The following is a 57,251-nucleotide window of genomic DNA, read 5'->3' on the forward strand; positions in this document are numbered from 1 at the left end:
ATAAGGACCCTGTCGGGGTCTTATCGAGTGAGGAATGGCGACTGGAGCGTGAAAATGGTGGAGTTGTGGGGACATAAGACCCTGCGGGGGTCTTATTGGGGTTGAGACTAGCTAGTTTGGTTAGGATAAGACCCTGTCGGGGTCTTATCGAGTGAGGAATGGCGACTGAAGTGTGAAAATGGTGGAGTTGCGGGGACATAAGACCCTGCGGGGGTCTTATTGGGGGGAAGACTAGCTAGTTTGGTTGGGATAAGACCCTGGCAGGGTCTTATCGAATGGGAAGATGAATTTGAGCCAGTTAGAGTCTAGGAGTGGCAGCCTGCAACTTGTAAGTACGGACTCGATGGACAGTCGCTTTTGCAGGCTGTAAATAAGTTAAACTAACCATTTCTATTAACAGTTTGCGTGCATACTTTGAACTTATCGATAGTAATAGGCTGATATCTTTTGGCGTCACTGGTTTGCGGACAAGCTGCATATAGCGCAGAATTTCTTTTTGCTGCAAGGATAGATTGTTGTTGTTGGAGGTAAGACTGAAGAGCTTGCCGAACAGCTGCTGTAGGAGTTGCTGGCAGTGGCGCGGCCTGCTCTTGACGTCGTCATAGGAGAAGCGGATCACCATCCAGCCGTCCAGGATGAGATGGTTCTGGCGCATGAGGTTGTCAGCGAATTGTCTGCGGTCAGCATCCCGCAAGTGTGGGCCGTAGCCGTCAATCTCGATGCAAATCTTGTAGGGCTCGCGCAGATAGGCATAGTCCAGAAAACGTTGACCATCCTTATAATCATCGACCTCGTATTCCGCGTGCAAATGTTCAAGCTTGCCAATAGCCGGCAGCCAAACCTGCTTAAGAAATAAGTCCTCTGCATGTCGTTCCTCGGATAATCTGCGTTTACGTTCACTGCCGCCTGCTTGAAGCTGAGACTCTAACCATTGTTCATAAAGGGTATCGAGTACCTTAACCAGAATAATCACTCCTCCTTAGCAAAATAAAAAGCACACGGCTCCCCCGTTGGAAACGAGAAAAAGAGCGGTGTGCTTCACACGCATGATTTCATTTGCATTTATTTTACAATAGTCGCATCAGAGTGTCGATTACCCATTTTAACCCCCTTGTCCTCATGTGCGTAACCACTGGGCGCATAGCGGCATATATTGTCACAAAGAGGAGGTGGCCGACCTGATTGCGATTTTTCTTCTTGTGATAGGCTGCTATGCTTTGGCCGCCGCATCGGTGCATGTGGCTTACAGGCTCAGGCGGGGTAAAATCCGCGAAAGCAAGCATTATGTTCTTGTTGCTCATGATCAGCATATGAAGATGGAAATGTTTCTACGCCAGTTTTCTTCCTATTCGCGCCGAATGGGGACGGATGTTCAGCTTACGGTAGTCGATAACGATTCTGCGGACCAGACCGCTCAGATTGTAGACCGTCTCCGGCGGGAGAACGGGAATATTACGGTTTTTGCGGATGAAGGTTCGAAGGATAGAAAGCGCTCACAATCTGGTGAAGATTCTGCAGGTCTTATCTGGATGCTAAGAAACGAAGGGATTGTAAGCAAGCCTGATCAGGCTATCCTTGTGGATTTGCAGAATCCATCCGATTTGTCGAAAATGCCGTTTTGAGCTATAATGGAAGTTAATTGGAAGCACGGAGTGAAGCACACCCCGATGATGCAATGGCATCGTTGAGGTGTGCTTTTTTGCGTGCGCAAGGAGGGAAACGGTTGAAGGCCTTTGTGTATGTCGTTCGTGTTTGCGGAGAATGGTCAGCCCGGATGTCGATTGCGCCGGAAGTGGACCGGTTGTTCTGGATGGAGGAGGGGCTAGCGGAAGCTAGTAGGATAGTAGATGGTCGTTATGGAGGGATGAGAAAGAAAGATAACGGACGGAGTGTTGCGGTCCAAACGAGACTTAAAGGGGAGAGAGCGGAAGAAGGATGGCTATGGGAGGAGGCATTGCCATTGGGGGATGCCATTCGCTGCGTGGAGCTTTGGGAGCGAGATGCCGGGAGCCGTGCCTCGCGGGATAGCAGTGGTGTCGGTAGTGCTCAGAGTCGGGGAATTGCAGAGAGTGTAGGGAGTACAGCAGGCAGTGGCGGCGGGCCGCTGGCTTCGCTCGCGGCCTGCGTGGAGCAGGCGCGCCGCGAAGCGGGCGCGCCAATGCAAGGGCCGAGCCCGCAGGCTGCTGGCGATGCCAGCCTGCGGGCTCGGCGGTGGGCGCGAGCCGCCGCTGACGCGGGCGGCTCCAGCCCCGGCACCGCGCGCGCTGCTGCTCGCGCGCGGGAGGCCCTGGCGGCCGCTGCGCAGCAGGCCGCCGCGGCCATGCAGGGCCGTGCGCTGCTTCGCAGCGAAGCGCACGCCCTGCTCGAGGGCGCCGCCGCCGATATGGGCGGCGCACTGCAGTTGGCGCAGCTGCTAGGCTGGCTGCGCCTCAAGGGCGCTGTCGCCGCCGAGCACGGCCGGCGGCGGCGCGAGTGCCGCTGCAGGCGATGCGGCAGCGGCGAAGCGCACATGCACCGCACGCCTTGCGCAGCGTGCGGGCACATGTGCGCTTACTGCTCGGCATGCCTCACCATGGGGCGCAGCCGCGAATGCGAGCTGCTGGTGCTTGGCATGCCGGCACCTCCACTAGAGGCCGGCTCAACACCGGCCGACCTCAACAAGTGGCGGCTCAGCCCCGCGCAAGCTGCCGCCACGGAGTCGGCGCTTCAGTTCATCGAAGCGCCACACCCTCCACAGAAGAACAAAGAGTTCCTCCTCTGGGCCGTCACCGGGGCCGGCAAGACGGAGATGATATTCCCGCTGGTCGAGTCGGTCATCTCCCGCGGAGGGCGGGCGCTGATCGCCACTCCGCGCCGGGATGTCGTCATTGAGCTCGATCCCCGCATCCGCAGGGCGTTCCCGCAGGCACGGGTCGTTACTTTATACGGCGGCAGCGAGCAGCGTTGGGAAGCGGGAGACATTACGCTGGCCACTACGCATCAGCTGATGCGGTTCCATCAAGCTTTTGATCTCGTCATTATCGACGAGCTTGATGCGTTTCCCTACCACGGCGATCCGATTTTGCATTACGCGGCGGACAAAAGCCGTGCGCCGCATGCCCCAAAGCTGCTGCTTTCGGCCACGCCGCCAACCGAGCTGCAGCGGCGTGTTAAATCCGGACAGCTGCCCCATGCCAGGGTACCCGTCCGCTATCATCGCCATCCGCTGCCCGTACCGGTTCTAATTCGCACACCGTCCGTCGCAAAGCTCCTTCAGACGGGAAAAATACCGAGAGCGCTGCTCGCGGCGCTTAACCATTCTCTAAACCGCGGAGCTCAGCTCTTCATCTTCGTTCAGCGGATCTCGCAGGTTGAGCCGATGGCCAAGCTGCTGGGCAGGCTGCTTAAGCAATCTGCCGTCGAAGGGACCTCGTCTCAGGATCCGGACCGGGCCGATAAGGTAAACCGATTCCGCAAAAGCGAAATTCGCGTATTAGTCACCACGACCATCCTGGAGCGGGGAGTAACCATTCCGCGCAGCGATGTATATATTTTAGACGCGGACGGGCGGTTGTTTGACGAGGCTTCGCTGGTTCAGATGGCGGGAAGGGCGGGGCGTTCGGGAGAAGATCCGAATGGTTTTGTCTATTTTTGCGGCAGAGAGCGAACCGGTGCTCAAGCTGCAGCCATCAGTCAAATCCGCGGAATGAACCGGATTGCCCGCAAACGGGGATACCTGCTTCCGGAGGAACGGGCCGGTTCATGGTGGAGCCGAATCTTCAAGCGTTCCAATTAACCTTTATATCTATCGCCCATACATCCGCCCGCTAGATCCAGCTCTTTCATCAAATACTGAATCCTATTAATAACAACACCATCAAAGGAGGTCACTCATGCATGCGGCACATCCTCAAACAACTATTCCGGCGCTCCACCTCCGAGCTGCGCCACTCCTTGCATTATCTGAAACCCAGCTCGGGAGAATGCCCCTTTTGCGGAAAAGGAATAAAGCAGGCTTCACCAGGCCTATCAACGCCTCAAGCCGATAGCCGGAAAACGTATCTATCCTATCTCCCGCCCGCTTTTACCCGTTCAATCTGCTCCTCTTGCCTCGCGGCCATCCCATGGCTTATCCCAATCAAATGCCGCGTTTGCGGCAGGGGAATCACTTGTCCGGACTGCATCCGCCGGATGGACCCCATGTTTATCGCGAACCGAAGCGCCGTTCAGTACAGCAGCGAGATGAGAGAATGGCTGGCACAATACAAGTACCGGGGGAATGAGAGGCTGGAGCCGCTGCTCGCCCAGATGATGCTCCCGGCCTTTGAAGCCATCACGAAGGAAGCGGAAAAACAAAGCTTTTCTGCGCAGCCACCCTCAATTCCCATCTGGGATGCCGTTACCTTCGTGCCGGTCAGCATGGAGCGGGCAGAGGAGAGAGGCTTTAATCAGGCCGAGCGGTTCGCTTCTATTTTGGCCAAGCATCATCGGCTTCCTCTGTATAACCTGCTCGTCCGGGAGCGGCATACCGGGAAGCAAAGCTTCAAAACCCGCCTGGAGCGAATGAAGGATACGCAGCGATTGTTTCACGCCAACCCGCATACGATGGCGCTTTTGCGGAACAATGTCCTAAGGTCCCCTATGAATGCCCAAGTCCGATCTATACGAATTCTACTAGTCGACGACATCTACACAACAGGCAGCACGATCGGAGCTTGCGCGGCAGCGCTGCATCAGCATTCGGAGGCTCCGCTCGACATTTATTCTCTTACTTGGGCCAGATCCTAGCGGCAGAAAGTCCTTTTGCAAGATTACTAGTGAAAAAACTCCCAATATCCGTTAAAATAACCGTAACAACCTTATGATTGCTGGAATGGGGAATCGACGATGAATGTAGAAAACTGCCCTCGGTGCGGGAAGATTTTTGCCAAAAACTTCCGTGATGTCTGCCCTGCGTGCATCCGGGAAATTGATAAAGAATACGAACTGTGCTCCACTTACTTGCGCGAGAACAAGGGCGCTGTTATTACCGAGCTGCACGATGCCACCGGCGTTTCGATTAAACAAATTACGAAGTTTATTAAAGAGGGGCGTATTTCGCTGCTGAATGCCCCCAATCTTATGTATCCTTGCGAAGTATGTGGTACACTGATCCGTGAGAACAATATATGCGGCAACTGCCGCGCCCGCCTGCTGAAGGACACTCAACACATGCACGAGGATGAGGCAAGGAACGCGGCCCTCCGCGCGGAAGAAAGAGTTTCGTACAAAGGCATCGATAAATATAACAAAAGGCAAAATTAATATGTAGCCCCATAACTTGGCCTATTCATTTTCCTGCTAGCTGAACCGATAATACTTTTAAAGGTTATCGGTTTTTTCTATTGTGGAACCAAAGAGGTGATTATTCATGAAGATAAATGAAACGAATCGGATCGGCGCGTACAACCCCTACCAGAAGCAAATGGAGCAGCGGATAGATGGTGCAAATAAGAAGAAACAGAAGGATATCGTAGAGATCTCCGCGGAGGCAAAGGAAATGCTCTCTACCAGTCAAACGAACAGTCCGGAAAGGCAGAAGCGCCTGGAAGAATTGAAGCAATCCATCTCAGCGGGAACCTACAAGGTTGACGCCGGCAAAATCGCAGACAAGCTGCTTCCTTACCTGAAGGGATGATCCGTAAATGAACGAGCATATCAGGCAGATTTTAATCACCCTGCAGGAGCTGTTGGATGCGCACCGTGAGCTTATCCGGCATGCCAACGAGAAGACGGAAGCCATCCGCTTGGAAAATGTAGAGGCGGTATCGCTTATTACAAGCCGCGAGAAAAAAAGCGTGCAGCGTATTGTTGACCTGGAACAGACCCGTCTGCTTCAGGTTGGACGGTTTACGGTTGAACAAGGCCTTCGCAACATGCGCTCCCTGAAGATGGAGAAGCTGATTCAGATGGTCTACCATGCGGAGCAGAAGCTGGAGCTTCAGCAGATGTGGAGGGAGCTGTCCGCCGCGATCAAGGAGCTTCAGGACGTCAATACGTTTAACCAGCAGCTGATCCGGATGAATCTGGATTATCTGCAATTTACGCAGGACCTGCTGCTTGGCGCCCCGGAGGACGAGGTTACCTATCACCGCGCCGTACAAGGAATGAATGTGCAGCGTGCTAGTCGCTATAATCTCAAGACTTAAGGGAGAGGACAAGATACGATGACATCGACATTTCATGGTCTGGAGACCGCGAAGCGAAGTATATTCACGACGCAAACGGCGCTGAACACGACCGGTCACAATATTTCTAACGCCAATACGTCGGGTTACTCCCGCCAGCGGGTTAACTTTACGGCTGCCCGTCCCATCGAAGCCTATGGCTATTCCCATTCCACGGCTGCGGGGCAGCTTGGTACGGGCGTGGAAGCAACCTCGATCACGCGGGTAAGAGACAAGTTCTTGGACAGTCAGTTCTACAGCGAGTATAAGTGGCTCGGGAATTATACGGTCCAGTCGGATACGCTCGAGAAGCTGGAGACCATTGTGAATGAGCCAAGCGATACCGGCCTTCAGACCGTGATCTCGAACTTCTGGAACAGCTGGTCGGACCTCAGCAAGACGCCTGAGAGCGCGGATGGACGCGCCGTACTGGTTGAACAGACGAAAGCGATGATGGACGCTTTTAACTATACATACAAACAGCTTACCGATTTGAAGTCCGACTTGACGGAAAACGCTCAGATCAACCTCGATAACCTCAAATCGATCTCCAGCACCATTGCCAACCTGAACGGACAAATTCAGCGAATTGAAGGCATTGGCGACGACGCGAATGACCTGCGCGACCAACGCGATGCTCTGGTCGACGAACTGTCCGGCCTGGCGAATGTCAAGGTGTCTGATTTATCTGACGGTTACACCATTACGATGGGCAACGTAACTTTGGTTGCGGGTAAATCCGCCGAAGGGTCGCAAGGATTAACGCTGGACGATATGACGGCTGCCATCGAGAACGGCGATCTGAATAACGGGGCTATTTACGGAACGATGCAGTCGCGCGATAAATATGTCCAGGGCTATATGGATCAGCTCAACCAAATGGCTAACACCATTGCAAATGGGGATATTCAAGTCACGATTCCTAAAGGCTCGGTTCTTCCCGAAGGTACCGTGCTTAACGGCGTTACGTACGCAGGCGCTAACCGTACGCTGACGGAGGATTTGACCGTAACGGTGCAGGGTCTGAACGGCTTGCATCAGCTCGGTTACACGATGAACGGGGAGCAAGGCGAGCCGCTGTTCACCGATGCGGACGGCAATACGGATAATTTAACCGCAGCCAATATTCAGTTGAATCCTAAGATTGCAGCAGACCCTACTCTGCTTGCCACTTCTATGAAAGTGACCTTCAATGACGATGGTACGGAGACCGTTGTAGCAGGTAACAACTCAATGGCCGTTCTGATGTCGCAGGCGCGTGACACGAAGTTTGCGTTTGATGCGACGGACAACAATACGATTAACGGATTCTTCCGCGCGGTAGTTGGCCAATTAGGCGTGCAGTCCAAGGAAATGCAGCGGCTGCAGTCGAATCAGCAAACGATCGTTGACCAGGTGGATTCCCGCCGTATGTCGGTCAGCGGCGTTTCCCTTGACGAGGAAATGTCCGATCTCGTGAAGTTCCAGCATGCCTATAACGCATCCGCGCGCGTGATGACCGTTATCGACGAGACATTGGACCGTATTATTAACAGCATGGGCCGCGTCGGCCTGTAATCGACTAGATAAAGCCGGAGGTGCAGCCACGTGGCATTACGCGTAACGCAAAGAATGATGTCTTCCCAAATGCTTGGCAACATAACGAACAACCTTAACAGCATGAATAAGCTGCAAAACCAACTCGCTACAGGTAAAGCGATTAATAAGCCTTCCGATGATCCAATCGGTATTACCTTCGCTTTGCGCTATCGCGGCGAGATTGCATCCAATGATCAATATACGGACAATGCCGATACCGCGTTATCCTCTCTCGAGTATATGGATACAACAATTGGTCAGGCTACGGACATCGTGCAGCGGTTCCGTGAACTGATTGTAAAAGGCGCAAACGGAACCCTGGAACAAACGAGCATGACCGCTATTCAAACGGAAGTTTCCCAGTTGTACAACCAAATGGTGGAGATCGGCAACAGCCAGTTCAACGGGAAACAAATGTTTAACGGCGAGCAGACAGGCGTAAAGCCTTATTCCACCCTTGGGCTGGATCAGCAGTCCGATCCTTCGGCAGATCCTCCAATTCTAAAAGCCTTCAGTAACCAGACGGATACCGGAAGCATTCAATACGAGCTGTCTCCGGGGATGACGATGGACGTAAACATGACGGGCAACGATGTGTTTGGTGCTCCGGTTACGAATGAATCCGACACGACAAGTGATAATTTGTTTCAGCTTATGCACCGCGCCTACGATATGCTGGGTTCGGGCGACCAGGAAGGTCTGACGAGTCTGCTTGGCCAGATCGATACGCGAATGAACACGATGCTGACGGCGAGAGCTCAGATCGGAGCGCGGGTTAACCGCGTGGAAATCGTGCAAGGAAGACTTTCTGACGTGGATATCAACCTCCAGCAAATGCAACAAAAAGTAGAAGACGTCGATATGGCGGAAGCCATCACGAATATTACGACCTTAGAGAACGTGTACCAGGCTTCCTTGTCGGCAGGAGCGAAGATCATTCAGCCAAGTCTTGTTGACTTCCTGAGATAGGGTGGTTAAATGGCTATTGGACAAATTCAAATTCACCAGCAGCCTGCTCTTATCGGGATTCAGGTAAGGCCGGCAGAGCAACATATCGAGCAGCCGCAGGCCACGATCGATATGCGCCAGATCCCTGCAAAGCTGTCGATTGAGCAGCCTATGGGGGTGCTGGAGGTCGACCAGGACCGAGCTTGGGATGCGCTAGGGCTAGGGAATAACTTAGAAGTGTCGAGCAGAATTTATTCGCAAGCCAAAGAGATCGCGCTGCAAGGCGTTGCCCGCCGAATGGAAGAAGGGCGGCAGCTGGCGGATCTTGCACATGTGAAGAATAATCCTGTAGCCAGCTTGTCAAAAGACTGGCGGATCGAAGGGCCACCGATGCCCGTTACGGGACCAGCGTCTATTGATAACGTGGATGTATTCTTTACGCCGGGCAAAGTGCAAATATCCGTTGAGCAGGGCGGTGTCGAGCTAAACGTCACGCCTAACCGCCCTATTCATGAATATACGCCGGGCAAAGCGGAGATTTACATGAGGCAGTACGCCTCCGTGCAGATAACTCCGCCAAGCATCGACACGGTTTTATAGGATTTTACATTGTTCATAGAATTAGGTTTAATAACTATAGGCCTTATGCGTATCTTTATACGGGGCCTGTAGTTTTCTTTTTATATACTGAAGACGAAGAGGGGATTCGATTGACTACCTACCAGTTCGATAACGGAATACCGGGCTTTGAACATCTGCAGCAGTTTGTGTTGTCCGAGGTTGAAGGGGAAATGCCGGTCAGGCTGATGCAATCCGTGGAGGATGAGAATATCGCTTTTCTTATTGCCAGCCCCTTTTATTTTTATAAGGATTATGAATGGGACTTGCCGGATTCGGTCATGCAAGAGCTGAAGCTGGATGACGAGAAGGATGTTGAGGTCTGGTCCGTTATTACTCTCAATAAAGAACCGAATAAATCCACGATAAATTTGCTGGCGCCAATTGTATTAAACAAGACGACGAAACGCGGCAAGCAGCATATCATCCACGACCATGCTTATAGCTCAAGAGCGCCTTTATATCAAGCCTAAGGAGGAGCGTTATGCTCGTATTATCTCGTAAGACGGATGAATCGATTATGATTGGCGGCAATATTGAGATTGTCGTGCTTGGTGTCGAGGGCGAGACCGTAAAGCTGGGTATCCGCGCCCCTAAGGACATTGAAATATTCCGCAAGGAACTGTATATGAACATTCAAGCTTCCAACCGGGAAGCGGCAAGCAGTCTGCTTGCTATTAACGATGTTGTTCAGCTGCTCAAACAAAATCGTTCAGACAAATAAAAAAGAATAGATAAAAAATAGAAATTTTTGTTTTTCCTCTATAAAATGTCCCGAATGCTGTCGATATAAATAATAAGCGCGGGGGAGGGGCGGCCGACCCTTTCACCGTAAGCTTCCGCAAGGATGCGGAACTAACAGACATTCAGGGAGGAAATAACAATGCGTATTAATCACAACATTGCAGCTCTTAACACTCTGAGCTCGCTGAACAACGCTTCTAGCGCTCAAAGCAAATCGATGGAAAAACTGTCTTCCGGTCTTCGTATCAACCGTGCTGGCGACGACGCTGCTGGTCTGGCAATTTCCGAAAAAATGCGTGGCCAAATCCGCGGTCTGGACATGGCTGCTAAAAACGGTCAAGACGGCATCTCCTTGATCCAAACAGCTGAGGGCGCTTTGAACGAAACTCATAGCATCCTGCAGCGTATGCGCGAGCTGGCTACACAATCCGCGAACGGTACGAACACGGATACTGACCGCGCAGCTCTGCAAGACGAAATGAACCAATTGACTTCTGAAATCAACCGTATCGGCAACACAACTGAGTTCAACACTCAAAAATTGCTGAACGGCGGTATCGCTTCCCAAGACGGAGCTAAAATCACTAAAGCAACTAGTGCTTCTATCACACTTGGTGGCGTAACTACTGCAGCTGCATCTAACTCTACAATTACAATTGATAATCAAACATTTGACCTCAGTAAAGCTGGTGTGCTTACTGGCGGTGGTGCTGCTTCTGATATTACTGCACTTGGCAACGTAACTTCAGGTGGAGTTAAATTGTCTGACCTCGTAGATATCACTCAAACTGCAGCTGGTAAATTGACATTTACCGCTAAATCCGAAGGTGCTAACAGCTCGATTACCCTTGCTGGTGGCGCGGATGCTGGTCTCGGTGCAATCGCGGCCGACGACAAAACGGTTTATGGTACTTCTACTACTGTAGAACGTGCAGGTGTAGAGGCTACTAATGCGGTAAGTGCTGCTGATGTTAGCTTTGCAGCTGGCGATTCCCTCAAAATTACAATTGGTAACGGCAGTGCTGTAACTGTAAATCTTAACACTGGTACTGCTGCTAAGACTTATGCAACTAACACTGGCGTTGATAAAAATGCTAAGGACTCTGCGGCGGCTGATCTGGTTAAAGATTTGAACGCGGCTCTTCAAGAAGCAGGATTGGATGGCCAAGTAACGGCGTCCCTGTCTGATTCTGGCAAGATTCAATTTATTTCCGAGACAGGCAAAGACATTACTGTTGCAAATGGTACAGGTACGCCAATTACTGCATTGGGAACTGGCCTCGCTACAGTTCAAAACGTACAACAAGTAGTTGGACCTGGTGCACAAGGCTCCGGCTTCTCGACTAAGTTCCAAATCGGTGCTAACTCCGGTCAATCGATGTCGCTGACAATCGGCGACATGCGTTCCGCTGCTCTGGGTATCACTGGTAACGCTGGTCAAGCTGGCTTCACTACTGCTAATTCCGTAACTAACGGAACTAACGACGTGAAAGCTGAAGCTGCTCTTGATATCTCCACTAAAGAAGGCGCTTCTTCCGCAATCAAAGTTCTGGACTCGGCTATTAACTCCGTATCCAGCGAACGTTCCAAGCTCGGTGCTGTTCAAAACCGTCTGGAGCACACAATCAACAACCTGGGTACAGCTTCCGAGAACCTGACTGCTGCTGAATCCCGTATCCGTGACGTTGATATGGCGAAAGAAATGATGGAGCAAACGAAGAACTCGATCCTTGCACAAGCTGCTCAAGCTATGCTTGCTCAAGCGAACCAACAGCCGCAAGGCGTACTTCAACTCCTCCGTTAATCTTTAACCATAACGGAATAAAGAGAGACCTTAGGCGACTAAGGTCTCTTTTTTATAGGATTTGCTTAAGGTCCCTATAATAATCGCTTTTTCATATGCCGATATAATAGGTAACATCAATCTGGCAGGAGGAAAATTCGGATGAGCTCAAACTTATCAATTTCAGGCTCGAATTTTCCATCGGAACGAATTCCGGCATCGGATGCACCAAAGACTCCAAGCAAAGAAGTGTATGCGGAAACTTCGGTACAGATGGAAGCAGCTGTTCAAGGATCACGGTCCTATACCAGCTTTGAAGATGTGAAGCTTGCTGAGCTGCAGGGCGAGAAGATCAGCGTTGGAGAGCAGCAGTTATTCAAAAATATAGAGCAGGCCGTTAAGGCTATGCGCGGAAGACCAACGGAACTGCAATTTGACGTACACAAACAAACCCATCTTGTCGCAGTAAAGGTGAAGGATAAAGAAACAGGAGAAGTATTAAGAGAGATCCCGCCGGAGAAATCTCTGGACTTTATCGCAAAACTATGGGAAATGGCAGGCTTAATTGTTGACGAGAAACGGTAATGATCAGGAGGGATAAGAGTGAGTACTTTACGCGTAACCGGGTTAGCATCGGGTATGGATTATGAGAGCATGATTAAACAGATCATGGATGCCCAGCGCGTCCCACTAGACAAGCTCAACCAGAAGAAGCAGATTAACCAGTGGAAGCAGGACGATTATCGGGCGATCAACAACAAGGTTCTGGATTTTAAAAATGCTGCATTCGATATGAAGCTGCAATCCGCTTACTTGACGAAAACTGCTTCTTCCTCGAATACAAACGTAGCGACGGTAACAGGGACTGGAACGGCCATTGAAGGCTCGTATACCTTGCAGGTCGAACAGCTGGCTAAAACGGCAACGCTGAAGAGCGGGACTCTAACAGGGCCAACGGTAGGCAAGGATACAACGATTACCGTCAATGGCGTTAATGTTGAGGTGAAGAGCGCGGATACCTATCAGGATCTGGCCAATAAGATTAATGCGGAGTCCGTGAAAACCGGGGTAAAGGTAGCCTATGATTCTACCCTGAAGACGATGTTCTTCTCTTCGACCAAAACAGGTGCTGCTGCAGATATTGATCTAAGAGGCGCGGACATAACTTCCATTTTAGGCGTATCTACCAATGGCACTGCAACAACGGTAACGGGAAATGTAAAGCTGGCTGCAGACACTTCATTAGCCTCTTTAGCAGGCAAATCCATTTCTCTAACCATAGATGGACAAGCTGCACCATTCAAGTTTGACATTACTTCAACCACAACGGTTGGGGATCTGCTGTCTAAGATGAATGACTCGCTAAAGAATACGGGCGTCTCCGTATCTTTGAACTCGGATGGCAACCTGGTTGTTGATAACCCGGTTAAAAGCAAAGCAATTGATTTCACCACAGGTTCGGATACCGCGGTTTTAGATGCTCTAGGCTTAACGGGAGCAACAAGCAAGGATACGGCATCCGTTTATAGCACTGGACAAAACGCTAAGGTAAACTTTAACGGCGTAGAAGGCGAATATGACTCAAACACTTTCACCATTGCCGGCCTTAGCATTACGGCGAAGTCGGAAGGAGCCGATGTAACGAGCATTGGCGTTACGCAGGACGTTGATTCTGTATTCAACAAGATCAAATCCTTCGTAGATAAGTACAATGATCTGATCGGCTCGATCAACTCGGAGTTGTCTGAGGAGAAGTATCGCGATTTTGCTCCGCTGACCGACGCTCAGAAGAAAGAGATGACGGATGATCAGATTAAACAATGGGAAGATAAAGCAAAAAGTGGTATGCTGGCTAATGATTCCGTTCTTACATCAAGCCTCTATTCGATGAGACAAGCCTTATCTTCCTCGATTAGCGGCCTGGCGTCGGGGCAATTAAAGAACCTGTCCGATATCGGGATTTCGAGTTCGTTAATTAGCGGTACGTCGGTTAGCGGCAGCTACATGGATAAAGGCAAGCTGTACATTGACGAAACAAAGCTAAAACAAATGATCTCCGAGAAGCCGGATGAAGTGATGGCCTTGTTCACCGCTGACGATAAGGATAGCAAAACCACTGCCGGAGACGGTGTTGCCACACGGCTGTATAATCAAGCGAGTGCTATTTTCAGTCAGATTGTAGATAAAGCGGGTACAAGCACATCCGTCAAAAACACTTATGTACTCGGTAAAGAATCATTAGAATACGATAAGCAGATCTCGGCTCTCCAGACCCGTCTCGACGACATGGAGACCCGCTATTACAACCAGTTCACCCAGATGGAAACCTACATCAGTCAGATGAATTCACGCAGCTCAAGCCTTGCATCGCTGCTTGGTTCCTAGGAGGCTAATAACCTATGCAATACCAACCGCGCAATCCATACATGCAGACATCGGTTCAGACGGCTAATCCCGCTGCTTTGCTTATCATGCTTTACGACGGGGCGATTCGTTTCTGCCGTCAGGGCATTGAGGCTATCAAGGAACGGCGGAATGCGGACGCGCATACGAGTCTCATGAAGACGCAGGAAATCATTAGCGAGTTCATTATTACCCTGGACCGTTCGAATCCGGTATCGGAAAGCTTGCTGCTGCTTTACGATTATTTCAACCACCGGTTAATCGAAGCCAATACCCGCAAGGATGCCGCCCCGGCCGAGGAGGTGCTTGGACACCTGATCGATCTGAAGGCAACATGGGTCGAAGCGGCCAAACAAGTCAATCAGATGGCGGGACAAGCTAATGGAAGCTCTTTTACAGCGACTCATTCAACTGTCGTCTAATTTGGTTGAGCGGTTGGACAGCGCCGATCTGGAACAGTTCGACGCATATATGCAGCAGCGAGAAGAACTGTTCCGGGAGCTGGAGCAGTCGGCTGTCCCTGCGGAGCAAATGGCCGTGCTCCGGCTGGAAGCGGACCGGTTAATTTCCATCGAGTCGGTTATCGTTGCCAGGATGGTTACGCTGCGCGACGAAGCAAGGCAGCAATGGGATAAAATCCAGCAGGGACGCCGTTCCCAGGCTAGATACGACTCCGCTTACGGCGGCGGAGACAGCCTCTTTTTCGACGCCAGAAGGTAGAAAATGGGGCTGTCTAAAAAAAATGTATTCGCTTACAAGGAAATATTGACAATAGTGTGTCAATGGTGGTATATTCGACTTGTGGGCCATAACATAACTAAGACGCCTCACAGTATTTGAAGATGAAGGGACTGTTTATGTATGCAAGGTAAAGTTAAATGGTTTAACGCAGAGAAAGGTTATGGATTTATCGAGACTGAACAAGGCGGCGACGTTTTCGTTCATTTCTCCGCAATCCAAGCTGAAGGCTTCAAAACGCTCGAAGAAGGCCAAGCGGTTGAATTCGACATCGTAGAAGGCGCTCGCGGTCCACAAGCTGCAAACGTAGTCAAACTGTAATCATCTAGGCTGACTCATTCAGCCACATTATATGGTTCGATTGACAAGTGCCTATTCTAAGCTCCGGGAAACCGGGGCTTTTCATTTTTTTATCCACCTGTTCACTGTCATGATCCATAACTTATCCACATACACATATTAATGAAGAAACAGGTTCAGGCCAATCCTCCGAAAATATTATCTGAAAATTCTAAATAAATAAAAAACTATTTTGAAATAGGCACCAGCATATGTTATAATAAGAATACGTAAAGGAGGAATGCCCCATGAAATACATCATTCGAGGTCATCGTATTCAAGTGACAGAAGCTTTACGAGAGTATGCTGTGAAGAAGATCAGTCGATTGGAAAAGTATTTTGAAGCTCCTGCCTCCGAAACAACCGTCACGTTGTCCGTTACCAAGGGCAAACACGCGGTGGAAGTAACCATCCCGCTGGTCGGCGTCATGCTGAGGGCGGAAGATAAGAGCGAGGATATGTACGCCTCCATTGATGTTGTGGTGGACAAACTGGAACGTCAAATTCGCAAACATAAGACTAAGATGAACCGTAAGTTCAGGCAAGAAAGTGGCGTCAAGGCTCTGTTCAAGGAAGGCATCAGCCAGACGGCCGTATCCGTTATGGATGAGGAAGACGAACTTGAGCTCGTCCGGACGAAGCGTTTTATGCTGAAGCCGATGGACGTTGAAGAAGCCATTTTGCAAATGAACATGGTTGGACATAATTTCTTTGTATTCTCCAATATCGACAATAAGGAAGTGAACGTTGTTTATAAACGAAGCGACGGTAAATATGGCCTGATCGAGCAAGTATAAAATCTGAACCCGGCGATCATTTCTGCATTCTTACTTATTAAATTAGCCAATCACGGCCTTTTCTCCGACGGGGAAGAGGCCTTTTATATGAATGTATACCTGCTTATTGCTGGAAATAAACGCGATGCGTTGCGGGCGTCACGACAAACTGTTACAATTTAAGGCAAACAGGCGTATTTATGAAAGGGGAAGACCATGCTCGGACTAGTGAAAAAAATATTCGGTGATGCGAACGAGCGCGAGGTCAAGCGTCTCACGCGTACGGTAGAAGAAATTAACGGACTTGAGTCCAAGATATCGCCGCTGTCTGACGATGAGCTGCGTAATAAAACGGAAGAGTTCAAGGCCCGTCTTGAGAAAGGCGAGGACATTGACTCGATTCTGCCGGAAGCTTTCGCGGTAGTGCGCGAAGCATCGAAGCGTACGCTTGGCATGCGCCATTTCGACGTGCAGCTGATGGGCGGTATGGTACTGCATGAAGGCAAGATCGCGGAGATGAGAACCGGTGAAGGTAAAACTCTCGTTGCGACGCTTCCTACTTACCTGAACGCGCTGCAGGGCAAAGGCGTACACGTTATTACGGTCAACGATTACCTTGCCTCGCGCGATAGCCAGATCATGTCTGCCCTTTATAATTTCCTTGGACTGACTGTCGGCTGTAACCTTCACGGCTTGACGCATGAAGAGAAGCAAGAGGCTTATGCTTGCGATATTACTTACGGAACCAATAATGAGTTCGGCTTTGACTATTTGCGCGATAACATGGTGCTGTACAAAGAGCAAATGGTTCAACGCCCGCTTTATTATGCAATCATAGACGAAGTCGACTCCATCCTGGTCGATGAGGCGCGTACGCCGTTGATCATTTCCGGACAAGCACAAAAATCGACGGAGCTGTATTATGCCGCCGATCGTTTTGTCAGCCGTTTGAAAGCGGAGGAGGATTACACGGTTGATATTAAGCTTCGCAACGTAACGCTGACGGAAGCCGGCGTGGAGAAAGCGGAGAAGGCCTTTGGCATCGAGAACTTATTCGATCATGCGAACGTAACGCTGAACCACCACGTGCAGCAAGCGCTTAAAGCGCATGTCATCATGAAGCGCGACGTGGATTACGTGGTTAACGAAGACGAAGTCGTAATCGTCGACGAATTCACGGGCCGTCTGATGGCTGGCCGCCGTTACAGCGACGGTCTGCATCAAGCGATTGAAGCGAAAGAGCAGCTGAAGGTTCAGAACGAGAGCATGACGCTTGCGACCATTACGTTCCAGAACTACTTCCGTATGTACCGCAAGCTGTCCGGCATGACCGGTACGGCGAAGACGGAGGAAGAAGAGTTCAAACGGATTTACGGTCTCGAGGTTATTCAAATTCCGACAAACCGCGCTTTGATCCGTAAAGATATGCAGGACGTCGTCTACAAATCCGAGAACGGCAAGTTTAAAGCCGTTGTAGAGGAAATTGTAGAGCGTCACAAGAAGAACCAGCCGGTACTCGTCGGTACAATCTCCATCGAGAACTCGGAGCGTCTGTCCGACATGCTGAAGAAGCGCGGCGTACAGCATAAAGTACTGAACGCGAAGTTCCATGCGGAGGAAGCGGAAATTATCTCCCGCGCGGGTCAAGCGGGCGCGGTTACCATCGCAACGAACATGGCGGGACGCGGTACGGATATTTTGCTTGGCGAAGGCGTTCACGAAGTAGGCGGTCTGCACATTATCGGTACGGAGCGCCATGAAAGCCGTCGTATCGACAACCAGCTGCGCGGTCGTGCCGGCCGTCAAGGCGACCCAGGCTCCTCGCAGTTCTATCTCTCCCTGGAGGATGAGCTGATGCGCCGCTTTGGCGCGGAGAACATTATGGGCATGATGGACCGTCTGGGTCTGGAAGAAGACCAGCCGATCGAGAGCCGCCTCATTACGCGTGCCGTTGAGTCCGCTCAGAAACGCGTAGAGGGCAGCAACTTCGATACCCGTAAAGTCGTCCTGCAATATGACGATGTCATGAACCAGCAGCGTGAGGTTATCTATAAGCAGCGCCGTGACGTATTGTACTCGGAGAATATCCGCGAGATCGTTATGGAAATGATCGTGCCGGTTATCGAGCATGTGGTTGAGGCGCATACGGAAGGCGATATTCCGGAAGAGTGGGATCTGCAGGAAATCGCGGATTACGCGAACTCGAACCTTCTCCCTGAAGATACCTTCTCGAAGGACGATCTGTGGGGCAAAGAGAAGGAAGAGATCATCGAGCTTATCAAGGATAAGGTTGTTGCTTATTACGACGAGCGCGAGGCTGAGCTTGGCGCGGAGACGATGCGCGAATTCGAGAAGGTTGTCGTACTGCGCGCGGTAGACAGCAAATGGATGGATCACATCGATGCGATGGATCAGCTCCGCCAAGGTATCCACCTCCGTGCGTACGGCGGTACGGATCCGCTTCGCGAATACCAATTCGAAGGCTTCGAGATGTTTAAGGAAATGATCTACAGCATCCAGGAGGAAGTCGCGAAGTATATCATGAAGGCACGCGTGGAGAGCAATCTGGAGCGTCAAGAGGTTGCGCAAGGCCAAACGACGACGAATAGCCCGGCCGAAGCGGAGAAACGCCCCGCGAAGCGCGAAGAGCGTACGGGACGCAACGACCTTTGCCCATGCGGCAGCGGCAAGAAGTACAAAATGTGCCATGGGATGGGTAAGTAACACCTGACCTAAGCTATTCGCATAAGGTAACATACACGGTTAACGCGCCGGTAAGCCCATTGCGGGCGAACGGCGCGTTTTATGCGGTCTGCACGGATTTACAGCGGCCGGGCCGCGCATACTTAATTTTGAGGTGAAGCTACGCGATGATAGAAACAAACGTAAAACAGGATTTGCGTGAAGTGGCGAAGCGGCTCCAAGAACTCAGGGGGTCTCTTTGACTTAGATCTGAAGCTGGAGCATATCGCAAACTTTGAGGAGAAGATGACCGCGCCGGATTTCTGGGACGATAATACGAAGGCGCAGGGCATTATTTCCGAGCTGAATGCGATTAAGTCGGTCGTTGAGCATTATGAACGGCTTAATACGGAATGCGAAGATCTACAGACATTGATTGAGCTGGCTGACGAAGAAAGCGATGATTCGCTGGAGGCGGAAGTCATTGGAGGAATTGCTTCCCTGAACGAGAAGGTAAACGGCTTTGAATTGCAGCTGCTGCTGAATCAGCCGTACGACAAGCTGAATGCCATTCTCGAGCTGCATCCGGGCGCGGGCGGCACCGAGTCGCAGGACTGGGGTCAAATGCTTTACCGGATGTACACGCGTTGGGCGGAGAAAAGGGGCTTCAAGGTTGAAGTGCTGGATTATCAGGATGGCGATGAAGCGGGCATTAAGAGCGTAACGATTGCGGTTAAAGGATATAATGCCTACGGCTATCTGAAAGCGGAGAAAGGCGTTCACCGTCTTGTCCGTATCTCGCCGTTCGATTCCTCCGGCCGCAGACATACGTCCTTCGTATCCTGCGATGTTGTGCCGGAGATTACGGAGGATATCGAAGTCGAGATCCGTACCGAGGATCTGAAGGTCGATACGTACCGCGCGAGCGGCGCCGGCGGCCAGCACGTCAACAAGACGGAGTCGGCGATCCGGATTACGCATATCCCGACAGGGATTGTCGTAGCCTGCCAGCAGGAGCGTTCGCAGATTCAGAACCGCGAGCGCGCGATGAACATGCTCCGTTCCAAGCTGTATGAGCGCAAGATCGAAGAGCAGCAGAAGCACCTTGCCGAGATTCGCGGCGAGCAGTCGGATATCGCATGGGGCAGCCAGATCCGTTCTTACGTCTTCCATCCGTACAGCATGGTGAAGGATCACCGGACCTCGGTGGAGACGGGCAACGTTGGCGCCGTAATGGACGGCGACCTGGATGCTTTTATCGACGGTTATTTGCGCAGTCAGATCCGTCACGACTAAGGAAACGGCAAGTTTATATGCATAGCTTTGGGGAAGAGCTCCAACACTTATTAAGGTTGGAACTCTTCTTTTTTGTGCGTGATCAGAAATACATACGATGGAAAGACATGCGCGGCATGAATAACATAACAGAGATTGACTGACAGAGAGGCGGCATGGTGATCCATGGACAGCAAGAATAACGAGGTAAAAGTTTCAAAACGCAGCAGGCGTCCGGCAGGCAGAAAGGCGACGTCGCTTGATGTCTTCTGGAGCTTTTTGCAGGTCATTATAGGTTCGTTTGTAGTAGCGCTAAGCTTTAATCTTTTTCTCGCACCGAATGCAATCGCTTCCGGCGGCGTATCGGGCATATCCATCCTTGTGCATAAAACGCTTGGCATCACGCCGGCTTATACCCAATGGGCGCTGAATATTCCGCTCTTCCTGGCGGGGCTGTTCCTGCTCGGCAAACGGTTTGCGCTCAAAACCTTGCTTGGCACCATTGTGCTTCCTTTATTCGTCCTGCTTACGGCTGACTGGTCGCCGCCTACCGACAATATGCTGCTTGCGGCTATCTATGGCGGCATTGGGGTAGGGATCGGGCTTGGCATCGTATTCCGCGGGCGGGGTTCCACCGGAGGCCTTGACCTGGCCGCGCAGATTCTGCACCGTTATACCGGCATTCCGCTGGGGCTTGCGGTGGCCTGCTTTGACGGCTGCGTGATCGCGGCTTCGGGTATTTTTATCTCGCCGGAGGCGGCTTTGTATGCCCTGATCGGATTGTTCGTCACCAGCAAGACGATTGATATTATTCAAAGCGGCATTCCGCTCTCGAAGGTTGCTTTTATTATCAGCGACCATGCCGATCTGCTCGTGAATGCCATCCTGCATGACCTCGACCGTGGAGTTACGAAGCTGGATGCGCATGGCGGCTACACGAACGAGAAGCGCCAGGTGCTGATGGTCGTTGTGGGACAGATGGAGGTGGCCAAGCTGAAGCAGCTGGTAAGAGCGGCGGATCCGGGTGCTTTCGTCATTATCAGCAACACGGCGGAGGTTGTCGGGCAGGGGTTCAAATCGGAATAAATTGTACGGAAAATGACATCTTTTTTCATTGTATTAATATGAATAGGACTGTATAATAATACGAAACAACGTAATATTTCCATGTGAACCTGATTCATGTACAATATAGATTTAGATGATCTACGTAAGTTGAATCCATGCTTCGGGTTCAACTTCTTTAAGGGAGAGAACGTTATGAGCGAGAAATTGAAGGTTGCGATCGTCGGCTCTACCGGTTATGGCGGTATTGAGCTTATTCGTTTGTTGGCTAGCCACCCGTTGGTGGAGATTACGTCGGTTATTTCCTCGTCCAGCGCGGGAATGCCGATCGCGGAATGGTTCCCTCATTTGACGGACATTCAGACCGCTTTGCTTGACGACGTGGATCCGCAGGGGATCAAAGCGAAGGCTGACGTCGTCTTTACGGCAACGCCGGCCGGAGTGGCGGCTAAGCTTGCTCCGCAGCTGCTGGATGCCGGCCTGAAGGTCATTGACCTGTCCGGAGACTTCCGTCTGCAGGATACGGCTTTATACGAGAAATGGTATAAAAAAGCACCGGCGGATGAGCAATACCTGAAGCAAGCTCTCTATGCTCTCCCTGAGATTAACGGCGACAAAGCGCAAGGCGCTTCGTTTATTTCGAACCCGGGCTGCTTCGTAACGTCCGCGCTGCTTGGTCTTGTTCCTGCCGTGAAGGCAGGCTGGATTGATCCGGCAACGATTATTATCGACTCGAAATCGGGCGTGTCCGGCGCGGGCCGCGGCGCAAGCCTTGGCACCCATTACTCCGAGCTGAACGAGAACTTCAAAGCATACAAAGTAAATCAGCATCAGCATGTCCCTGAAATCGAGATGGTACTGTCGGAAGCGGCAGGCCGGGAGGTTGTGACCACGTTCACGCCGCATCTGGTGCCGATGACAAGAGGAATCCTGTCGACCATGTACGCTACGGTGAAGGGCGAGCATAACGCCGCCGATTTTATTGAACTCTATAAGCAATTCTATGAAGGCCGCCAATTCGTCCGCATCCGCAAGGAAGGCGTACTGCCGCAGACGAAGGAGGTTTGGGGCTCCAACTATTGCGATATCGCTTTTAATTACGATGCAAGAACGGGCCGCATTACGATTATTTCGGTCATTGATAACCTTGTTAAAGGCGCGTCGGGACAAGCGATTCAGAACCTCAACCTGATGATGGGCTGGGATGAAGGCCTTGGCCTGCAGTTCGTGCCGGTATATCCGTGATATTGAAAATATGGCATTAAGAATATTCTTTATACTTATTCATTTTAGAATTGAGCAATTATTCGTACAAGGTGAAGGAGAAACGAGGAGAAATGGGACAGGTGCAACAAGCTAAAGCGCTGTATTCGGTCGTCTCGGACGGATCGATTACGACTCCTAAAGGATTCAGAGCCGGTGGTCTCCACTGCGGCCTGAAGAAGACAACCCGCCATGATCTTGGCGCAATCGTATGCGAAGTGCCGGCGGCATCCGCCGGCGTCTACACCACAAACGTGTTTCAAGCTGCGCCAATCAAGGTGACGCGAGAGAGCATTGAATCGGATGGCTTCCTGCGCGCCGTTATCGTGAACAGCGGCAATGCCAACGCGGTAACGGGCAAGCAAGGCGAAGACGATGCTTACGAGATGCGTTCGCGTTTTGCCGAGTCTATTGGCGTGTCCGCGGATCAGGTTGCGGTCGCTTCGACGGGCGTGATCGGCGAGAATCTGAAGATGGATAAGGTACGTGCGGGTATCGACGCTCTTCCGGCGAAGCTGGAGACGGACCGCGATGCGGCTGACGGCTTCTGTCAAGCAATTCTGACCACGGACCTTGTGCAAAAAATGGTATGCGTCTCGGTTGAGATCGACGGCCAGACGGTACATATTGCCGGTGCGGCCAAAGGCTCCGGCATGATTCATCCGAACATGGCCACGATGCTTGGCTTTGTGACTACGGATGCGGCAATCGGAAGCGTTGCGCTTCAAACGCTGCTTCGCGAAGCGACAAACTATACGTTTAATATGATTACGGTTGACGGCGATACAAGCACCAACGATATGCTGGTGGCCATGGCGAGCGGTCTTGCCGGCAATAGCGAGCTGACGCCGGAGCATGAAGGCTGGGCGGCTTTCTCGGCAGGTCTTCGTTATGTGTGCGAAGTGCTGGCAAAAGCAATCGCCCGCGACGGCGAAGGCGCAACCAAGCTGGTTGAAGTGCAAGTGCACGGCGCTGTGAACGACGACGCGGCTACGGCGATTGCGAAGACGGTTATCGGCTCTTCCCTGGTGAAGTCCGCGGTGTTTGGCGCTGACGCGAACTGGGGCAGGATTATCGCGGCGGTGGGCCGCGCAGGCCAGCCGGTGAACCCGGATACGGTGGACGTGCGGATCGGCGATATCGTGACGCTGGAAGGCTCCCGTCCGGTTGCTTTTGACGAAGATGCGGCACTGGAATACCTAAAGGGCGATACGGTTGTGATCCGCGTCGACCTGCATATGGACAACGGCACGGCAACCGCTTGGGGCTGTGACCTGACTTACGATTATGTCCGCATTAACGCGGCATACCGTACGTAACGCTAGGGCAGAGGAGAACGGATTAACGATGGCACAACGTTTTGTAATGAAATGCGGCGGCAGCACGCTGGCTGCGCTTCCGGATTCCTTCTTCGGCGAGCTGCGCGAGCTTCAAGAGTCCGGCGTTCATCCGGTTATCGTCCATGGCGGCGGCCCGGCGATCTCCGAGACGCTGACGAAGCTTGGCATTGAGACGGAATTCGTAAACGGCCTGCGAAAGACCGATGACGCCGTGCTCGACGTGGTCGAGATGGTGCTTGCGGGCCGAATCAATAAAGAAATCGTCCGTAAAATCCAGACAAACGGCGCAAAGGCGATTGGCCTCTCCGGCGTGGACGGTTTGCTGATCCAGGCGAAGCCGGTCGCTAACAGCGCGGAGATCGGTTTTGTCGGGGATGTAACGGATGTGAATGCGGAAGTAATCGAAGGCGTTATGACGATGGGCTATATGCCGGTTATCGCTCCGATTGGAATTGATGCAAACGGTCAGCGCTACAACATTAACGCGGATACGGCGGCAGGCGCCGTTGCTTCCCATCTTGGCGTGGAGCAGATGATCGTGGTGACGGACGTGCCGGGCATTATGCGCACGGTAGACGGCGAGAAGAGGGTACTGCCTTCCGTCACCGTAGCAGAGATAGAAGAGATGATTGCAAGCGGCGAGATTTACGGCGGCATGATCCCGAAGGTGCGCGCGGCGGTGCAGTGCATTCAAGGGCGCGTTCGCGAGGTTGTTATCGTCAGCGGCGAAGAGCCGGGTGTTCTTAGCCGGGCCGTGCGAGAAGGCGGCGTAGGCACAAGAATCGTACAGGAGTAGAGAAAGGCGGTTATAGTCGATGAGCGAGACGAAAGTAGCGGCAGCGCCAGAGCAATCCTTGCTGCCAACGTATGCGAGATATCCAATCGCGCTTGTGAAGGGCGAAGGAAGCTGGCTGTGGGATGATAAGGGCAACAAATACCTCGATTTCATGAGCGGTATTGCCGTAACCAACCTTGGCCATGCGCCTCAAAAGGTAAAAGAAGCGCTGATCAAGCAGCTGGATGAGCTGTGGCATGTGTCGAACCTGTTCCGCATTCCGAATCAGGAAGAGGCGGCGCATCTGATTACTTCGAACAGCAGCGGCGATGCCGTTTTCTTCTGCAACTCCGGCGCGGAGGCGAATGAAGCGGCGATCAAGCTGGCTCGCCGTTATCAGCAGAAGGTACTGAACAACGGACGATACGAAATTATTACGTTTGAATCCTCCTTCCACGGCCGTACGCTGGCAACTCTGACAGCTACCGGGCAGGAGAAGGTGAAGGAAGGCTTTGCTCCTTTGCCGGAAGGCTTCAAATACATTCCTTATAACGATATCGAAGCTTTGAAAGCGGTGATCTCCGATAAAACGGCGGCCGTGATGCTCGAACTGATCCAGGCGGAAGGCGGTATCTTCCCGGCTGATCAGGCGTTTGTAGAAGACCTGGTGAAGCTGTGCGAAGAGAACGGAATTCTGGTCATCATCGACGAGATCCAGACGGGCATGGGCCGTACCGGCAAGCTGTTCGCTTACGAGCATTACGGCATCGAGCCGGATATTTTCACGCTGGCAAAAGGTCTCGGAAGCGGGTTCCCGGTTGGCGCGGCGGTGGCGAAGGATAAGCTTCGCGAAGCGTTTGGCCCGGGCAGCCACGGTTCTACCTTTGGCGGCACGCCGATCGCGACGGCAGCGGTTAAAGCAACGGTTGAGACGATTGTTGGCGAGAACCTGCCGCAGCGTGCGGCCGAGATGGGCGCTTATCTGATGGATGAGCTGAAGAAGGAGCTCGCGGGCCATTCGTTCGTGAAGGAAGTACGCGGCCAAGGCCTGATCGTGGGAATCGAATGCGTGGAGCCGGTTGGCCCCGTTTTGACGGCGGCGCAAGAGCAAGGCCTGCTCGTCATTTCCGCAGGACCAAACGTTGTGCGTCTTCTGCCTAACCTTCTGGTGACGAAGGAAGAGATCGACCAGGCTGTGGCAACACTAAAGCAATTGTTGGCTAACGCGGTTAAAGCCTAAGGGCTGGAAATTGAAATATAGGTTTTAGGAGGGTTACGCAATGGTAGATACAGTAAAGGAAGATTTGGCGGCAAGCCTAAAAGGCCGGGATTTTCTTATGCTTCTGGATTACACGCCGGAAGAAATCCGGTACCTGATCGATCTTGCGATCGATTTGAAGAAAAAGCAAAAGGCCGGCGAGGTTTATCAGCCGCTGAAGGGTAAGACGCTTGGCATGATTTTTGAAAAATCGTCCACTCGTACCCGCGTATCGTTCGAGGTTGGCATTTACCAGCTGGGCGGCCAAGGGCTGTTCCTGAGCGGTAACGACCTGCAGATCGGCCGCGGCGAGCCGATTCTGGATACGGCGCAAGTGCTGTCCCGTTACCTGGACGGCATCATGATCCGTACGTTCGCTCACCGCAACGTGGTGGAGCTGGCGCGCGGCGCTACAATCCCGGTTATTAACGGTCTTACGGATCTGTCTCATCCCTGCCAGGCGCTGGCGGATTACCAGACCATCCTCGAGCACAAAGGACGTCTTGAGGGGCTGAAGCTCGCTTATATCGGCGATGGCAACAATGTAGTTCATTCCCTGATGATGGGCGCTGCGAAGCTGGGCGTTGATATCTCGATCGCGACGCCGGAAGGCTACGAGCCGGACGCGGATCTTCTGAAGCAATCGATCGACAATGCGAAGGAAACCGGCGCTCGTATTCACCTGTGCCGCGATCCGAAGGAAGCGATTGCCGATGCGGACGTGGTATACTCGGACGTTTGGGCCAGCATGGGTCAGGAAGCGGAGCAGAAGGAGCGCGAGCTTGCTTTTGCCAACTTCCAGGTGAACGAAGCGTTGGCCAAATACGCGAAGAAGGATTACCTGTTCATGCACTGCCTGCCAGCGCACCGCGGCGAGGAAGTGAGCGAAGGCGTTATCGACGGCCCGAACTCGATTATTTTCGACCAGGCGGAAAACCGTCTGCACGCGCAAAAAGCGATTATGGCAGCAATCATGTAGCATTGAAATAGTTTTTCAATAATTCAAAGGGGTGCTAGGAGAAATTATGGCGAAGGAAAAAATTGTACTGGCCTATTCCGGCGGTCTGGACACGTCCATCATCTTGAAATGGTTGAAAGAAACGTACGATGCGGAGATCATTGCGTTTACGGCCGACATCGGTCAAAAAGAAGAGCTCGACGGCCTTGAAGCAAAAGCTCTGGCAACGGGCGCATCGAAGGTATACATCGATGACCTGCGCGCTGAGTTCGCAAGCGACTTTATTTTCCCGATGTTCCAAGCGGCAGCGCTGTACGAAGGCCAATACCTGCTTGGCACATCCATTGCCCGTCCTCTGATCGCGAAGCGTATGGTTGAAATCGCCCGCGCGGAAGGCGCTACGATGATTGCGCACGGCGCAACAGGCAAAGGCAATGACCAAGTGCGTTTCGAGCTTGGCGTAGCCGCTCTTGCTCCGGACATCAAGGTTGTCGCGCCTTGGCGCGAAGAGCGCTTCCGGGAAGAATTCCCTGGCCGCGCGGAAATGATCGCTTTCGCCGAGAAGCATGGCATTCCGGTAACGGCATCGGCTTCCAAGCCTTACTCGACGGACCGCAACCTGCTGCACATCAGCTTTGAGTCCGGCATGCTCGAGGATCCTTGGTTCGATCCAAGCGCAGAGTCCAACGAAGAAATGTACGTGCTGAGCGTATCCCCGGAGAGAGCTCCGGATCAAGCGGAATACGTAGAGCTTACTTTCGAAGCAGGCAACTGTATCGCGATCAACGGCGAACAGCTGAGCCCGCTGCAAGTGATGGATAAATTGAACGAACTGGGCGGCAAGCACGGCGTAGGCCGCGTGGACATGGTGGAGAACCGCTTCGTTGGCATGAAGAGCCGCGGCGTGTACGAGACGCCGGGCGGTACAATCCTGTTCACCGCGCACCGCAAAATGGAATCCCTGACCATGGACCGCGAGGTTATGAACCTTCGCGACTCCCTGATCTCGAAATACGCGCAGCTCGTGTACAACGGCTTCTGGTTCGCGCCTGAGCGTCTAGCGCTCCAAACGCTTGTAACCGAGTCGCAAAAGAACGTAACGGGCGTCGTCCGCCTGAAGCTGTACAAAGGCAATGTAATCGGCGCCGGCGTGAAGAGCCCGGTGAGCTTGTACAATCCGGATATCGCGACAATGGAAGCCGATCCTTCCCAAGCGTACGACCAGGGCGACGCTACAGGCTTTATCCGCCTGAACGCTCTTCGCCTGAAAGTATCGTCCGGCGTGGAACAAAGCAAGAAATAATATAAACCGAATAGTCATCTAGGCCGTTATGTGCGATGCATCTAGCGGCCTTTATGGCAATTTCGGGAGGGAGTGTACCAAGTGAGCAAATTGTGGGGCGGACGGTTCACGAAGAAGACCGACCAATTGGTAGAGGAATATACGGCATCCATTATGTTCGATAAAGAGCTTGCCGAAGAGGACATCCAAGGCAGCCTGGCTCATGTAACGATGCTTGGCAAGCAAGGCATTTTGCCTGCGGACGACGTAGAGGCGATCAAGGACGGCCTGCACCGCGTGCTGCAGCGCATCAAACGCAATGATATCGAGTTCTCCATCTCCGATGAAGACATTCATATGAATATCGAAAAAACGCTGATCGACGATGTTGGTCCGGTAGGCGGCAAGCTTCACACCGGCCGCAGCCGCAACGATCAGGTGGCAACGGACATGCACTTGTACCTGCGCAAACGCGTCGTTGAATTCGTGGACATGCTGCAAAAGCTGCAATCCGCGCTGATCGAGCAAGCGAAAGCAAACATCGACACCATCGTGCCGGGCTACACGCATTTGCAGCGCGCGCAGCCGATTCTGTTCGCTCATCATCTGATGGCGTACGTTTCGATGTTCGGCCGCGACCTGGAGCGTCTGCAGGACAGCTACAAGCGCATCAACATGCTGCCGCTGGGCGCCGGCGCCTTGGCGGGAACTACGTTCCCGATCGACCGCCATTTCGTCGCCAGCCAGCTGAAGTTCGACCGCGTATACGAGAACAGCCTGGATGCGGTAAGCGACCGCGACTTCATCCTCGAGTTCCTGTCCCACGCTTCCATTATCATGATGCACCTTTCGCGTCTGAGCGAAGAGCTGATCCTGTGGTCGAGCACGGAATTCCGCTTCATTGAGCTGGATGACGCGTTCTGCACGGGCAGCAGCATTATGCCGCAGAAGAAGAATCCGGACGTTCCGGAGCTTGTCCGCGGTAAAACGGGCCGCGTCTACGGCAACCTTGTCGGCCTCCTGACGGTGCTCAAATCTCTGCCGCTTGCTTACAACAAGGATATGCAGGAAGACAAGGAAGGCATGTTCGATACGGTGAAAACGATGCAAGGCGCGCTTCAGCTTTTCGCTCCGATGATCGCTACGATGAAGGTGAACAAAGAGCAGATGCGCCAAGCCGTTAACCAGGACTTCTCGAACGCAACGGACATCGCCGACTTCCTCGTTGGCAAAGGCCTGCCGTTCCGTCAAGCGCATGAGGTTATTGGCAAGACGGTACTGTATTGCATCGAGCAGAACAAATACCTGCTTGACCTGACTTTGGAAGAGTTCAAGCAATTCTCGCAGCTGTTCGACGAGCGCATCTACAACGTGCTTCAGCCGGAGCAAGTCGTTAATGCACGTAATGTGTACGGCGGCACGGCAAAAGTACAGGTCGAGGCGGCAATCGCCCGCGCCGAGCAGGTGCTGGAGCAAACCGCCGCTTGGGTAACCGAGTACGCCGAGAAGAGCCGTTAATTTTTTTTGAGAGAAGACTGTCAGTCCCGCCATTAGCGGTGCTGGCAGTCTTTTTATTTTGTCCTTGTCAGCTTAACTTAAGGACACTCTGCGACGCAGGCTGCTTTGCTCTTACGCTGCACAGAATACAGCATAATGGAGCATTGCAGCCCAGTAACAGAAGATATCCTGCACAAAGTGCAGGATATCTGTCTAATTTAGCATGTCAGGACTTCATATAGAGTAAATATCCTGCATTTCATACATTATAAATTGTCTGTATGATCTAGTGGGAATAAGTATATTGCATGTCGTGCAATGTGATACGCGCCGTGATGATGCATTCGAGCGGAGTAACATACTATCAAATCCCATCCTCAACCACGCCGCCCGAGCTTTGCGAGCCGGACGAACCGCCGGCGCCTGCGGCAACGTGAACAACGATTGGCTGCGCTCTGTACGTGTCATGCGAGATCCTCTCGCGGGAGACCTGTTTGCCGTCTTTGTACATGGTCCGGTACGTATCCACTACGTAACCAACGGAGCCTTTCTGAACGGTAACGCTTTGCCCTGCGCCGAGCGATTTGTCCGTTACCTTTTGCACGGCAGGCTGCACCGTCTTGACGATGTTTGAATCAATGTCGTAGCGGATATTCTCCGGCATCGTCCCGAAGAGCTTCACCGTCAGCTTGCGGTTCTCCACAACCGTACGGATGATCAGCTGTTTGCCGGTCGAGTTACGGAAACGGAAATCGATCGAGCCGGATGCGAAGGTGGCATCCTGGCCTTTCGGCAGATAAGCGACGGGCAGGGAGTGATTGCGCCGTTCTACGATATCTATCCCGGCCGTGCGGATAATCGCGTTGTACAGCGTACTGGACACCTGGCAGATCCCGCCTCCAATACCCGGCACAAGCCTGCCGTTCGAAATAACGGGCGCTTCCTTATAGCCGTATTCCTTTTCGGTCTTCGCGACTACGTCTCCGTACGAGAACACCTCTCCAGGCTTAAGCACCCAATCATTTAACGCCTTGGCTGTTGAGGTTACGTTGTAGGCCCGGCCTTCGGCGCTTGTTGCAAAGTCGGTTGTGAACTCCATGATTTTGCGGTCGATGCCTTCATCCTTCAGCTTCTCCAGCGTAATCTCCGGATGAACCGTCTTTACGCCAAGCGGTACGGTCAGCGCTTGCTCCGGCTCTCTGCCGAGCTGGCCTTCGGGCACGGTGATCCACGAAGCCACCTTTTCCTCCAATGGTCCAACGTCGATCCGGTAAGCGTCGGTGTGGGCCGTGTAGACGACCTCGTCGTTGTCCGTTATTTTACGCGTGGCATTTACGGGCTTATTGGCGTCAATCCAATCGAACTCCGCGCGGACAAGCTTGTCGAAGACGGCCGGATCATAGCTTTGCTTCAGCTCAAAGGAAGCGGGGAAATGATAGCGGAATTTCGAGCGGGTCCATACATTTCCGGCGCGAAGCTTTTTAAGCTCCTCCTTCACCCCGACGAACTCAGCGTTATAGCCGATCTCTGCCGCCTTCCACGTTTGGCTGCCCTCCGCCTTAGCTTCGGCGTTTCCCTCGACGGTAACCGTACGGCTCTCCAGCAGCTGCTCGTATTGATCCAGCTTTTTCAGCGCATCGTCTATGGACAGCCCCCCGATATCTACCCCTCCGGCCGTAACCTTCTCGGGTACGGTATCCTGCCCGGAATAATAGGATAGGGCGCCGTAGCCGACGGATGCGACCAAGAGCAGCGCAAACACGATAATGACCCACAAGTGCAGCTTTTTCCACATGATAAGACCACCCTTTCCGTTCAAAATGGCAATGTTTCATGTATATGCAGGTGTTGAAAGGTACTTGTCATTTGCCGGTTATTGTTCAATTTCGCCAATAGACGACAGGCTCTGTTTGTCGAAAGCAAGGCCTATTTCCAGGGAAATCAACGATTCAATGGTTTATGAGAATTGTGAAAAATGAGGAAATAAGACCCAATATGAAGGATTTCGTACATCCTTGTCGAATTAGTAAGACTGATAAAAAACAGGATGTGATAATGTTGATAGAGATGCAAGACATATGGAAGACTTACACCGACGGTACTCACGCCCTGCGCGGCGTATCCGTTCGAATAGATCGCAATGAATTCGTTTACCTCGTCGGCCCGTCCGGCGCCGGCAAATCTACCTTCATGAAGCTGATCTACCGTGAAGAAGTGCCAACGAAAGGCCAAATCTCCGTCAACGGTTTCAATATTGGCAAGCTCAAACCCCGTAAAATCCCGTACGTTAGACGCAATATCGGCGTTATATTCCAAGATTTCCGACTGCTTCCGAAGCTCACGATCTACGAAAACGTAGCCTTCGCCATGGAAGTTATCGAAGCGCCGCGCCGCCTTATCAAAAAGCGGACGATGGAAGTGCTCGACCTTGTCGGACTTAAGCATAAGCATTCCAGCCTGCCGGCCCAGCTGTCCGGCGGCGAGCAGCAGCGTGTCGCTATCGCTCGCGCCATCGTCAACAACCCAACCGTTATCGTAGCGGACGAGCCGACCGGCAACCTGGATCCGGAGACCTCGTGGGGCATTATGAATCTTCTCGAGGAGATCAACTTCCGCGGAGCAACAATCGTAATGGCTACGCACAACAAAGAAATCGTGAACACGATGCGCAAACGCGTCATCGCCATCGAGAACGGCAACATTGCCCGTGACGAAGCAAGAGGGGAGTACGGGTATGAGAATTAGCACGCTCCTCCGCCACTGCCGCGAAGGCTTCAAGAACATCATCCGCAACGGTTGGATGTCCTTCGCTTCGATCAGCTCGATCTTTTTCTCGCTGTTCCTGCTTGGCGTATTCGTCCTGTTGGCACTGAACATCGACAGCATGGCTTCGAATATCGAGAGCCAGGTGCAAATCCGCGTCTACCTGCAGACCGATATCGATCAGCAGAAGGCCAATGAGCTGGAGAACAAAATCCGCAAGCTCTCCGACGTCAGCAAAGTCGAATTCGTGTCCAAGGAGGAAGGGCTCGAGCTGCTTCGCAAAAACCTCGGCAAAGACGGCGATGCCTTGTTAGACGGCTACGATAAAGACAGCAACCCGCTGCCCGATTCCTTTACCGTCGAGGTGTTTGACCCTCAGAACATAGGGGTGACGGCAGACGAGATTTCGGCGTTGAACAACGCCGATAAGACGAAGCCGATTACAAGCGTCAAATACGGCCAAGGCACGGTCGAGAAGATGTTCAAGATTACGAATGCGATCCGCAATATCGGTCTTGTTATCGTTATCGGCCTAGGCATAACCGCGATGTTCCTGATCTCCACAACGATCAAAATGACGATTCTGGCAAGACGGCGCGAGATTGGCATTATGAAGCTGGTAGGGGCGACGAACTCGTTCATCCGCTGGCCGTTCTTCGTAGAAGGCGCCTTGATCGGAATTGTGGCTTCGGGCATTACGACCATCGTTGTGCTGCTGGCCTACTCGAAGCTGGTGAACATGAACGAAATGGAATTGGGTCTGCTGATGATCAAGCTTATACCGGTAGAGGATTTGGGATGGAAAATCACCGTCCTGCTTATGGGTCTCGGTACCTTGATTGGCGTATGGGGAAGTACGTTATCCGTTCGAAAATATTTGAAAGTGTAGGTGACCGCGCAGGTGAGTGTGAAAAAAGGGTTTATCGTCCTAACGATGCTGACTGTGTTTTTGTTGCAGCCTGTTGGCGGAAATGCCGCATCCTCCATAGATAAAATCAACAAGGATCTTGCCGCGGCAAAGAAACAGATTGAAGAGGCGCAGAAAATCGCCAAAAATGCCGATGCCAAGAAGGCGGATATTGCCGTGAAGAAGGAAGATGCCCAGCAGGCCATCCTTAAACTAAACGCGCAATTGGATCAGGTTGCGGACAACCTCAATTACGTGCAAGACCAAGTGGATACGAAGGAAGCAGAGCTTCAGAAGGCTGCCAAGGAGCTGGACACGGCCATAGAGCAGGTGAAGGAGCGGGACGAGCTGCTTCAATCCCGCCTCAAGCTGATGTATGAGAACGGCGCGGTTTCTTACCTTGAGGTCCTGTTCAGCGCCACCAGCTTCTCGGATTTTCTTGACCGGTTTGATTCGCTTCACTCCATTTTGAGCCAGGACCGCACGATTCTCGAGCAGCACAAGAAGGATCAGGCGATGGTAGAGGAGAAGAAAGCAAACGTCGAAACGGCTCTTGGAGAAGTAAAGACGATGTATACCAAGCTCCAGAAGTACAAAGGGGAGCTGGATGAAAAAGAGGAAGAAAAGGAAGTCCTCATCGCGAACTACAACAAGGAAATGGAAGAGCTCGAGGATATCAGCGAGGAGCAGGAGCAGCAGCTGCTTGCCCTTGCGAAGAAAGTATCCGATCTGAACAAGAAGAAAAACGCGATCAAAAAGCCATACTCCGGCGGCAAGCTGGGGATGCCGCTTCGCAGCAATTACCGGATCAGCTCGAACTTCGGCTACCGGATCCATCCGATTACCCATGTGAAGAAGCTTCATGCCGGCATTGACTTCGCAGTGCCGCAGGGCACGGATGTTTACGCCGCCGAATCGGGCGTTGTTATCGTTGCCCAAGTATGGAGCGGATACGGCAATACGATTATTATCGATCATGGCAACGGCCTATGGACGTTGTACGGCCATCTCCGCAATGGAGGCATTATGGTGGAAAAAGGCCAAAGCGTGAAGAAGGGCGAGAAAATCGCGGAGTCCGGAAATACCGGCGATTCGACAGGACCGCATCTTCACTTCGAAGTCCGGAAAAACCAGGTAGCGGTTGATCCGGCGGGCTATTTGAAATAACTTTTGCTTGGAAGGCATACCGGGAATGCGGAATTGTTCCGTTTATTCGCGAGTATGCCTTCTCCTGCATTAGGAAGAGTTGTAAATAAATATGGACAGCTTATCATATACTAGTGAGGTTCACTTCAAAACAGGTTAGCGTTAAGGATAGGGTGGTGTCGAACGTGTATTTTAAAGGAAGAACCGTGTTTGTCCTTCTTCTGATGACAATGGTGGCATCGGTGCTCGTAACATTAACGATAGGCGACCAGGTCTTCTGGGCTAACGGCAAGCAGGCTTCCGTGTCGGCTGCCGCGTCAAGCGAAGGAAGCGGGCTCAGCAAGAAGGAAGAGTCGAAGATTAATGCGGTTCTGGGGTTAATCGAAACCAAATATTTCAAGGATATCGACCGGGACGAGCTGGTGGACGGGGCGGTCAGAGGGATGATGGAATCGCTTGACGATCCTTATTCCGTCTATATGGAAAAGGATGTCGCCAAGCAGTTTTCCGAGTCTATCGAAGGGTCGTTCTCAGGCATTGGAGCCGAGGTTACGCTCGAAAAAGGAAAAGTCGTTGTGGTCGCGCCAATCAAAGGCTCGCCGGCAGAACGCGCCGGACTGCTCGCCAAGGATGTCGTCTTATCGGTCAACGGCGAGAAGCTGGACGGCTTAACGTTAAATGATGCAGTCGCGAAGATCCGTGGTCCCAGGGGGACGAAAGCGAAGCTTCGGATTGAGCGTGCAGGCAATACCCAGCCGATCGATCTCATCCTTGTCCGCGACGACATTGATGTAGAGACGGTATACGCGAATCTGCGCAGCGACGGCGTAGGCGTGATTGAGATTCGCCAGTTCTCCCTTAACACGGCGGACCGTTTCAAGGAAGAGCTCGCCAAGCTGGAGAAACAAGGCATGAAGGGTCTTGTTATTGACGTGCGGAACGATCCGGGCGGTATTCTGCCGGTTGTGGTTGATATCGCGCAGCAGTTCATACCGAAGGGCGAGACGATCGTGCAGGTCGAAGACCGCGACGGCCACCGCGAGAAAACAACCTCGCAGGGCGGCGGCAAGACGTATCCGATTGCCGTGCTGATGAACAAAGGAAGCGCGAGCGCTTCCGAGATTCTCGCCGGGGCCCTGCAGGAGCGGGCCGGGGCCACTCTCGTAGGGGAAACCTCCTACGGTAAAGGAACGGTACAAGTCAGCTATAACAAGACGCTTGGGGATGGCAGCCTGGTGAAAATGACGATTGCGAAATGGCTGACGCCGGATGGCAATTGGATTCATCAGAAGGGGATCAAGCCAACGGTGGAAGTACAGCCGCCGAAGCTGTATACGGTGGCAAGGCTTACCTTAACGGAGACCTTGCGCAAGGATATGCTGGGCGAGCAGATCCGGAACGCGCAGGTCATGCTGTCCGGCCTTGGCTACGCGACGCAGCGGGAGGACGGCTATTTCAATCCTTCTACGGAGCAGGCCGTTAAGGATTTCCAGAATGCGTCCGGACTGCCGGTAACAGGCGAAATCGACACGAAGACGGCGTCGTCTTTGGAGCAGGCCGTAGTGAAATGGATTAAAGACCAGAAGAACGATAAGCAGCTGCTGGAAGCTATCCGGGCGGTCAGCAGGAAATAAAGACGAAACGGCGAATTTATAAAAGGTTGGCTCCTAAGTTGAGTCAGCCTTTTATTTTGGATGAGGATGGGAGTGTGGCGATTGGATGCAGTCCATGCATTACTAGACCAGTTCGGCCGGGCATTTGTACATTTGCTTGCGCAGCCTTTTTATTATATTGCTGTATTATTTATTATCCTTCAGTACACGCGGCAGATCAGTCTGGAAAGACGGATGTTCGCCGTGAGGCTGCACATCTGGCCGCGGCTGGTGGCCAAGGCGGCTCTAACCGGACTTGCGGCCGGGTTGCTCGCTTCCGTGGCAGGAGCCTTTATCGGCATAACTCTAACCGGGGACGCTGTTTTATGGCTATGGGGTTCTGCGGTTGTGCTGCTCATGTTCCGCATCCGCTATCTGTGCTTTGCTTACGGTGCGGGAGCATTGGCGCTCCTGCAATGGATCGTCGGTTTCACTTCGCTCGAGAATAGCGGCGGATGGCTCGGAGACGCAGCGACCTCGCTTGCCGGACTTGATATGCCGGGGATTTTCGTACTGGTGGCGCTTCTTCATCTTGTAGAAGCCTTCCTTGTCCGGAGACAAGGAAGCAAGCTGGCTACTCCGCTTTTCCTCGAGGGGAAGCGGGGGAAGCTAGTAGGCGGCTATATGCTGCAGGGCTTCTGGCCTGTTCCGCTGCTGCTGCTCGTGCCGGCAACCGGAGGGACATCGGTTGTGGATCTGCCTTGGACGCCATTATTCGGCGGCGATTGGACGCAGGGCTGGACCGTTGTGGCCTTGCCGATGATTATCGGCTTCAGCGAAATGACCCGTACCATGCTGCCTGAGACGAAAGCCCGCCATGCGGCAAAAGGGCTTATGTGGTACAGCCTGCTGCTGACCTGTGCGGCGCTGCTCGCCTGGTGGCTGCCGGCCCTGCTGCCGCTTGCCGCTTTATGTTCGCTGCTTCTGCATGAGGCTATCATCTGGCGCAGCCGTGTCGTGGAATCCGCGCAAAGCCCGCTATACGTGAATGATCATCGCGGCTTGCGTATTCTGGGTATCGTGCCGGGTACGCCGGCTGAGGGAATGAAGCTGCACGCCGGCGAGATTATTTCGAAGGTGAACGGCATCAAGGTGTTCACGAAAGAAGACCTTCACGAAGCGCTGCAAAACAATTCGGCGATGTATAAGCTTGAGGTGCTGAACAGAGACGGCGAGATCAAGTTTGTTCAGCGGGCCCGTTATGAAGGGGAGCATCATCAGCTCGGGGTTATCTTATCTCCTGATGAGCGGGCGACTTATTATGCTGCGGCGGAGCCGGCAACGCTGATCGATCTACTGCGCCGCGCAAGGACGGCAAAGCGCAGCCGCGGCGTTTACGCGGAGGATGAAGACCGCTCGGGTACTTTGAATGTCTGAATAGAAACGGGGCTTTTCCTGGGCGGCTGCTTGGGGAAAGCCCTTTGATTTTATGTTTGCATCAGCCTCTATAGACGTCTATAATAGAGGGGAACACACATTCGGATATGCTGTGCGCGTATCGATTTGGCCGCGAGACGGTTGCTTGCTTCTTCTAAGTTTCAAGGACGTTGATGCCGTTTACGCTTATATATATTGACTATAATGATTGATGAGTAAGGGAAACGGGGTGGATGACGCAAGTGAATGAGATTTCGGAGCAATTATTTCAATTAAAGTCGGATTACACGCCGCAGGGCGATCAGCCGGGAGCCATCAGAAAACTTGTTGAAGGCGTGAAAAACGGAGAAGCCAAGCAGACCCTGCTTGGCGCGACGGGGACGGGAAAGACGTATACGATTGCCAATACGATAGCGCAGCTTAACCGGCCGACGCTGGTTATTGCCCACAACAAGACGCTCGCGGCACAGCTGTGCAGCGAGTTTAAGGAATTTTTCCCGGACAATGCAGTAAGTTATTTTGTCAGCTATTATGATTATTTTCAGCCTGAGGCCTATATTCCATCTACAGACACCTACATTGAGAAGGATTCCAGCATTAACGACGAGATCGACAAGCTGCGCCACTCCGCGACCAGTTCCTTGTTCGAACGCAGGGACGTCATTATCGTAGCGAGCGTTTCCTGCATTTACGGTCTCGGTTCGCCTTCCGAGTACGGCAGTCTGGTCTTGTCGCTGCGGGTAGGCATGGAGAAGTCCAGAGATACGATCCTTCATAAGCTGGTGGATATTCAGTACCAGCGCAATGACATTAACTTTATCCGCGGTACGTTCCGCGTCCGCGGCGATATCGTAGAGATTTTTCCGGTTGCCAACAATGAACGGGCGATCCGGGTCGAGCTGTTTGGCGACGAGATCGAACGGATTACGGAAATCGATGTGCTTACCGGCGAGATTGTAAGCGAACGCGATCATGTTGCCATCTTCCCGGCGTCTCACTTCGTTACCCATGAAGAAACCATGAAGATTGCCCTTGGCAATATCGAGCGTGAGCTGGAGGAACGTCTTGCGGAGCTGCGGGAGGAAGGCAAGCTGCTGGAAGCGCAGCGTCTGGAGCAGCGCACTCGTTACGACCTCGAGATGATGGCGGAAATGGGCTTCTGTTCCGGCATCGAGAACTATTCGGGACCTTTGACCTTCCGGGAGCGCGGGGCAACGCCGTATACGCTGATGGATTATTTTCCGGACGATATGCTGATCGTCATTGACGAATCGCATGTTACCCTGCCGCAGATTAGGGCTATGTACAATGGTGACCGCGCGCGGAAGGAAATGCTCGTTAATCACGGCTTCCGTCTGCCGTCCGCGCTGGATAACCGGCCGCTGCGCTTCGAGGAATTCGAGGAGAAGGCCAAACAGCAGATTTATGTGTCGGCGACACCGGGACCTTACGAGCTGGAACACTGTCCAACGATGGTTGAACAGATTATCCGTCCGACAGGCCTGCTGGATCCGATTATTGAGGTTCGTCCGACGAAAGGGCAAATCGATGATCTGTTAATCGAGATCCGCGACCGGATAGCCAAGGATGAACGCGTCCTTGTCACCACGCTGACGAAGAAGATGGCCGAGGACCTGACGGATTATTTCAAAGAAATCGGCATCAAAGTGCGTTATTTGCACTCGGATATAAAGACGCTGGAGAGGATCGCCATCCTTCGCGACCTGCGTCTCGGCACATTCCATGTGCTTGTGGGGATTAACCTCTTGAGGGAGGGTCTCGATTTACCGGAAGTATCCCTTGTTGCGATATTGGATGCGGACAAAGAAGGCTTCCTTCGTTCCGAACGCTCGCTCATTCAGACGATTGGCAGAGCTGCGCGCAATAGCGATGGCCGGGTTATCATGTACGGGGATAAGATTACCGATTCCATGGATAAGGCGCTTAAGGAGACCGAGCGCCGCCGTACCATCCAAATCGCATATAACGAAGAGCATGGCATTACGCCTCAGACGATCCGCAAGAAAGTGCATGATGATATAAAGGCGACGAAAGTGGCCGAGGAGAAGTCGGAATATTTGACTGGCGTAGGCTCCGAGAAGATGTCGAAGAAGGAACGCCAAGCTTTGCTGCAAAGGCTGGAAGCCGAGATGAAGGACGCGGCGAAGAATCTGCAGTTCGAGAGAGCCGCGGAGCTGCGTGACGCTTTGCTGGAACTGAAAGCGGAGATGGGCTAGAGACAAGGAATGGGAGGAACGTAAGAAGTGGCTAGCGACAAGATTGTAATCAAAGGGGCTCGAGCCCACAATTTGAAAAATATCGATGTTACCATACCGCGCGACAAATTTGTCGTGCTGACGGGACTAAGCGGCTCCGGTAAATCCTCGCTTGCTTTCGATACGATTTATGCCGAAGGCCAGCGCAGATACGTAGAGTCGTTGTCCGCTTATGCCCGGCAGTTTCTCGGACAGATGGAGAAACCGGATGTCGATTCCATTGACGGCTTGTCTCCGGCGATTTCCATTGACCAGAAGACAACAAGCCGCAACCCGCGATCGACGGTGGGTACGGTAACGGAAATTTACGATTATTTGCGTTTGCTTTATGCCCGGGTCGGAAGACCGCATTGCCCGGATCATGGCATCGAGATTACTTCGCAGACCGTAGAGCAGATGGTTGACCGCATTATGGAATATCCGGAGAGGACGAAGCTGCAAATTCTGGCTCCGCTTGTTTCCGGCCGTAAAGGCGAGCATACCAAGCTGCTTGCCGATATCCAGAAACAGGGCTATGTCCGCGTCCGGGTAAATGGCGAGCTTCGGGAGCTTGGCGAGAAGATCGAGCTCGAGAAGAACAAGAAGCATAATATTGAAGTGGTTATCGACCGTATCGTGGTGAAGGCGGATATTCAAGGCCGATTGGCGGATTCCTTGGAGACTGCGCTGAAGCTGGCCGACGGCCGTGTTATTGTTGATATTATTGACCAAGAGGAGCTGCTCTTCAGCTCCAACCTGGCTTGTCCGGAATGCGGCTTCAGTATTGAGGAGCTGGCTCCCCGCATGTTCTCTTTCAACAGTCCGTACGGTGCCTGCCCGGAATGCGACGGTCTTGGCGTGAAGATGATTGTTGACCCTGACCTGCTTGTTCCGGACTCTAGCAAAGCGATTAGCGATGGAGCGTTCGAAGCATGGGCGGGAAGCACGTCCAATTACTACCCGCAATTCCTGAGCGCAGTGTGCCAGCATTACCATATTCCGCAAGACGTACCGGTATCGGATCTGACGGCCGATCAGATGAAGAAGCTGATGTTCGGCACGGGCGGCGAGCGTGTACGGTTCCTGTACGAGAACGACTTTGGCCACCGGAAGGAAGCTTACGTTCCTTTCGAAGGAATTGTTCATAATCTGGAGCGCCGCTACCGGGAGACGGCATCCGAAGGCATCCGCGAATACATCGAAGCTTATATGAGCGCGAAGCCATGCGGTACCTGCAAAGGTCATCGTTTGAAGAAAGAAAGCCTTGCCGTTACGATTAACGGACAAAATATTTCCTTTGTAACCTCGTTATCGATTGGCGAAGCGCAGCGTTTCTTTGATTCCCTTACCTTAAACGAGAAAGAGCTGAAGATCGCTCACCTCATCCTGAAAGAGATCAACAGCCGATTAGGCTTCCTTGTGAACGTCGGCCTGGAATATTTGTCGATGAGCCGTGCCGCAGGCACTTTGTCCGGCGGAGAAGCGCAGCGGATTCGTCTGGCCACGCAGATTGGATCCAGTCTAATGGGCGTACTGTATATACTGGACGAGCCAAGCATTGGTCTGCATCAACGGGATAATGACCGTCTTATCGAGACCTTGGAGCATATGCGCAATCTTGGCAATACGCTCATTGTCGTCGAGCATGACGAAGACACGATGCTTGCCGCCGATTATATTATTGATATCGGGCCAGGCGCGGGTATTCACGGCGGCATGGTAACCGCCGAGGGAAGCCCTGAGGAAATTATGAAGGACGATAACTCGCTGACCGGCCAATATTTGAGCGGGAAGAAGTTTATCGAGGTTCCGCTCGAACGCCGTAAGACCGGTGAGAAGTGGCTGGAAATCCGCGGCGCCAAGGAAAATAACCTGCGCGGCGTTAACGTGAAGATCCCGCTGGGCATTTTTACGGCCGTTACAGGCGTATCCGGTTCGGGCAAATCTACGCTCGTGAATGAGATTCTGTATAAGACGTTAGCCCGCGACCTGAACAAGGCGAAGGTACGTCCAGGCGAATACAAGGAATTGCGCGGTCTTGAGCATTTGGAGAAGGTTATTGATATTGACCAATCTCCGATTGGCCGTACGCCTCGTTCGAACCCGGCTACTTACACGGGCGTATTCGATGATGTACGCGATCTCTACTCCACAACCAATGAAGCGAAGGTTCGCGGATACAAGAAAGGCCGCTTCAGCTTTAACGTGAAGGGCGGGCGCTGCGAAGCCTGCAGAGGCGACGGCATCATCAAGATTGAGATGCATTTCCTCCCGGATGTATACGTTCCTTGCGAGATTTGCAAAGGCAAGCGTTATAACCGCGAGACCCTGGAAGTGAAGTACAAGGGCAAAAACATCGCCGAAGTACTGGAGATGACAATCGAGGACGCAACGAAGTTTTTCGAGAATATTCCTCGTATCCACCGGAAGCTCCAGACTCTGCTTGATGTCGGTCTCGGCTACATGACCTTAGGCCAACCGGCGACCACCTTGTCGGGCGGCGAAGCGCAGCGCGTGAAGCTGGCTTCCGAGCTGTACCGCCGCAGCACCGGCAAGACGCTATACATTTTGGACGAACCAACAACAGGACTTCATGTCGATGATATCGACCGTCTGCTTACGGTCCTGCATCGCCTCGTTGATTCCGGAGAGTCGGTTCTTGTCATTGAGCATAACCTCGATGTGATCAAGACAGCCGATTATCTGATCGATCTGGGACCGGAAGGCGGAAACGGCGGGGGCACCATTGTTGCGTCAGGTTCGCCTGAGGATGTCGTTAAAGTGACCGGCTCTTATACGGGTAAGTATTTGAAGCCTATTATGGAGCGAGACCGCGAACGCACGGTGAACCGGCACCGCGCAGTCGAGGAAAGCGTAGCGGCAGGCGCCGTGGAGTAAACGTAAGGCAAGAGAGGCTCTTCTTATCCGGCAGGGAGGGAGAGTCTCTTTTGTATGTTTAGTTATAAATAGAGGCAGAATTGGACAAATTAACTTGCAGAGTATACTGGTATGGCAACGTTTTAAAGAACAAATGTGGGAAAACGTGACAAACTTGTTACGAAATCTGAATCGGACTTGCATGATTTGCCACTTGAAGATAACATAGAGGTAATATAGGCTACGTGCGAATAAAAGGGGGTCACTCGATGTTTTTGGCAGCAGAGGAAGCAGCTAAATCGACCAGCAACATCAATACATTTGACTGGTTCATGCTTGCGTTTACCATTTTAATCTTGATTGGCTTTGTACGTTTAGTAAAAGCTCGCCCTAAGAAAAATGTATTTGCAATCGGATTCACTACGATAGCTTTGCTTTTGTTTCTTTACATAGACTACATTATGATTTTTAAAGTTTGGATGGCATAAATACAAGGCCTGCCGGCTCTCCGGCAGGCTTTTTACATTTATAAGCGCCAGCTCATGAACCGAGAGGAAAATGGGCTGGCGCTTTTTCGTTTCCCGATTGACATATGCTAGGAGATCTTTTATTATCTTATTTAATAGTCATCTAATTTGATAAATGTTAAATTAGATATGTGAAAGGATGGGAAGATTCCATGCAGTTGGATAAGGTAGTGAACTACCATAAAGCATTAGCGGATCCGACACGTATCCGGCTTCTGATCCTGCTTGCCGAAGGAGAGCTCAACGGGCAGGTATTGGCGGAGAAGCTTGGCGTAACGCCGGCTACCGTCACTCATCACGCAGCCAAGCTTCGTGAAGCAAGCTTGATAAATGAACGGAGAGAGAAGAACACGATCTACTTTTCGCTAAATGACTACTTTATTAAGAATGGCTCTAATGCTACGGCTAATTTGATTTACCGGACATCTCAACAGAAAGGAGGAGAAGAACAAATGAACGAGGAATTTGAGCGCGTAAGGCAGTCCGTGATCAAGAACTTCATCACTGCTGCGGGGCAGCTGAAGTCTATTCCGGCTCAGCTTAAGAAAAAGCTTATTATACTCGAGTATATGATCTCCAAGCTGGAGAAGGGGCGTAAATACACGGAGAAGGAGCTTAACGAATTCATCAAAGGCTTCCACCAGGATTTCGCGACAATCCGCCGCGAATTTATCATGCACCAGTTTATGTTCCGGGAGAACGAAATCTACGAGCTTAACCCGCAAGAGATGTGGGCGAAGTGGGAGACGTTGTCCTAATTCTGTTACGGTGCAGGTGATCTAGTCATGAGTACAATATTTTTTCTTGTTAGACATGGCGTAAAAGAAAAAGCAATCGGGGATGTAAAATTAACCGATGAGGGGATATATACCGCCTATAGGCGATACATCAAAGCAGGCGGGTAAGAGATTAGCGTCATTATTAACAGAGTTAGCAGAGACGCAGCCTTTTCAAAGCAACATTGTAGTTGTTACGCATGGAGGAATAATAACGGATTTCTTGGTTCATTCTTTTCCAATTAATGAACTAACTGTTTGGCATCCTGATTTTGTTACCGTACAGAGCCAATTAATCGTTGAATGTTCTGTGACGATATTAAGCTGGGAAAAGGGCAAGTTTCAAATTTTAGACTTTGCATCAGTCGAGCATTTATAAACGGACGTATTCCAATCAAACAGCCTGCCCGGCATAAGCCAGGCAGGCTGTTTTTCTGCTTTCTTCTTTAATTCGTTTGTGTATTGAGTGAGCGGAGCGAAAGTATGTTTCTGGAGAAGCGCTAGCGTTCGCCTTTGACCGAGGATTTCAACCGCATAGCGGTTAATTCAAAGAAATCCGGCGGTCAACAGCGATCGGAAGAAACATACTTTTGCGCAGCGAATACCAGTCACAATCGAATTATACCCACCACATATCGCCAACAGGCTCTTTAATCAGAACTTGCTGCAGGTTTTGAACAGCTTTAGAGAAGCCTTCTTCAACGGACATCAGGCCGTCTTCATGCTCGATGCTGACAACGTAGTCGTAGCCAACGAGACGCAGCGTGCTGATGATGTCTGCCCAAGTTTTCAGGTCGTGGCCAAAGCCAACGGAGCGGAACTGCCAAGCGCGGTCCAGCATCAGTGTGTAGGACTGCATGTCCGTTACGCCGTGTTTGTTCACGTTGTTGAAATCAATGGAAGTGTCCTTCGCATGGAAGTGATGGATCGCATTTTCGCGGCCCAGGATTTTGATTGCTTCGACAGGGTCGATGCCTTGCCACCACATGTGGGAGGGGTCAAGGTTGGCGCCAATTGCTTTGCCTGCAGCTTCGCGAAGGCGAAGCAGGGTAGCAGGCGTATGGACGGAGAAGCCGCCATGCAGCTCGAGGCCGATTTTTACGCCGTTTTGCTCAGCGATACCACCGATTTCAGACCAATATGGAATAACTTTTTTCTCCCATTGCCAAGCGAGGATCTCTTGGAAATCGTTTGGCCATGGAGCAACCGGCCAGTTCGGATATTTTGCATCCTCATGGTCGCCAGGGCAGCCGGAGAAGGTGTTTACAACAGGTACCTCAAGGCGGTTAGCCAGCTCGATGGTTTTACGAATAATCGCATCGTCCGCGCTGGAAATCGCTTTTTGCGGGTGAAGCGGGTTAGCGTGGCAGCTAAGCGCGCTGATCATCAGTCCACGCGATTCTACCGCATGTTTAAACGCTTTCAATTTGCCGGCGTCGGCAAGCAGTGCATCCGGGTCGCAATGCGCGTTGCCAGGGTAGCCGCCTGTACCAAGCTCTACCGCTTCAAGACCTTTGGCAGCGATATAGTCGAGTGCTTCTTCAAATGGTTTTTGCGAGAAAAGTACGGCAAATACGCCTAATTTCATTATTATTACCTCCTAAGGTTTGGCTGTCCCTATTATAGCATTCTAGTCGCGCGTATATCTAATTTTTACGAAAGAAAAACCAAAATCGCATATAAACTAGGCAATTCAAATGAAAGCATTCCCGAGGCGCGGCAAGATTGCGTGTTCCACTTGCGAGAGGTCTAAAAAATCACGTCAAAATTCAGCTGAACAAAAGGTTATATGATGTCGTATTTTTGGATTTTAGTCCGTTAGAAAAAGGATGTTTGAATTAACAATTTCTTTACATAACATTCAGATTTATGTTTTACAAATTCTGCTTGTTGTCTAGTACTTTGGCATGATACATTTAGAACGTGTTTCCTATAAATGGATTCTCGTTTTTGATTGGATCTGGGAGAGTGATAGAGTGAAACGTAGTATGCTTCGCGCAGGCGCCATCGTCCTAACGGGAGGACTGTTGGTAGCCGGTTCAGCGTTTGCAGCGGGAACGGCAACAAGTCCCGGAACAATGAAAATGAGCGCGACCAAGATTAACGGAGAGGTGTACGTCAAGGCATCGTCACTGACGAGTGCTTTGGGAGGTACGGGCGCTTACGATGCGTCAACCAAGACTTATGCCTACACTCCTCCGGCAGATGTACCGTCTGTCGTCAGCAAAGTCTCTCCTTCCGTTGTAGGAATCATCGGCAAGCCGGCGGACGGCGGCGATCAGCGTTATGTTTTGGCACATGGGACAGGCGTTATCATGAAAGCCGACGGCTGGATTTTGACCAACGCCCATGTCGTAAAAGACTTGACCAACATTACGGTTGTAACCGCGGACGGCAAGCAATACAGCGGGAAAAGAAGCAATGTCGACGAAACAAGCGATTTGGCGCTTGTTAAAATCAACGCGACCAAGCTGCCGGTAGCAAAGTTTGCGGCATCGCCGCTGCAAGCGAAAGTCGGCGAGACGGTTATTGCCATCGGCACGCCTGTCTCCTTCTCGCTTCGCAACACGGCAACAACGGGCGTACTCAGCGGCATGAACCGCTCGGTATCCTCCTATTACCGTCTGCTGCAGACGGATGCCGCGATTAACCCTGGCAATAGCGGCGGCCCGCTGGTGAATATGAAAGGCGAAGTCATCGGCATCAATTCCATGAAATTCGTGGATGAAGGCATCGATAACATGGGCTTTTCGATTCCGGTGGATACCGTTTCCTACGTAACGGGACATTTCTTCAAGTACGGCTACGTGAAGCGCTCTTCCCTAGGAATCGGGTTGGAAGAGAGCTATGCGGCTATCGTTGGTTTGCCGACCGATGACGGTTTAACCGTTACCTCAGTCAAATCGGACTCGGCCAAGAAGCTTGGCATTCAGGTTGGAGATGTGCTGTATTCCGTAGCGGGTCACCAGATTTCTTCTATTGTAGAAGTGAACGAGCTTTTGAAGTCGTATTTACCCGGCCAACAAATTGAAGTAACAATGATGATCGATGGCGATTTGGTTACCCGTAAACTGATGCTGACAACAGCTTAATATTATATTCCTTAATAAATAGGGAGAGTAGAGAGAATGAAGATGAAACGAATTATGTTTATGCTGTTAGCGGTATTGCTGGTCATAACGATCGTGCCGGCAGCGGCTTTCGCAGCCGACTCCGCGAGCGGCAACGTAGAAATCCGCCTCAAAACAAACAGCTCGACCGTTGCGATTAACGGAAAACAATCGACGGTGCAGGCTCCTTTTGAAAAAGCAGGAACAACGATGGTACCGCTTAGCATTATCACGAAAGCTTTCGGCGCAAAGCTGAAGCTGCAAGACAACAAAATTATTACCCTTACTTACAACAACAAGACCGTAGTCGTAACCATTGGCAGCAAAACCGTAAAGGTAAACGGCAAAGACCAGACGGTGGCGGTTGCTCCAGTCGTAATCAAAGGCACAACGATGGTGCCGGTGCGTGTTATCGTTGAAGCCTTTGGCGCGAAGATCGGCAAAGACAAGAAGACGGGCGAAATCGTAATCACCGGTACTATTGCTCAATCCGGCAACGGCAATAGCAATTCGGGCGGCGGTTCGACAAACCTGGACCCTGACTATGGCAAAACCAAGTTCGGCGACAGCTACTATGGCTGGACAATGAACTATCCGCCAGGGCTGAAGCTCTTGAATCAAAATGACGATGGCTCATTTGTGATTTGGGGCAGCACAACAAGCGACACAAGCGTAATTATTTCCACGGAGAAGGTTTCCGACGTTCTGACCAAAAGCGAAATTCAGGACAAGATCGTATCCGGCTGGTTAGGCGATGACGAGGTTGTTATTGATAAACGGACTATTACCGTGAATGGTCTTAACTTCGAGAAAGTGGTTACCAGAACGACCGAACGCGGTTTGCTGTTCGAATACCGTGCTCTTCAGAAGGGCGATACGCTTTACTATGTCATGGGCGGAGTAGCCGGCACGGATAAAACCGCTCTGGATCCCTATCAATCGCTGCTTGACAGCTTTATTCCGTCCTTCGACAGTAACGATAAAACGATTAAAGATATCACTAAGGTCTCTAATGGTTTGATGTCTATTAACAACAAAGAATACGGCTTGTCTCTAAAGCTTCCCGCTGGCTGGTATATGGACAAGGATAGCAGCAACCCGACTTACGTCAGCGAGGACGGTTACTTCTCCTTCAGCATTTCCTCGGTGAAAGAGCAGGACAACCCGCAGCAATGGCTTGCGCGGAGACAACAGCTTTTGCATGATGATTTCCTGCCGAACTACATTAAGAACGAGAAAACCTCTTCCATTACGTTAAAAGACGGCAATGCGCTTGTTTTAACCTACGAGTTCACTTATGACCAGAAATTGTGGTACACCGCTAACGAGGTGCTGCTGATTGCCGGCAAATACCGTTATGCGATTGACTTCAACTATGATTCCAAGACAGGCTCGCAAGGGGAAGCGTTATTTAAGTCTACGATGGCAACGGTAGATATCGATACCGCATACGTGGAGAAAAATTATGGCCAAATGGAAGATGAGTTTGACTTAGACCGTTCCGAGGTTACCGTCAAAACAAGTACCAAATACGGATACTCGGTTGCTCTTCCTGCTTATTGGTTCGGGGTTAACACCGATTTCAACAAGGATTCCGTTGCTTACGTCGATAGCTTCGGGCACATGATTCTTCAAAATATCGAGGATATGAGCGCTTCAAGCACAGCTCAATCCGTTCAGCAATCCTTGCAGAAAGAAGGGGTTACGGTCTCCGGCAGCACCTCCTTCCAGATCGGAAGCGCGAATGTCATTAAATTCTCGGTTCAAGATGTTACGGAAGACGATATTCCGATTACGGATGTTTTTTATTTCGTAGAGAACAAAGGCAATACGATCATGTTCCTCTTTGGCATTAATAACGCGAATGCGACAACCAGCGCTTTAAATCGTTTTGACACGATTGTTAAATCGATCAAATTCCAATAATCACGACTGATAGAAGGAAAGAAGCCGGTTCTCAGCCAGAGAATCGGCTTCTTTTCTCTTCCCTGCCAGTATTGGGTGGTGGCATCTGCTGCCGCGGTTTGATAAACTAGCAATAGCAGGTTTACAAATGGAGGAATGAATGTCGAATGACGATAGATATAAAACGAGAGGATATCGAGCTGCTGGCTCCTGCCGGCGACTGGGATTGCATGCGCGCAGCAGTGGCCAACGGCGCGGATGCCATTTTTTTTGGCGTAGAGAAGTTTAATGCGCGTGCTCGAGCAAACAATTTCCGGAGCGAAGAGCTGCCGGAGATTATGGCGTTTCTTCATACCTATGGCGTAAAAGGTTTCTTGACCTTTAATATTCTCGTATTTGAAGACGAGCTTCGGGATGCGAAGCAATTGATAGAAATGTGCATCAATGCCGGCGTGGATGCGGTCATCGTGCAGGACTTGGGTCTTGTGAAAATGATCCGCGAGCTGTCTCCGGATTTCCCGATCCACGGCTCGACGCAAATGACGATCACCTCGCCTGAGGCGGTGGAATTCACGAAGCCTTTCGGCATGGAACGCGTCGTTCTCGGACGCGAGAATAACCTGAAGCAAATTCAAAAGATCGGCGAACAGGCCAAGCTTCCGATGGAAGTATTCGTGCACGGCGCGCTCTGCGTATCGTACTCGGGCCAATGCTTGACCTCGGAGATGTGGGGCGGCCGTTCCGCGAACCGCGGGGAATGCGCGCAGGCCTGCCGTCTTCCTTACGATCTGATGGTAGACGGCGAGCATAAGCCGATGGGCGATGTCGCTTACTTATTATCTCCGAAAGATCTGGCGGCTATCGACCTGATTCCGGAACTGATTCAAGCGGGCGTAACTTCCTTCAAAATTGAAGGCCGTCTGAAAAGCCCGGAATACGTAGCGAACGTGGTGAGCAAGTACCGCCGCGCGATTGACAGCTATTTTGCAGGTGACCTCACGGGCCCTTCGAAGGAGGAAGTCCGCGAGCTGCAGCAAAGCTTCTCCCGCGGGTTTACCCATGGCTTCCTGAAAGGGACGAACAACAAGCAGCTTGTTGACGGCACCTTCCCGAAAAGCCGCGGCGTTTATCTGGGCCGGGTAGAGCGTATTCTCCGCGATGCGGTGACGATCCGCCTGGAAGCTCCGCTCAAGCGCGGTGACGGTATCGTATTTGACGCCGGGGATCCAACGAAGAAGGAAGAGGGCGGACGCGTCTACGACCTGCGGCGTCACGGCCAGAAGATTGAAGGCGAAGCGCAGGAAGGGACTCTTCTTGAGCTCGTTGCCGGACGCAATGACGTAGATCTTCGCAAGGTCCATGTCGGAGATAAGATCTGGAAGACGAATGACCCTGCTCTCGACAAGCGTCTACGTGCAACGTTCGAGACCGAGAAGCCGTACCGCGTATTCCCTCTGCACCTGAAAGTAACGGGCAGCGTTGGCGAACCGCTCCGCACCTGGTGGACGGATGCGCAGAAGGGCATCACGGTAGAGGTTGAATCCGAGCTGCTGCTGGAGCAGGCGAACAAACGTCCGATGGACGCTGCGCTGCTTGAAGATCAGCTTGGCCGCCTTGGCGGCTCGCTCTATCAGCTGGACCGGCTGGAGGTCGCGCTTGAGGGCGACGTTATCGTACCCGTACGCGAGCTGAACCGGATTCGCCGCGAAGCGGTCGAGAAGCTGACAGGCGAACGTCCGAAGCCGCCGGTATACGTGAAGCATATGATCGATCCGCTTGACGATGCGCCAAACGCAGTCGCAAAAGCCAAGTCCTCCAAACAGCAGGTAGCCGAGCCGAAATTGACGGCTCTCTGCCGCAATCTGGAGCAGGTTGAAGCAGCTGTTCAAATGGATGTCGAGATGATCTATGCGGACTTTGAATTTATCAAGCAGTTTCCTGCCGCAATCGAAGCAGCGCGTAAAGCCGGCAAGCCTATCGCTCTGGCTACGCCTCGCATTCATATGCCGGGAGAGAACGGCTACCATGCAAATATATTGAAACTCCAGCCGGATGCCGTGCTTGTCCGCAATACGGGGGCGTTATACTACTACCTTCGTGCGCGCGCGGAGAACCCGGGCAAGCCGTTTCCTAAGCTGATCGGCGATTTTTCGCTTAACGTAGCGAACCATAAAGCGGTCGAAGTATTTGCCGAAGCGGGCCTGGATCTGATTACACCGTCCTATGACCTGAACATTCAGCAGATGGTCGATATGCTCGAGCAATCCGACACCTCGCGCCTGGAAGTCGTTATTCAGCAGCATCTGCCGATGTTCCATACGGAGCATTGCGTATATTGCACATTCATGAGCGAAGGCACCGACTATACGAACTGCGGGCGCCCTTGCGAGGATCACCGCGCATCCCTGCAGGACCGGATCGGGATGTCCCATCCGGTGCGGGTAGACGAAGGCTGCCGCAATACGGTGTACAACGCCATCGAGCAATCGGGCGCCGAGTATATCCGCAATTTCCTGGAGCTTGGCGTTCCTTCCTACCGCGTTGAGTTCTTGGAAGAGACCGCGGACAAAGTACGCGAAGTGCTTGGTTTGTACCGTGACGCGCTGGACGGACGAATCAGCGGCACAAAGGTATGGAAAACGTTAAAAGCAACGAATCAGCTCGGCGTTACGCGCGGGCAGCTCGTGAAATAAGGAGAACGGCCTTTATGAGTGGAGCATGGTACAGCGGCTGGAGACATGTGTTCAAATTAGATCCGGAGAAGGAAATTTCGGACGAGGCTTTAGATGCCGTCTGTATGTCCGGAACCGATGCGATCATAGTTGGCGGCTCCAGCGGCGTTACGTTTGAAAATACGGTTGACCTCATGGCGCGCATCCGCCGCTATGAGGTGGACTGTGCCCTCGAGGTTTCGACCCTTGACGGGGCCGTTCCCGGCTTTGACGGTTATTTTGTCCCGATCGTCCTCAACACGGACAAGTCGGAGTGGATTATCGGCCGCCAGATCGAAGGACTTAAAGAATACGGCTCTTTCGTGCCGTGGGAAGAGACTGCTTCGCAGGGCTATATCATCCTCAATAATGACGCAACGGCTGCTGCCGTTACGGGCGCCGACACGGAGCTGGACGAGACGGCTGTGGTTGCCCATGTCCGCATGGGTGCGAGACTGATGCATCTTCCGGTCATTTATATCGAGTATAGCGGGCGTTTTGGCGATATGGCCTTGGTCCGCGCAGCGAAGGATGCGGCTCAAGGGGCTCAGCTTTTTTACGGCGGGGGCATTCATAATGCCTATACCGCAGCGCAGGCAGCCGGCATTGCCGATACCATCGTGGTTGGCAATGTCATCTACAACGACCTGGCGGCTGCGCTGTCGACCGTTGAGGCCGTCCGCGCGGCAGCTCGGCGGTGAACGGGCAAGCGTATGCCCGAAGCAAGCTGAAGACAGAAGCTTTTTCAAGAGATGCAAGGCAGCACAGAGCTATTCCGAGAGCGTAAGAACAAGCTTTAGGAATAGCTTTTTATTTGCAAATTGACACATTACTGGACGTTGTCTACACTAACAGTAAGAAGCGAACGCAATGCGAACAGAACTTATAATTAAGGAGTACATTTATGTTTAATCCGATAAATATTGATCAAGCCGTACAGAAGCTGAACCCTCCGCAGAGGGATGCCGTTCAGGCGACGGATGGACCATTGCTTATCATGGCGGGGGCGGGATCCGGCAAGACCCGGGTGCTTACGCACCGTATTGCTTATTTAATCGAGAAGAAGCGGGTTGCGCCTTGGAGCATTTTGGCCATTACCTTTACCAATAAAGCCGCCAGGGAGATGCAGGCGAGGGTAGCGGCGCTGATTGGTCCTTCCGGTCAGGATATTTGGGTCTCTACCTTCCACTCCATGTGCGTGCGGATTCTCCGCAGGGATATCGATCGTATCGGCTTTACTTCCAATTTCTCGATCCTGGATTCCGCCGACCAGCTGTCGGTCATCCGCAATTGCATGAAAGAGCTTAATATCGACGTGAAAAAATTTGAGCCGAAAGCGGTTCAGGCCGAGATCAGCGGCGCGAAGAACGAACTCATTACGCCGGAGCGTTACGAGCAGAAGACGGGCGATTATTTTACCGATATTGTGGCGAAAGTATTTAAGATGTACCAGAAGCGGCTGAAGAGCAACAACTCGCTGGATTTTGACGATTTGATCATGACGACGATTCAGCTGTTCAAGGAAATGCCGGAAGTGCTGGAGTTCTACCAGAACAAATTCCGTTATATCCATGTGGATGAGTATCAGGATACGAACCGAGCGCAATACATGCTTTGCCGCATGCTGGCTGACAAGCATCACAATATTTGCGTTGTCGGCGACAGCGACCAGTCGATCTACCGCTGGCGCGGAGCGGACATTACGAACATCCTGAACTTTGAGGATGACTATCCGGAAGCCCGTACCATAATGCTCGAGCAGAACTACCGTTCTACGGCCAACATTCTGGAAGCGGCAAATGCCGTCATTAAGCTGAATACGGGCCGCAAGCCGAAAAAGCTGTGGACCGATCAGGGAGAAGGCGACCTGATTACCTTGTATCAGGCCGACTCCGAGCATGACGAAGGGTATTTCGTAACCGGCACGATCAGCAAAAACGTGAAAAGCGGCCGCAGATACGATGACCACGCCATTCTGTACCGCACCAACGCCCAGTCCCGCGTAATCGAGGAAATTCTGATCAAGTCGGACATTCCGTATCAAATTGTCGGCGGCATCAAGTTCTATGACCGCAAAGAGATTAAGGATTTGCTCGCGTACCTCAGACTGATCTCGAATCCGGACGACGATATCAGCTTGCAGCGGATCATCAACGTGCCGAAGCGGGGGATCGGCGATACGACGGTAGCGAAGCTGGCGGAAGAAGCCGTCCGTCAAGGCACGTCTATCTTTAGCGTGCTTGGCAATTTGCAAGGGATTGATCTGAACGCTAGAGCGCAAGGTCTGCTGCACGAATTTAAGGATATGATCGATAATTTAACGCAGATGGTCGACTATCTGTCCGTAACCGAGCTGACGGAGAAGGTCTTGGAGATGTCGCAATACCGCATTGAATTGCAGCGCGAGAAGACCCTTGAGTCGACGGCCCGCCTGGAAAATATCGACGAGTTCCTGTCCGTTACGATGGATTTCGAGAAGCGCAATGAAGACAAGACATTAGTCGCTTTCCTGACGGACCTTGCCCTTATCGCGGATATTGATTCCATGGACAAGGATGACGACGGGAAACCGGCGGACAACAATTCCGTTGTTCTCATGACGATGCATAGCGCGAAGGGCTTGGAGTTCCCGGTTGTCTTTATTATCGGGATGGAGGAAAGCATCTTCCCGCACAGCCGCGCGTTAAACGATAACGAAGAGCTCGAAGAAGAACGCCGCCTTGCTTACGTAGGGATTACCCGTGCGGAAAAGCAGCTCTACATGACCTGCGCGCGTAGCCGGACACTCTTCGGCCGCATCAGTGCCAACCTGCCTTCGCGTTTTCTGCAGGAAGTGCCGGACAACGTGAAGACGCTGGCTTCGCCGGGCGGGACGATTGGGCGCTCCGCGAGCAGCTTTGCCGGCAGCGCAAGCCGCGCAAGCTTTGGCAGCAGCGGCGGCAGCGCCGGCTTTGGCGCAGGGCGCGCGCCATCCTTCGGCGCGTCCGGCGCCGGAGCCCGCACCTCGGGACCATCGGGTGCGGGAGTGCGCGTGAGCACGCCGCTTGACGCAGCAGCGAAAGCGGCGGCTACCGCCGGATCGGCCGCGGGGAACGCCGCGGACCGGAACTTTGTTGCCGGCGACAAGGTCGCGCACGGCAAATGGGGCGAAGGCGTCATCGTTTCCGTCAAAGGAACGGGCAACGACATGGAGCTGCAAATCGCTTTCCCTGCGCCGGTTGGCGTCAAACGGCTTTTGGCCGGATTTGCACCAATAACAAAAGTCTAATTGGATGGAAGGATGTGACCCTCCCATGGAAAACCAGACGGCAACGCCTGAGCAGTTGAGCCGCATGCAAGAGCTGGCGGCGGAAATTTCCGCCCATAATTATTCGTATTATACGCTTGACCAGCCGACGATTAATGACGCGGACTACGACAAATTGTACGACGAGCTGGTAGCGCTGGAAGCGGCTACCGGCATTGTACTGCCCGATTCCCCTACTCAGCGCGTTGGAGGAGAACTGCTCAAAGGCTTTGAGCCCCACCGTCACCGGGCCCGCTTATGGAGTCTCGACAAGGCGCAGGATACCGAAGATCTCCTGGCGTGGAATCAGCGGGTATTGAAAGCCATCAATGACTATAACGCGAAGCATCCGGAGGAGGAGCCTCTTCCGCAGCCCAACTATGTCGTTGAGCTCAAATTCGACGGTTTGACCCTCAACCTGACCTATGAGAACGGCCAGCTTATTCAGGCATCCACCCGCGGCAACGGCACGGTTGGCGAGGGAATTCTGGCACAGGTGAAGACCATTCGTTCCGTACCGCTGACTATTCCATTCAAAGATGGAATTATTGAAGTGCAAGGGGAAGGGATTATGAATCTGTCCGTTCTGGAGCGATATAACCAGACGGCGGCAGAACCGCTCAAAAATGCCCGCAATGCCGCGGCAGGCGCGCTTCGAAACCTGAATCCGAAAGTAACGGCGGAGCGGAAGCTGAGCGCTTTCTTCTATAATGTCGGCTTTGCGGAGGGCGTTTCGTTTGCGAATCACCGGGAAATGCAGCAGTTCTTGAAAGATAATCTGTTTAAAGTCAATCCGTATGCCTTGTATTTCGATACGATTGAAGAAGTGCAGGAAGAGTTGCTGCGGATTGCCGAGAAGCGCTTGGAGCTCGACTTCCTGATCGATGGCGCTGTCGTGAAGCTTACGGATATGCGTACGCGTGAGGCGCTGGGCTATACCGATAAGTTCCCGCGCTGGGCGGTAGCCTTCAAGTTTGAGGCGGAAGAGGCGGCAACGGTGCTGGAGTCTGTCTCCTGGGAAGTGGGCCGTACGGGCAAAATCACGCCGGTGGCACGCGTGGAAGCCGTTGAGCTAGCTGGAGTTACAGTACAGAACTGTACGCTTAACAATATCGGCGACATTGAACGGAAGAACTTGAAGTATGCCCTGGGCACTCTTGTGTCCATTCGCCGCTCCAACGATGTAATCCCTGAAATACTAGGCAAAGTGGACGAAGAGCCCGGTCAGGAAATCGTATTTCCAACCGTATGCCCGGCCTGCGGCACCGAGCTGGAGCAGCGGGGAGCGCATCTGTTCTGCAACAATAAGCTGGGCTGCCGGCCGCAAATTATCGGGCGTATCACCCATTTCTCGTCCCGTGACGCGATGGATATCGAAGCCTTCAGCGTAATGACGGCAGAACAGCTGTATGCTGACTGCGATGTTCATGATCCGGCGGATCTCTATGCCCTTGGTTACGATGATTTGATTAAGCTGGACCGTTTCGGGGACAAGAAAGCCCGCAAGCTGCTCGATGCCATTGAAAAATCCAAAGACCGCGATCTGGCAGCCTTCCTCTTTGCCTTGGGCATTCCGAACACGGGGAAAGCGACGACCAAAATGCTTGCCGACCACTACGGAAGCCTTGATGCCGTCATGTCGGCAACGGCGGAAGAGCTTGTAGGCCTGCAGGACGTTGGCGCAATCGTAGCGGACAGTATCGTGAGTTATTTTGCCGATCCGGTAATCGCGGCAAGTATTGCCCGCATGCGCGAGCTTGGCGTTAAAGCCGAAGCCGAGCAGCCGGCAGTTGTTCGTCAGGACAGCATTTTTAGCGGCAAGACGGTTGTATTAACGGGGACCTTGTCGAAAATGTCGCGTGACGAAGCGGCCAAGAAGCTTGAAGCCTTCGGCGCCAAAGTCAGCGGCAGCGTATCGAAAAAGACGGACTTCGTTATTGCGGGGGAAAGCGCAGGAAGCAAGCTGACCAAAGCCCGTGATCTTGGCATTACCGTAATAGATGACGAAGACGAATTGCTCCGTTTATTAGGCGAAGCCTGAGTTTTCATAGTATGCCGGAGCGCCGCGGGTCTTTGAAAAAAGGCTAGCGGCGTTTATTTATGAAGCGGAGGAAAAATGTCATATATTACAAGTTGTATTTCAAAATCGGACATGGTATATTATTTCTTGTCGCTTCGGAAGACACGACATCAATAGCGAAACGCATCGAAGCAAATAAAAATGTGAAACAAGCTGTTGACAAAGAATGAAGAAGCTGATAACATAACATCTTGTCACGACAAAATGTGACAAACAAGTTCCTTGAAAACTGAACAAATGAATCACGTCGATTCAAACAAGTTTTAAATAGCTAGTTAAGTAATGAGCAAGTCAAACACCATTCATGGAGAGTTTGATCCTGGCTCAGGACGAACGCTGGCGGCGTGCCTAATACATGCAAGTCGAGCGGAC

The 57,251-nt window shown here is 52.2% G+C and carries 47 protein-coding genes and 1 rRNA gene; 45 read left to right on the top strand and 3 right to left on the bottom strand.

The window, feature by feature from the left end; translation table 11 throughout:
- Positions 1-298: 298 nt before the first annotated feature.
- The gene (locus EV294_RS17110; protein ID WP_243711685.1) at positions 299-973 is read right to left on the bottom strand and encodes a DNA-binding response regulator; all 675 of its coding nucleotides are present in this window, start codon (positions 971-973) and stop codon (positions 299-301) included.
- Between the two features lie 196 nt (positions 974-1,169).
- Between EV294_RS17110 and EV294_RS17115 the strand changes: the two genes are divergently transcribed.
- The 28 genes from EV294_RS17115 (at position 1,170) to argH (ending at position 29,528) form a co-directional block, all read left to right on the top strand.
- Positions 1,170-1,622 (top strand): hypothetical protein, encoded by a 453-nt coding sequence (locus EV294_RS17115; protein WP_132308854.1) that lies wholly within the window; start codon positions 1,170-1,172, stop codon positions 1,620-1,622.
- A gap of 698 nt (positions 1,623-2,320) precedes the next feature.
- Positions 2,321-3,775, top strand: coding sequence for an ATP-dependent helicase ComFA (locus EV294_RS17120; RefSeq protein ID WP_243711686.1), 1,455 nt, complete (start codon positions 2,321-2,323; stop codon positions 3,773-3,775).
- Positions 3,776-4,179: 404 nt separating this feature from the next.
- Entirely contained in the window at positions 4,180-4,767 is a 588-nt protein-coding gene (locus tag EV294_RS17125; RefSeq protein ID WP_132308858.1) for a ComF family protein, read from the top strand.
- Positions 4,768-4,866: 99 nt separating this feature from the next.
- Complete coding sequence (locus tag EV294_RS17130; RefSeq protein WP_132308860.1) at positions 4,867-5,283, top strand: TIGR03826 family flagellar region protein; 417 nt, start codon at positions 4,867-4,869, stop codon at positions 5,281-5,283.
- A gap of 106 nt (positions 5,284-5,389) precedes the next feature.
- Positions 5,390-5,656: a flagellar biosynthesis anti-sigma factor FlgM gene (gene flgM, locus EV294_RS17135; protein ID WP_116393603.1), complete on the top strand. Its 267-nt coding sequence runs from the start codon at positions 5,390-5,392 to the stop codon at positions 5,654-5,656.
- Between the two features lie 7 nt (positions 5,657-5,663).
- Positions 5,664-6,167, top strand: coding sequence for a flagellar protein FlgN (locus tag EV294_RS17140; RefSeq protein WP_132308862.1), 504 nt, complete (start codon positions 5,664-5,666; stop codon positions 6,165-6,167).
- A gap of 18 nt (positions 6,168-6,185) precedes the next feature.
- Positions 6,186-7,742 (top strand): flagellar hook-associated protein FlgK, encoded by a 1,557-nt coding sequence (gene flgK, locus EV294_RS17145; RefSeq protein ID WP_132308864.1) that lies wholly within the window; start codon positions 6,186-6,188, stop codon positions 7,740-7,742.
- A gap of 30 nt (positions 7,743-7,772) precedes the next feature.
- Positions 7,773-8,732, top strand: a complete 960-nt coding sequence (gene flgL / locus EV294_RS17150) for a flagellar hook-associated protein FlgL (protein ID WP_132308866.1) — start codon at positions 7,773-7,775, stop codon at positions 8,730-8,732.
- A 9-nt stretch (positions 8,733-8,741) separates the two neighbouring features.
- Positions 8,742-9,311, top strand: a complete 570-nt coding sequence (locus tag EV294_RS17155; protein ID WP_132308868.1) for a DUF6470 family protein — start codon at positions 8,742-8,744, stop codon at positions 9,309-9,311.
- 110 nt (positions 9,312-9,421) lie between these two features.
- A complete protein-coding gene (gene fliW, locus EV294_RS17160) occupies positions 9,422-9,802 on the top strand; it encodes a flagellar assembly protein FliW (protein WP_132308870.1) in 381 nt (126 codons plus the stop codon).
- Positions 9,803-9,813: 11 nt separating this feature from the next.
- On the top strand, positions 9,814-10,053 hold the full coding sequence (gene csrA / locus EV294_RS17165) for a carbon storage regulator CsrA (protein ID WP_015847302.1): 240 nt from the start codon (positions 9,814-9,816) through the stop codon (positions 10,051-10,053).
- Between the two features lie 159 nt (positions 10,054-10,212).
- Entirely contained in the window at positions 10,213-11,877 is a 1,665-nt protein-coding gene (locus tag EV294_RS17170; protein WP_132308872.1) for a flagellin N-terminal helical domain-containing protein, read from the top strand.
- A gap of 141 nt (positions 11,878-12,018) precedes the next feature.
- Positions 12,019-12,441, top strand: a complete 423-nt coding sequence (locus tag EV294_RS17175; RefSeq protein WP_132308874.1) for a flagellar protein FlaG — start codon at positions 12,019-12,021, stop codon at positions 12,439-12,441.
- A gap of 18 nt (positions 12,442-12,459) precedes the next feature.
- Positions 12,460-14,241, top strand: a complete 1,782-nt coding sequence (fliD, locus tag EV294_RS17180) for a flagellar filament capping protein FliD (protein WP_132308876.1) — start codon at positions 12,460-12,462, stop codon at positions 14,239-14,241.
- A gap of 14 nt (positions 14,242-14,255) precedes the next feature.
- Complete coding sequence (gene fliS, locus EV294_RS17185) at positions 14,256-14,681, top strand: flagellar export chaperone FliS (RefSeq protein WP_132308878.1); 426 nt, start codon at positions 14,256-14,258, stop codon at positions 14,679-14,681.
- The gene (locus EV294_RS17190; RefSeq protein ID WP_132308880.1) at positions 14,641-14,979 is read left to right on the top strand and encodes a hypothetical protein; all 339 of its coding nucleotides are present in this window, start codon (positions 14,641-14,643) and stop codon (positions 14,977-14,979) included. The genes fliS and EV294_RS17190 overlap by 41 nt, the downstream gene beginning before the upstream one ends.
- Positions 14,980-15,120: 141 nt before the next feature.
- Positions 15,121-15,318: a cold-shock protein gene (locus tag EV294_RS17195; RefSeq protein ID WP_015847290.1), complete on the top strand. Its 198-nt coding sequence runs from the start codon at positions 15,121-15,123 to the stop codon at positions 15,316-15,318.
- A gap of 266 nt (positions 15,319-15,584) precedes the next feature.
- The gene (gene hpf, locus EV294_RS17200) at positions 15,585-16,133 is read left to right on the top strand and encodes a ribosome hibernation-promoting factor, HPF/YfiA family (RefSeq protein WP_132308881.1); all 549 of its coding nucleotides are present in this window, start codon (positions 15,585-15,587) and stop codon (positions 16,131-16,133) included.
- A 195-nt stretch (positions 16,134-16,328) separates the two neighbouring features.
- Positions 16,329-18,836, top strand: coding sequence for a preprotein translocase subunit SecA (secA, locus tag EV294_RS17205; protein WP_132308883.1), 2,508 nt, complete (start codon positions 16,329-16,331; stop codon positions 18,834-18,836).
- Between the two features lie 146 nt (positions 18,837-18,982).
- Positions 18,983-20,090 (top strand): peptide chain release factor 2 gene (gene prfB / locus EV294_RS17210; protein WP_116393591.1). Its coding sequence is split into 2 segments (ribosomal slippage): positions 18,983-19,054 and positions 19,056-20,090, totalling 1,107 coding nucleotides; the frame shifts between segments, so codons are not numbered across the junction.
- 165 nt (positions 20,091-20,255) lie between these two features.
- Positions 20,256-21,155: a YitT family protein gene (locus EV294_RS17215; protein ID WP_132308885.1), complete on the top strand. Its 900-nt coding sequence runs from the start codon at positions 20,256-20,258 to the stop codon at positions 21,153-21,155.
- 174 nt (positions 21,156-21,329) lie between these two features.
- A complete protein-coding gene (gene argC / locus EV294_RS17220) occupies positions 21,330-22,379 on the top strand; it encodes an N-acetyl-gamma-glutamyl-phosphate reductase (protein WP_132308887.1) in 1,050 nt (349 codons plus the stop codon).
- 92 nt (positions 22,380-22,471) lie between these two features.
- A complete protein-coding gene (gene argJ / locus EV294_RS17225) occupies positions 22,472-23,716 on the top strand; it encodes a bifunctional ornithine acetyltransferase/N-acetylglutamate synthase (RefSeq protein ID WP_132308889.1) in 1,245 nt (414 codons plus the stop codon).
- 28 nt (positions 23,717-23,744) lie between these two features.
- Positions 23,745-24,533: an acetylglutamate kinase gene (gene argB, locus EV294_RS17230; protein WP_132308891.1), complete on the top strand. Its 789-nt coding sequence runs from the start codon at positions 23,745-23,747 to the stop codon at positions 24,531-24,533.
- A gap of 19 nt (positions 24,534-24,552) precedes the next feature.
- Complete coding sequence (locus EV294_RS17235) at positions 24,553-25,752, top strand: acetylornithine transaminase (RefSeq protein ID WP_132308893.1); 1,200 nt, start codon at positions 24,553-24,555, stop codon at positions 25,750-25,752.
- Between the two features lie 40 nt (positions 25,753-25,792).
- Positions 25,793-26,749, top strand: coding sequence for an ornithine carbamoyltransferase (gene argF / locus EV294_RS17240; protein WP_132308895.1), 957 nt, complete (start codon positions 25,793-25,795; stop codon positions 26,747-26,749).
- Between the two features lie 46 nt (positions 26,750-26,795).
- Positions 26,796-28,031, top strand: coding sequence for an argininosuccinate synthase (locus EV294_RS17245; RefSeq protein ID WP_116393584.1), 1,236 nt, complete (start codon positions 26,796-26,798; stop codon positions 28,029-28,031).
- An 81-nt stretch (positions 28,032-28,112) separates the two neighbouring features.
- Positions 28,113-29,528, top strand: a complete 1,416-nt coding sequence (argH, locus tag EV294_RS17250; RefSeq protein WP_132308897.1) for an argininosuccinate lyase — start codon at positions 28,113-28,115, stop codon at positions 29,526-29,528.
- Between the two features lie 343 nt (positions 29,529-29,871).
- Here the strand turns inward: argH and EV294_RS17255 are convergent, their stop codons facing one another.
- Positions 29,872-31,302 (bottom strand): VanW family protein, encoded by a 1,431-nt coding sequence (locus EV294_RS17255; RefSeq protein WP_132308899.1) that lies wholly within the window; start codon positions 31,300-31,302, stop codon positions 29,872-29,874.
- Positions 31,303-31,565: 263 nt separating this feature from the next.
- On the opposite strand from EV294_RS17255, the gene ftsE reads away from it, so the two are divergent.
- From ftsE to EV294_RS17305, 10 genes are all read left to right on the top strand, one after another.
- Positions 31,566-32,252, top strand: coding sequence for a cell division ATP-binding protein FtsE (ftsE, locus tag EV294_RS17260; protein WP_132308981.1), 687 nt, complete (start codon positions 31,566-31,568; stop codon positions 32,250-32,252).
- On the top strand, positions 32,242-33,159 hold the full coding sequence (gene ftsX / locus EV294_RS17265; RefSeq protein ID WP_132308901.1) for a permease-like cell division protein FtsX: 918 nt from the start codon (positions 32,242-32,244) through the stop codon (positions 33,157-33,159). Before ftsE ends, ftsX begins: the two co-directional genes overlap by 11 nt.
- Before the next feature lie 12 nt (positions 33,160-33,171).
- Positions 33,172-34,344: a murein hydrolase activator EnvC family protein gene (locus tag EV294_RS17270; RefSeq protein ID WP_132308903.1), complete on the top strand. Its 1,173-nt coding sequence runs from the start codon at positions 33,172-33,174 to the stop codon at positions 34,342-34,344.
- A 164-nt stretch (positions 34,345-34,508) separates the two neighbouring features.
- Positions 34,509-35,957, top strand: coding sequence for a S41 family peptidase (locus EV294_RS17275; protein ID WP_132308905.1), 1,449 nt, complete (start codon positions 34,509-34,511; stop codon positions 35,955-35,957).
- 72 nt (positions 35,958-36,029) lie between these two features.
- Positions 36,030-37,352: a PDZ domain-containing protein gene (locus EV294_RS17280; protein WP_243711687.1), complete on the top strand. Its 1,323-nt coding sequence runs from the start codon at positions 36,030-36,032 to the stop codon at positions 37,350-37,352.
- A gap of 233 nt (positions 37,353-37,585) precedes the next feature.
- Positions 37,586-39,589: an excinuclease ABC subunit UvrB gene (uvrB, locus tag EV294_RS17285; RefSeq protein WP_207918159.1), complete on the top strand. Its 2,004-nt coding sequence runs from the start codon at positions 37,586-37,588 to the stop codon at positions 39,587-39,589.
- Positions 39,590-39,616: 27 nt separating this feature from the next.
- A complete protein-coding gene (uvrA, locus tag EV294_RS17290; protein ID WP_132308909.1) occupies positions 39,617-42,505 on the top strand; it encodes an excinuclease ABC subunit UvrA in 2,889 nt (962 codons plus the stop codon).
- 248 nt (positions 42,506-42,753) lie between these two features.
- The gene (locus EV294_RS17295; protein ID WP_116393576.1) at positions 42,754-42,972 is read left to right on the top strand and encodes a hypothetical protein; all 219 of its coding nucleotides are present in this window, start codon (positions 42,754-42,756) and stop codon (positions 42,970-42,972) included.
- Between the two features lie 191 nt (positions 42,973-43,163).
- Positions 43,164-43,769, top strand: a complete 606-nt coding sequence (locus EV294_RS17300) for a DUF2087 domain-containing protein (RefSeq protein WP_132308911.1) — start codon at positions 43,164-43,166, stop codon at positions 43,767-43,769.
- A 97-nt stretch (positions 43,770-43,866) separates the two neighbouring features.
- Entirely contained in the window at positions 43,867-44,166 is a 300-nt protein-coding gene (locus EV294_RS17305; RefSeq protein ID WP_243711688.1) for a histidine phosphatase family protein, read from the top strand.
- Positions 44,167-44,406: 240 nt separating this feature from the next.
- Here the strand turns inward: EV294_RS17305 and EV294_RS17310 are convergent, their stop codons facing one another.
- The gene (locus tag EV294_RS17310) at positions 44,407-45,375 is read right to left on the bottom strand and encodes a sugar phosphate isomerase/epimerase family protein (RefSeq protein ID WP_132308913.1); all 969 of its coding nucleotides are present in this window, start codon (positions 45,373-45,375) and stop codon (positions 44,407-44,409) included.
- Positions 45,376-45,763: 388 nt separating this feature from the next.
- On the opposite strand from EV294_RS17310, the gene EV294_RS17315 reads away from it, so the two are divergent.
- The 7 genes from EV294_RS17315 to EV294_RS17345 all read left to right on the top strand — a co-directional run.
- A complete protein-coding gene (locus EV294_RS17315; RefSeq protein WP_132308915.1) occupies positions 45,764-46,879 on the top strand; it encodes a S1C family serine protease in 1,116 nt (371 codons plus the stop codon).
- 36 nt (positions 46,880-46,915) lie between these two features.
- Entirely contained in the window at positions 46,916-48,823 is a 1,908-nt protein-coding gene (locus EV294_RS17320) for a copper amine oxidase N-terminal domain-containing protein (protein WP_132308917.1), read from the top strand.
- 146 nt (positions 48,824-48,969) lie between these two features.
- Positions 48,970-51,495, top strand: a complete 2,526-nt coding sequence (locus tag EV294_RS17325; protein ID WP_132308919.1) for a U32 family peptidase — start codon at positions 48,970-48,972, stop codon at positions 51,493-51,495.
- 14 nt (positions 51,496-51,509) lie between these two features.
- Positions 51,510-52,214: a heptaprenylglyceryl phosphate synthase gene (gene pcrB / locus EV294_RS17330; protein WP_132308921.1), complete on the top strand. Its 705-nt coding sequence runs from the start codon at positions 51,510-51,512 to the stop codon at positions 52,212-52,214.
- A 203-nt stretch (positions 52,215-52,417) separates the two neighbouring features.
- Entirely contained in the window at positions 52,418-54,781 is a 2,364-nt protein-coding gene (pcrA, locus tag EV294_RS17335) for a DNA helicase PcrA (RefSeq protein WP_132308923.1), read from the top strand.
- Positions 54,782-54,806: 25 nt separating this feature from the next.
- The gene (ligA, locus tag EV294_RS17340) at positions 54,807-56,840 is read left to right on the top strand and encodes an NAD-dependent DNA ligase LigA (protein ID WP_132308925.1); all 2,034 of its coding nucleotides are present in this window, start codon (positions 54,807-54,809) and stop codon (positions 56,838-56,840) included.
- 340 nt (positions 56,841-57,180) lie between these two features.
- Positions 57,181-57,251: ribosomal RNA gene (locus tag EV294_RS17345) — 16S ribosomal RNA — on the top strand; the annotation flags it as partial.

Source organism: Paenibacillus sp. BK033 (assembly GCF_004345425.1).
In the GTDB taxonomy this organism is placed as follows: Bacteria; Bacillota; Bacilli; order Paenibacillales; family Paenibacillaceae; genus Pristimantibacillus.

What these genes read in the sequence shown, in the direction of transcription:
- EV294_RS17120 (WP_243711686.1), top strand. Translation starts at nt 2,321, where the DNA reads ATGCAGGGCCGTGCGCTGCTTCGCAGCGAAGCGCACGCCCTGCTCGAG.
- EV294_RS17125 (WP_132308858.1), top strand. Translation starts at nt 4,180, where the DNA reads ATGTTTATCGCGAACCGAAGCGCCGTTCAGTACAGCAGCGAGATGAGA.
- EV294_RS17130 (WP_132308860.1), top strand. Translation starts at nt 4,867, where the DNA reads ATGAATGTAGAAAACTGCCCTCGGTGCGGGAAGATTTTTGCCAAAAAC.
- flgM (WP_116393603.1), top strand. Translation starts at nt 5,390, where the DNA reads ATGAAGATAAATGAAACGAATCGGATCGGCGCGTACAACCCCTACCAG.
- EV294_RS17140 (WP_132308862.1), top strand. Translation starts at nt 5,664, where the DNA reads ATGAACGAGCATATCAGGCAGATTTTAATCACCCTGCAGGAGCTGTTG.
- flgK (WP_132308864.1), top strand. Translation starts at nt 6,186, where the DNA reads ATGACATCGACATTTCATGGTCTGGAGACCGCGAAGCGAAGTATATTC.
- EV294_RS17155 (WP_132308868.1), top strand. Translation starts at nt 8,742, where the DNA reads ATGGCTATTGGACAAATTCAAATTCACCAGCAGCCTGCTCTTATCGGG.
- csrA (WP_015847302.1), top strand. Translation starts at nt 9,814, where the DNA reads ATGCTCGTATTATCTCGTAAGACGGATGAATCGATTATGATTGGCGGC.
- EV294_RS17170 (WP_132308872.1), top strand. Translation starts at nt 10,213, where the DNA reads ATGCGTATTAATCACAACATTGCAGCTCTTAACACTCTGAGCTCGCTG.
- EV294_RS17175 (WP_132308874.1), top strand. Translation starts at nt 12,019, where the DNA reads ATGAGCTCAAACTTATCAATTTCAGGCTCGAATTTTCCATCGGAACGA.
- fliS (WP_132308878.1), top strand. Translation starts at nt 14,256, where the DNA reads ATGCAATACCAACCGCGCAATCCATACATGCAGACATCGGTTCAGACG.
- EV294_RS17190 (WP_132308880.1), top strand. Translation starts at nt 14,641, where the DNA reads ATGGAAGCTCTTTTACAGCGACTCATTCAACTGTCGTCTAATTTGGTT.
- EV294_RS17195 (WP_015847290.1), top strand. Translation starts at nt 15,121, where the DNA reads ATGCAAGGTAAAGTTAAATGGTTTAACGCAGAGAAAGGTTATGGATTT.
- hpf (WP_132308881.1), top strand. Translation starts at nt 15,585, where the DNA reads ATGAAATACATCATTCGAGGTCATCGTATTCAAGTGACAGAAGCTTTA.
- secA (WP_132308883.1), top strand. Translation starts at nt 16,329, where the DNA reads ATGCTCGGACTAGTGAAAAAAATATTCGGTGATGCGAACGAGCGCGAG.
- EV294_RS17215 (WP_132308885.1), top strand. Translation starts at nt 20,256, where the DNA reads ATGGACAGCAAGAATAACGAGGTAAAAGTTTCAAAACGCAGCAGGCGT.
- argC (WP_132308887.1), top strand. Translation starts at nt 21,330, where the DNA reads ATGAGCGAGAAATTGAAGGTTGCGATCGTCGGCTCTACCGGTTATGGC.
- argJ (WP_132308889.1), top strand. Translation starts at nt 22,472, where the DNA reads ATGGGACAGGTGCAACAAGCTAAAGCGCTGTATTCGGTCGTCTCGGAC.
- argB (WP_132308891.1), top strand. Translation starts at nt 23,745, where the DNA reads ATGGCACAACGTTTTGTAATGAAATGCGGCGGCAGCACGCTGGCTGCG.
- EV294_RS17235 (WP_132308893.1), top strand. Translation starts at nt 24,553, where the DNA reads ATGAGCGAGACGAAAGTAGCGGCAGCGCCAGAGCAATCCTTGCTGCCA.
- argF (WP_132308895.1), top strand. Translation starts at nt 25,793, where the DNA reads ATGGTAGATACAGTAAAGGAAGATTTGGCGGCAAGCCTAAAAGGCCGG.
- EV294_RS17245 (WP_116393584.1), top strand. Translation starts at nt 26,796, where the DNA reads ATGGCGAAGGAAAAAATTGTACTGGCCTATTCCGGCGGTCTGGACACG.
- EV294_RS17255 (WP_132308899.1), bottom strand. Translation starts at nt 31,302, where the DNA reads ATGTGGAAAAAGCTGCACTTGTGGGTCATTATCGTGTTTGCGCTGCTC.
- ftsX (WP_132308901.1), top strand. Translation starts at nt 32,242, where the DNA reads ATGAGAATTAGCACGCTCCTCCGCCACTGCCGCGAAGGCTTCAAGAAC.
- uvrB (WP_207918159.1), top strand. Translation starts at nt 37,586, where the DNA reads ATGACGCAAGTGAATGAGATTTCGGAGCAATTATTTCAATTAAAGTCG.
- EV294_RS17295 (WP_116393576.1), top strand. Translation starts at nt 42,754, where the DNA reads ATGTTTTTGGCAGCAGAGGAAGCAGCTAAATCGACCAGCAACATCAAT.
- EV294_RS17300 (WP_132308911.1), top strand. Translation starts at nt 43,164, where the DNA reads ATGCAGTTGGATAAGGTAGTGAACTACCATAAAGCATTAGCGGATCCG.
- EV294_RS17305 (WP_243711688.1), top strand. Translation starts at nt 43,867, where the DNA reads ATGAGGGGATATATACCGCCTATAGGCGATACATCAAAGCAGGCGGGT.
- EV294_RS17310 (WP_132308913.1), bottom strand. Translation starts at nt 45,375, where the DNA reads ATGAAATTAGGCGTATTTGCCGTACTTTTCTCGCAAAAACCATTTGAA.
- EV294_RS17320 (WP_132308917.1), top strand. Translation starts at nt 46,916, where the DNA reads ATGAAGATGAAACGAATTATGTTTATGCTGTTAGCGGTATTGCTGGTC.
- EV294_RS17325 (WP_132308919.1), top strand. Translation starts at nt 48,970, where the DNA reads ATGACGATAGATATAAAACGAGAGGATATCGAGCTGCTGGCTCCTGCC.
- pcrB (WP_132308921.1), top strand. Translation starts at nt 51,510, where the DNA reads ATGAGTGGAGCATGGTACAGCGGCTGGAGACATGTGTTCAAATTAGAT.
- pcrA (WP_132308923.1), top strand. Translation starts at nt 52,418, where the DNA reads ATGTTTAATCCGATAAATATTGATCAAGCCGTACAGAAGCTGAACCCT.
- ligA (WP_132308925.1), top strand. Translation starts at nt 54,807, where the DNA reads ATGGAAAACCAGACGGCAACGCCTGAGCAGTTGAGCCGCATGCAAGAG.